Raw genomic sequence first — 57,671 nt, 5'->3', positions numbered from 1 at the left:
GGTGCAGCAACACGTCGCTGACGGTCATGTTGCGTTTGCTGTTATTCTGAAATTCGGGCAGGTAATACGCCACTTTCTGGTTCAGGTCGATGGCTCCGCGTTCATTCAGCAGCATCACCGCCTGGAGGGTCGCCAGCACCTTCGTGAGCGAAGCCAGATCGTACAAGGTTTCGTCGGTTACGCGCTCGGCATTGTTGTAGGCCAGCGTCCCGAAGCTCTTATCAAAAACCACCTTGCCTTTGCGCGCCACTAGCACCTGACAGCCGGGGAAGGCCCGGTCGCGGATGGCTTTCTGAACGACGGTTTCAATATGCCGCAATTGCCCGGAGCGCATTCCAACGCTTTCGGGCAGGCTGTAGGCCAGTCGTTGGCTGGGTGCGGTTAGCAAACCGTTGCCGATGCGCCATTCGCCAATGGTGACCGGCATCACGCCTTTGGCCGGAACCGCCCCAAAAATAATCTGGGGAACCACACGCTGCATTTCTTCGCCGTCTTCGTACGCACACAAAACCGCATCGGCTTCCGTACCGATGAACGGACGGAGGGCGTAGGCCGGCCCAAAGGCGCAAACCACCACCCGAACGCCTTTCTGCTTCAACCGGCTAATCAGATTCAGGGATGCGTTGGTGACGCCGTAGTTCCACTTGGCCGATGGACTCATCCGGTGAAAACTGACTACCACCAGATTGGCATCGCCCACCTGCGTCAGCATTTCCTCGACATTGTGATCGCCCGACGGTTTTTCGCCGTAGGTAATCTGCTTGAAAGGCGCATACCGTCCCAACATTTTCTGGAACGCGTTGCCATAGTCGGTACCGATCGAGATTGACGCCATCCGCAGCGTATCGAGCGAATGAACCGGCAGGACGTTGTTCGTATTTTTAACCAGCGTAACGGCTTGTTCGCACAGTTCCTGTTTAAGCAACTGCGCTTCCGACGAATTCAGGTCGCGGCTGAGGTTTTCGAGTTGGATGGGCTGGTATTTGTTCAAGCCCGTCCAGTATTTGGCACGCAGAATTTTCCTGACTTTTTCGTCAATTAATTCCTGCGAAATCCGTCCTTTTTCAACCGCTTCGGCAATCTTGTGAACGGCGTCGGGGACATTTTCCGGATAAAGTAACACGTCATTTCCGGCCATCAACGCCCGCAGGTTGATTTCTTCAGCGGGCAATTTACCAATACCGCCCATGTTAAGCGCGTCCGTAAAGACCAGACCCCGGAAGCCTAACTCTTTCTTTAAGAGGTCGGTAACAATTTTTTCGGATAAGGTAGCCGCCAGCCGGGGGGTGTTATCGACCACCGGAACGTGCAGGTGACCCGTCACAACGCCCATCAGACTATCCGCAATCAATTTGCGGAACGGATACAGATCAATGTCATTTAATTGCGTAACGGAGCGGTTAATGGTCGGAAGCGTCAGGTGGGAGTCGCTGCTGGCGTCGCCGTGGCCGGGGAAATGCTTGGCGGTGGCAATCACGCGGGTATGTTGCAACCCTTTCATATACGCCGACGCTTTCAGGGCTACGTTTTCCCGCGATTCGCCGAACGAGCGGTTTCCAATGACCGGATTCGATGGGTTGCTGTTGATGTCGGAAACGGGAGCAAAGTTGATGTGAATGCCCAGTCGCTTGCACTGGCGGCCAATTTCGGCGCCCATGCGGTAGATCACCGACGTATCATAAATGGCCCCCAGCGTCATTTGTTTGGGGAAATCCATCGTGCTGTCGAGCCTCATGCCGAGACCCCATTCGCCGTCGATACCGATGAGAAGCGGGATGTTGGCGGCAGACTGATATCGGTTGGTCAAAACCGCCTGACGGTGGGGACCGCCCTGAAAGAAGATAAGCCCGCCAATGTTATAGTGACGGACCAGCGTTTCGATGTATTGATAATGCGCTTCGTCCCGGTTCGAGAACGTCGCCACCATGAAGAATTGCCCGATTTTTTGTTCCTGGGTCATGCTTCGGAACACACTGTCGACCCAGCGCGTCTGCTGTGGAGCGGAGCCCCATACCTCTACCGGATGCGCATGGACTTTGTGGTGCCAGACCTCAGCTTTCGCTACGCGTGTTGGGGCTTTCTTTGAAAAAGACGCCAGCAGATTCGTGGATGAGAGGGCATACCGCCAACCTGATCCGTGCCACACAGGCCGGGTCGATCCGGAACGGTCCCATCCAAAAGCTGTCAAAAAACCGGCCAACAACAAAGCCAACACTACCCGAGAGACAACTTTAGTACGCATTTTGGTTAAGAAATACAGTTACGTCAGGTTGTACAGTTTATTCCATTCAAACGATAAAGTTAAGTAATTAACGAAAAGATGCCTAATAAAAACGCGTAAACCCCCGCCTATTTATTCATAAAACGACGGTTTTTAGGAAAATATTTTTGCCGGAAATGTGGCGATTCACGGGCGGCAGGAGCGATTTTGTCCTTTAATAACCGCTATTCATCGGGCAATTCCTGTGCCACAAAAAAAGCGGTGCCACGACCCGAAGTCGTGGCACCGCTCACCCTTGAGGAAGGTTATCCCGGCTGGCCTAAAGAAATTTATTCCGTATTGCAACCCACGTTTGTAGAACCGAAGGAGCTGCCACCTTGACGCAATTCGTGAAGGTACGCTTATCGGTAACCGTTGTCGTTTTGCAGACAACCGGTTTGTACTGCTTCGCTTTGCGGTGAGCAGAGAACAGGTTGTGCGGATGACCCATAGCTGAAACATTCAGGCTGGCACCAATCAACAGGAAAAAAATTACCAAAGTTTTCATACTCTTCACGGGCTTGCCCCTTGTTAAGTTCTTTACAAAGATATGGGTTTTCTATTGTACCTTGCAATACATAGTACCTTGTTTTTCTAAAATAATTCGTAAACGGTACTATTTCTTGATGAACGGTATTGACTTGCCAAACCTGGTGCAACCAATTTACTTTGAGACGTGGTTTCTCCTAAAAGGTAACGCAAAGGTAGCCAGTCTTTTTCCCATCTTTCCAGTAAAAATAGGTGAACTGCTCAAAACAACCGATCAACCACCTGAAAGAAAGGACGAAATTTCGTCAGCGTCCGACAAATCCCCTGATCCGTCCGACGAAATCAGGGGATGACAATCCGCTTCACCGCCCCGTCATCGTTTTGAGTGACGTTGACAAAGAAAACGCCCTTGGCTTTTTTGTCCACATCGATCTGGCCGGAGTAGCTTCCCGAAAAGTCTTTCACGTCTTTCTTCGCCACTTCTTTGCCATCGGCGGTTGTCACCCGGATGCGGATGTCACCCTTCGACGGGGCCGTAAAACGAACGTTCAACTGGTTGGTTTCCGGATTGTTGGGAAACACCTGCAAATTGCGGATGGTGGGAGCTTTTACATCGTCGTCGAGCGACCAGCTCCAACTGCGGAACGAGTCTTCCATGCGTTCCGCAAAATTTTCCGGCCACCGGAATTCAAACCGTTTCAGCCGGTCGACCAGCGAGTCGGAATCGAAGCGGTAGCGGTTTTGCAGTTTTCCATCTTTATAATACCGGAATTCACTCGGTCCGTGGGACGAATTCGGGCTGGTAACGCGATTGGGCCGACGGGCGGTGAGGTCTCGTTCGCGTTGTGCGCGGTTCGTAATCCGGTCGGAATTACGGTTTTGACGATGCTGTGAATCGCTGCTGGAATTGCTGTTGGCGTTCTCATCAATCACAATTGTGATCTGTCCTTTGTTGTTGCCCCGTTTGGTTCGGATCGAATCGACCAGCCGGTTGACCAGCGCATCCCGCTCATCATCTTTCATGCCGTCCAAACGGTAAGTGCGTTCCAGTTCGCGGACTTCTCCGGCGTTGGTGCGCTCAATAATTTTTACGTTGACGCTGTTTTTATCAGCATCCGTTTTCGTGTCGGATTGGGCCAGCACTGAGGCCGAACAGCCGCAGATCAGCAAAGCAGCCAGGATGGAGCGGTAGCGGATAACAGATGGAATATACATGGTACGTTATTCGTTTTTACAGTCAGAAAACACGGCAAACCTAGGTCAAATCGAATTGTTTCGCTGTTAAAGTTTGTTAAAACAACAGGGCCGGTTTCGCCGGTGGCCCGTGGGTTTCGTAATTTTAGGTGGGTTAACCAATCAATAGATGCGAGTGGAACCGAAAATGTTGCACAGGAGGAATAAAAAATGACAAAACAACGCATACGCTGGATTGCCGTTTTGATGACGGTAGGTTTGCTGGGCCTGATTTCGCTGCAACTCTACTGGATCGACAATGCGCTGTCGTTGCAGAAAGAACAGTTTGATTATAAGGTGACCGACGGATTGCAGGAAGTGGTGCGGACATTGGAACGGAAGGAAATTCTGTATCTGGCCCGTCAGCGCATGAACCAGCAGCAGCAGCAACGTCAGCTCATTGCCATCTCCCGGCCTACAGTTGCGGCACAATCCTTGAACAACCGCGACCAACTGGCCAAAGCCGCCAGCCGGTTTTCGAAAAGAAACCGCACGGAATCGTATGCAGCCACCCAGCCGACCGAAACCAAACCGGTGGTGTCTGAACCGGAAAGCACGAATGGCACGGTTCCGGTAAAAGTCTGGCAGCAAACACAGGTTTCGCCATCGGACGCCTTTCAATCGGATGTTCAGAAGTTATCGGAAGTTCAGCAGCGGCATTTTGAAGACCTGGTTCGGCAGCAGGATGCTCTGGGGCCCGACGAACTCTGGGACCTGCAACTGCAACAGCAACGGCATTTCAATACGCTGGTCGATCAGGTATTTGAACGCCAGTTGCGGCTGATGTACGCCCAGCCCGACAGTGTGCTGGTGGTGCAAAAACCGCTGAAAAAAGAGCAGATTGTCCGCAAACTGCGCCCCAAACGGAAAGTGCCGGTGCCACCGGCTCCGACCGTGGCGGCTTCCGGTTCTACAGTGGGCTTGCAGAAAGTGGAACAGCAATCGGAGATGGTCAAAGGCGTGGTGCGGGATTTGCTGTTTGCCAATCGCCCCATCGAGAGCCGCATCAACCGGACCTTGCTGGATTCGCTGTTAAAGGAGTCCATTGCCGAGCGAGGCATCACCATTCCCTTTGAATATGGCGTGCGGACGAATGTGGGCATGGGACTGGCCAAGCCGCAACTGCTGTTTGCGTCGCATTCGGACAACCAGATGCAGGGAAAAAAGAAGATTTACAAAGCCGTGTTGTTTCCGAACAACTTTCTGGAAAAGGGTAATTACGTTTACGTCTATTTCCCGGATCAGCAGCAGTTTATTCTGCGAAAAATGAGTGCGATTCTGGCGGGTTCGGCGTTATTGGTGCTGGTTATTATGGCTTGTTTTTACATCGCCATCAACACCATCATGCGTCAGAAAAAACTCGCTGACATTAAGAATGACTTTATCAATAACATGACCCACGAGTTCAAAACGCCGATTTCGACCATCTCGCTGGCGGTAGAAATGGCGCAGGAACAACTTAGCCACGGGATCGAGACGTCGGAAGAACCGGCCACGCGCCTGACCCGCTACATGGGCATCATCCGCGACGAAACCCGGCGGTTGGGGACGCACGTTGAGAAAGTGCTGCAAATGGCGCTCCTCGACCGGGCTACGGCCGGAAAAGGAGCGGTAAAATTGAAACTCTCGTCGGTCAATATTCACGATACCATCGGCAATGTTCTGAACACGATTGGGTTACAGATCGAGCAAAAAGAAGGGGAAGTTCACCTGGATTTTGAAGCCGCTGAGGAGATTGTGGAAGCCGATGAACTCCACCTGAGCAATATTCTGTATAACCTGCTCGACAATGCCATTAAATATTCGCCCGAAAAACCGGATATTACCATTCGGACGCGGAACGTGGAAAATGGCGTGAGCATCACCGTCGCCGATCACGGCATTGGCATGACGAAAGACCAGGTGAGCCGGATTTTCGAGAAGTTTTACCGCGTTCCGACGGGGAACCTGCACGATGTCAAAGGTTTCGGGCTGGGGCTGAGTTACGTCAAGAAAATGGTTGAAGAACACCACGGTTCCATTCGGGTCGACAGCCAGTTGGGAAAAGGAAGTTCTTTTGAGTTAGTTTTGCCATACCAACACACTTAACGCTCCGCTTAACTCTTTTTACTCCGCTCAACTCCGCGAAATAGTTTTTAAAGTTGTTTCGCGGAGTTAAGCGGAGAAAATTAGAGGTGAGCGGAGAAAATACAAGATGCCTAAGCTCTTACTGGTTGAAGATGACCCGAATCTGGGAATGTTGCTGCAGGAATACCTGAGCTCGAAAGGATACGATACCGACTTGGCTACCGATGGCAATCAGGGTTGGCAGCGGTTTGTAGACAACGCCTACGATCTGTGTCTGTTCGACGTCATGCTTCCGAAAAAAGACGGTTTTTCACTGGCGAAAGAAGTTCGGATGTCGGGCCGGGATGTGCCGATTATTTTCCTGACGGCCAAGTCGATGAAGGAAGACACCATCCAGGGATTCCGGATCGGGGCCGACGACTACATGACCAAACCGTTCAGCATGGAGGAGTTGCTGCTGCGGATTCAGGCCATTCTCCGGCGGTATCACAAAACCGACGAGATGCAGCAACCGGCCACCTACCAGATTGGCTCTTTTTCGTTCGATTTTGCCCATCAGCTTCTCACTCGCAATGGAACCGACGTCAAACTGACCAGCAAAGAATCCGCCCTGCTCAAATTGTTCGCCCAGAACAAAAACCAGCCACTCAGCCGGAGTTTCGCCCTCAAACTCATCTGGGGTGACGATTCGTATTTCAACGCCCGCAGCATGGACGTTTACATCACAAAGCTCCGCAAATACCTGAAGGAGGACGAGTCGGTACAGATTGTGAACCTGCACGGTGAAGGATTTAAACTCATGGCGTAACGTTTCGGTGTGCTATCTTTGTGGCAATAATAGACTTCAGACAAGAGAGATTAGATGAAAGAGCAACTCGCTGCCTTTTAACTGTTGGTCGCTTGTCTATTCTCTTTCTTCTTTTTTCTGATACAATTATGCTACGAAGACCCCGCAGAAATAGAAAATCGCCCGTTATCCGGGAACTGGTGCAGGAAAACTTCCTTTCGCTGTCCGACCTGATTTATCCCATGTTCGTGATGGAAGGCCAGGGCGTCCGCTCCGAAATTACGTCGATGCCGGGTGTCGCCCGGTTTTCGCTCGACCTGCTGCTCGAAGAAATGCAGGAATGCGTCGATCTGGGTTTGCGGACGTTTGCCCTGTTTCCCAATTTGCCCGAAAGCAAAAAAGATAAATACGCGACGGAAAGCCACAATCCGGCAGGCTTGTATCTGCAAGCCGTAAAAGCCATCAAGACCCGGTTTCCCGAGATTGCCCTGATGACCGATGTGGCGATGGATCCGTACAGTTCTGACGGCCACGACGGGATTGTGGAAGAAAGCGCGAACGGTTTTGAAGTGGTGAACGACGAAACGCTGGTGGTGCTGGCCAAAATGGCGGTGGCGCAGGCCCGCGCCGGTGCCGACATCATCGGGCCGTCGGACATGATGGACGGACGCATCGGTTACATCCGCGAAGCGCTTGACAAAGAGGGATTTACCAACGTATCCATCATGGCCTATACCGCCAAGTATGCCGGTGCTTTCTACGGTCCGTTTCGCGATGCGCTCGACTCCGCCCCGCGTTTTGGCGACAAGAAAACCTACCAGATGAACCCCGCCAACAGCCGCGAAGCCCTCATCGAAGCCGAACTGGACTACGCCGAAGGGGCTGATTTTCTGATGGTAAAACCGGCGATGGTGTATCTGGATATCATCAAATTATTAAGCGATAACTTCGACCTGCCGATTGCAGCCTACAACGTCAGCGGGGAATACGCGATGGTGAAAGCCGCGGCCGCCAATGGCTGGCTCGACGGTGAACGCGCCATGCTCGAAATTCTGACGGCCATGAAACGGGCGGGAGCCAAAATTATTCTCACGTATTTCGCGAAGGAAGTCGCCCAACTCCGGAAAAAGGCATGAGCACGATTTTAATACGAAATGCGCGGCTGGTGAACGAAGGCGCGATTCGCGAAACCGATGTCTATTGCAAAGACGGTTTTATCGAGCAACTTGGTTCAGGTCTGAGCCAGCCGGCGGATACCGTCATCGATGCGGATGGCAATTACCTGTTGCCCGGTGTCATCGACGATCAGGTGCATTTTCGCGAACCCGGTTTGACCCACAAAGCCACCATCCATTCCGAAGCGCGGGCGGCTGTGGCCGGGGGCGTTACCAGTTTTATGGAAATGCCCAACACGGTCCCGAATGTGCTGACGCAGGAGTTGCTGGCCCAGAAATACGAGATTGCCGCGCGGACGTCGCTCGCCAATTATTCGTTTTTTATGGGCGGCTCGAACGACAACCTGGCGGAAGTTCTGAAAACCGACCCGACAACCGTCTGCGGGATCAAGATTTTCATGGGTTCCTCGACGGGCAACATGCTGGTCGACAACGTGACGGTGCTGGAAGAGGTATTCCGGCAGAGTCCGATGCTGATTGCGACGCACTGCGAAGATGAAGCCACCATCAGGGCCAACACCGCCCGGTACAAAGAGCAGTATGGCGATGCCGCCACGGCTGAAATTCATCCGCTGGTGCGGAACGAGGAAGCCTGCCTGAAATCGTCGTCGCTGGCGGTGCAACTGGCCAAAAAACACAACACCCGGTTGCACATTCTGCACATTTCGACTGCCGATGAATTGACCTTATTTGACAACTCGGTTCCGTTGAAAGAAAAGCGGATTACGGCCGAAGTGTGCGTCCACCACCTGTGGTTCGATGCCGACGATTACGCGCGGCTGGGCAACCTGATCAAGTGCAACCCGGCCATCAAAGCACCTCATCACAAACCGCAGCTCTGGCAGGCGTTGCTCGATAACCGGCTGGACATCATTGCCACCGACCACGCGCCCCACACCTGGGACGAAAAACAGCAACCGTACTGGCAGGCACCCTCCGGTTTGCCGCTGGTGCAGCACCCCTTGCTGATCATGCTGGAAGCCGTTCAGCAGGGGAAACTGTCGATTGAAAAAGTGGTGGAGAAAATGTGCCACGCGCCCGCCGATTGTTTTCAGATCGACCGGCGCGGCTATGTTCGGGAAGGATACTGGGCCGATCTGGTGCTGGTGGACCCGAAACAGAAAACCGCAGTGTCTAAAGAAAACATTCAGTACCAGTGCGGTTGGTCGCCCCTGGAAGGAACGACGTTCGGGACGGCCGTCACCCATACGATTGTCTCGGGGCATCTGGCCTATGCCCATGGATTGTTTAACGATACGGTAACAGGAAAACGGTTGCGATTTGTTCGATAATAAGAAAGGCCGGCTTCTCAGCCGGCCTTTTTAATTACTATGTATTTCGCCTGTTTACGCTAACCTTCGTCGGTAAAAACATCGGTTGAGAATAGACAGGTATAGATTACTAAACTTCTCATAACACCACGATTTTAACTGTTTTACCTCCTCGGGGATGAGGAGACCGATCGCTTTTTTTAATTCCTTCTCAAACAATTTCTTGTCAAAGCTAACTTTTTGAAGGATAGTTTTAATGTACTCCAGCATTGTTGCCATACCACATACTACGGTTTTTTGGTTAGAGTTTTGAGGAGCTACTCCACATTCAAAAGATGTTCAACTGAATCGGAAATGATCCGTCGGCATCTCTAAAATTGTAACGCATTCTACGTATTTTTGTTGCTCAAATTTAGAGATGAAATTTTTAAAATTCCAATTTTTAGTTGCATTATTTTTTTACGGCCTGCTGAGCATGAAAGCGTTAGCCCAGGAGCCGTCGATTTCCATTGATTTAGGGGAAACGGACATTTCGATCGAACGGCCCTTTACCATTTCAGTTGTCATCAAAAACAGCGATTCCCGGCCTGTCGTTAACTTTCCTCCCATAAAAGGCTTCATTAAAAAAGGAACGGTTACCAGTGTTTCACCCGCCGAAATGAACGGGAAAACCGTTGTTTCACAAGTGATTACCCAATCATATGCCGCTATACGTCCCGGCCAGTTCCGCTTGCCTCCGTTTGAACTAATCGTGGGCGAAACGACGATCCAATCCGAAGAGGTCATTATTACCGTTAAACCGCAACCCACTCCCGCCGATACCGTCAGGGCCGTTGCCGCTCCCCCGGAAACCATCGCCAAAAATGACGTTTTTCTGTCGTTAAGTACCTCAAAAAGCTCGGTTTATACCGGCGAGGGATTTTCGCTAAAATTGTCTTTTTTTGTGGCCGAATCCTATCCATTCGAATTAACGTTTTATGAACTTGATCAGCAGTTACAACAACTTCTGAAAATAGTGCGCCCGGCCAATTGCTGGGAAGAAAATGAAGGAATTACCGACCTGTCGCGGCATACGGTTTTCTTCAACGGCAAACGCTACGCCGAATACCGCATCTATCAGGCCACCTATTTCCCACTCAACAGGCAATCCATTCAGATTCCATCGGTTCGATTGAATCTGTTGCAATACCGCCCATCTGCCAAACCGGGGGGCGAACGCAAAAAAGAAATGGTTGCTTATGCCACCCGCCCTTTGTCGGTGAGCGTAACACCCCTGCCGCCCCACCCGCTTCGCGATCAGGTGGCTGTCGGACAATACCGGCTGATTGAAACAAGCCTGCGGAAAAACCCCGCCGTCGGGCAGAGCGTCCAGTATAATTTTCGGATTACGGGCGAAGGAAACATTGCCTCCCTGCCCGCTCCGGTGGTACCCGACTCTACAACGTTCGATATTTTTTCACCCGGCGAAAAGACCGTTATCAACCGGGGTGGTGGTATTGTTTCGGGCTACAAAACCTTTTCCTATGCCCTCATCCCCCGCCAGAACGGCAATTTTCCGCTGGCGTCGTTTTTCCAGTGGATTTATTTTGACTTGAAACGACAGCGGTATGACACCCTGCAATCGGCCATTACGTTACGGGTTGGCGGAACGGCCTTGCCCGAAGGCGATACCGTCCGGGTGAGTTTGCCGGGTTCGATCTATACCGGTATCGAGCAAACAGACAGCTCGCAACAGCCGGTTAATCTCCAGGAAATGCTTCGATTGCTGGTAAATATCCTGCTGGTCGGCATGATTGTGGGAATGATGTATTTATTTTGGAGAAAATAGGCGTAGACAAGAGAGGTGAGACAAGAGAATAAAGAAAGGTCAGCAACGGTTTTTAATCTCACGTCTCTTGTCTATCCTCTCACATCTAGAAAAAAATGAGCAGTACATACGGAACGCTTTTTAAAATAGCCACATTTGGCGAATCGCACGGCGCAGCGATCGGGGTCATTATCGACGGTTGCCCGGCCGGGTTGGACGTAGACACGGCTTTCATTCAGTCGGAGCTGGATCGCCGGAAACCGGGCCAGTCGCGCATTACGACGCAACGGCGCGAAAAGGACGAATTTCAGGTGCTTTCCGGCATTTTCGAAGGCAAAACCGAAGGAACGCCCATCAGCCTGGTGATCTGGAACGAAGACCAGCGCAGCAAAGATTATTCGCACATTTCCCAGCAATTCCGCCCTTCCCATGCCGATTATACGTACCAGGAAAAGTACGGTGTACGCGACTACCGGGGCGGTGGGCGCAGTTCCGCCCGCGAAACAGCCGCCCGCGTGGCTGCCGGGGCCCTGGCCAAATTGCTGTTGAAACAACAGGGTGTCAGCATTCAGGCGTATGTGTCGCAGGTCGGGAAACTGAAGCTCGAAACCCCGTATCAGCAACTCGAACTGGCGAAAGCCGAGGAAAATGCCGTTCGATGCCCCGACCCGGAACTGGCGCAGCAAATGTTCGATTACATCGACGAAACCCGCAAGCAGGGCGATTCCATCGGTGGCATCGTGTCGTGCGTCATCACCGGCGCTCCGGCGGGTTGGGGTGAGCCGGTTTTCGATAAACTGCACGCCGAGTTGGGCAAGGCCATGTTGAGTATCAATGCCGTAAAAGGCTTTGAATACGGCAGCGGTTTTGCCGGCGTCGAATTGCATGGCTCGGAACACAACGATGAATTCTACATCGAACCCGGCGACGAAACCGGGCGCGTTCGGACCAAGACGAACCATTCCGGCGGGATTCAGGGCGGGATTTCCAACGGCGAGGATATTTATTTTCGGGTTGCTTTCAAACCAGTAGCCACCATCATGCAGGACCAGGACAGCGTCGACGTCAACGGTGATCCGGTGGTGGTTTCGGGCAAAGGACGGCACGACCCCTGTGTGGTTCCGCGCGCCGTTCCGATTGTGGAAGCCATGGCCGCGCTGGTGCTGGCCGATTTTTACTTGCGGAATAAAGGCGCGAGGGTGTGAAGTTGAAATTTGCCCCCAACCTCCTAAAGGGGGCTAAAATTTCGTCGTTTTTAGCCCCCTTTAGGGGGTTGGGGGCAATTCTTTTTGCGCTGATCAGTTGGGCAACCGTTGCCCAGCCGCTCCAGCGGTACACGTTCGACCGGGGACTGTTCGGGACTGAATTCCGGCAGATTTTTTACGCGCCTAACGACAGCGTTGCCCAATACGTCCGCCGGGCGGTCGATGCCCGGATGGATTCGCTCAATGTCGTCATGAGTGATTACCTGGACGGCAGCGAAATCAACCGGTTGTCGGCCACGGCGGGTTCGGGTCAGTGGGTGGTGGTTTCCCCGGATTTGTTCGACATCCTCAGTCGGGCGGTTGCCATTGCTAAAGTCTCAGACGGATTGTTCGATCCCACCGTTGGGCCGCTATCGCAGCTCTGGCGCCGGGCCGTTCGTCGCAAAATTTTCCCGACCAAACCGGAACTCCGAAATGCGCACCAACGGGTTGATTACCGGTTGATCGAATTGAAAAAACCGGGTTTTGTGCGGTTGAAAAAACCGGGTATGCGGTTGGATGTCGGTGGGATTGGGCAAGGCTATGCCAATGACGAAGGGCTGAAAGTACTTCAACAGTTGGGCATCAAATCGGCTTTGCTGGATATTGGGGGCGATATTCTGGTGAGTGACCCACCTCCGGGCGAACGCGGCTGGCGGATTCTGATCGGGACTGCTGCCGATACGACGACGCTGCTCCTGCAAAACGGAGCAATCACCACTTCGGGGGCCAAGCATCGGTATCTCGAACACAACGGCAAACGGTATTCGCACCTGATGAATCCGCGGACGGGGCTGGGATTGCTTCACCACGCCGAAACGACGGTTTTAGCACCCGACGGCACTCACGCCGATGCACTCACCAAAGTCTTCAGTGTCGCCGGAATTCGGAAAAGCAAGGGGCTGATAAAGCGGTTTCCGGGCGTAACCGTCTGGATGTCGGAAGAACGAAAAGGAAAGTTAAAAAAATGGAGTTCGGTTATTTTGACGTCGCCATCACCATTTTGATGTTCAGTTTGGCCCCCGTTTGCAGCACATCGACCAGATCCTGAACGGCCAGGGTTTTATCAACCCGCACCACAATCGTTGGTTCAGCAACATCCTTCAAGACCGATTTTAGTTCCATCTCCAGGTTTTCGGGAGCAATCGGCGTTTTATCGATGAAATACTGCTTCTGACCATCGACCGACAACGTCACCTGTTTCTTGCTCAATTGCTGCGAAGAGGCTGCCTTGGGAAGCAACAGCTTGATTACATTGGGATTGGCTACCGTCGAGATGATCAAAAAGAACAACAGCAGGAAAAACATGATGTCGTTCAGGGAGGAGGTAGCCACCTCGGCGGCAAACTTGTGTTTTCTTCGGAATTTCATTGTCGGAGAGTAAAGACAAGAGACAAGAGATAAAAGACCGTACACTATTTGTCTTTACTCTCTTGTCTATCCTCTCTTGTCTGGTTAAAATTTATCGTACTCTGGCGGCTTCAGTCGGTTTTTGCAACACTTCCATGAATTCGAAAGAGTTGATTTCCAGCTTCAGCGTGAATTTTTCGATGAACATGTTCAGCAGGTGATAGCCGGTGTAGGCAATGACCCCGACGATCAGACCGGCACCGGACGTGATCATTTTCTCGTACAGACCACCGGCGATGATTCCGACACTGATGTTGTCAGACAGCGAAATGTCATAGAAAATCCGGATGATCCCCGAAATGGTCCCGATGAAACCCAGCATTGGCGCAATACCGGCAATAATCCCCAGATAGCCCAGGTTCTTTTCCAGCCGCGACAATTCGATTTGTCCGACGGTTTCCAGCGTTCCTTCGATTTCCCGGATCGGCGAACCGATGCGGCCAACGGCTTTTTCAAAAATCCGCCCGATGGAATTCCGCTGGTTTTTGCAGAATGATTCGGCCGATTTGATGTTGCCCTGCAAAACCATGTCTTTCACGTTGTCGATAAAATTATCGTCGACCTTCGTGTTGCTGCGAATGAACAGCCAGCGCTCGATGATCATGTACAAGGCGAAAAAAAACAGGAGGGAGATCGGAATCATGACCCAACCACCTTTGGCGACCAGATCGAATAATTGCATGCTTTGGGCCGGGGCTACTGCCGTGGAATCGACGGCCGGAGCACCAGCCGTTGGAACTTGTAATAGAATCATGTGCGCTATGAATCAGATAAATCGGTTTTACTGGTTGCAATGGACCGGAGCCGGGCAAACGTCTTCGCTTTCAACGTCCTCCCCGCCGGATTTATTGTCTTCAAACTCTGTCAGCGGTCGGAGACCCTGACAGCGGTTTAATACTTTTCTAACAGCGGTTTAGAGAAGTATTTTACTATATCGTAACCAAAACCCTGTCAGGGTCTTCGACCGCTGACAGGGTTTGCGATGGTTGTTCAAATATAACGAAACAATAAGCAGAATAGTCAGAAAAGTTACTGACTAGACCCTAATCAAAATCTTGCCGTGCCGACCAGCCTGTTCGCTGTGTTCAACGGCTTTTTTAATTTCCGAAAGCGGATACGTCGCTTCAACCGGCACCTGAATCTGGCCACCAACGAGCAGCGTAATCACGTTGCGGGCCACGGTCTGCCGCGTCTGGCTATCGACCCGGCGCATCCAGTCGGTGAGCCAGAAGCCTTTGATGGTCAGCTCGCGGAAAATCATCAAGCCCACGTTGAAGGACGGATTTTGCATGCTCAACACGCCGTAGAGGATCATTGTGCCGCCTTTCGCCAGACATTTCAGCGCGTCGGAAGCTGTGTTGCCACCCACCGCTTCCAGAACACAGGTCACGCCCTTGCCTTCCGTGAGGGCTTTCACCCGGCTGGTCAGTTTTTCTTTTTCCGTATTGACGATGGCCGTGATGCCCAGGGCTTTCAACTCGTCGTCAAGCTCGTTGTGCCGAACCGTGCCGATGGTTTGAATGCCTTTCAGTTTGCACAACTGAATCACGAGTTTGCTAAACGACGATCCGGCGGCTGTCAGCAACACCCATTGCCCCGGCTGAAGACCCGACTCTTCGAGCATGGCGTAGGCTGAAAACGGATTGACGAACAACTGGGCGGCCACCTCATCCGAGAGAGCGTCCGGCACCGGAATCAAACTGCGCTGGTTGGCCAGCACATACGTTGACCAGGCCCCAATGGCTGTGAAACTCACCCGAATACCGGTGCGCATCGTAACGCCTTCTCCCAGCGCGTCGACAATGCCAACGCCTTCGAAACCCGCGCCCGAGGGCAATTCGGGCTGAATCCCGTACAGATTCTGCACGAACATCAGATCCGAGGGGTTGATTGGGCTGGCGATGACTTTGATCCGGACTTCGCCGGGACCGGGTTCGGGCAGGAAGGTATCGATGACCTGAAGCGTGTCGGCAGGTTTTCCGATGGTTGCAAAGTTGACCGTCTGCATGGATACGACAAAAGCAATGGTGTGCGAAATATCACTTATTCGACAAAAGTACAATGCATTCGGTAGTTACTGACTGGATAATAGGTCAGAATGAACAAACTTTCTATTTTTGCGGCACAATACCCACCGGCTCCCACCGGCAACTAACCAACAGAAACCGATCTTATGAGTGAATTCTGGGCTTATCTCCAATTGGGCTTTGCGCACATTACCGATCCGGGTGGTTACGACCACATTTTGTTTGTCGTGGCTTTGTGTGCTATTTACAGCCTGAACCAGTGGAAACAGACCCTGATTCTCGTGACGGCTTTTACCGTTGGCCATTCCCTCACGCTGGCACTGGCTACCCTGCAACTCATCAGCTACAGCACGGATTTGATCGAATTGCTGATCCCGGTGACGATCCTGATTACGGCCATCAGTAATTTCTTCTTTAAAGTCCCCAAAAGCCGGTTTAACGAACAGCCCAAACAACCCCGGGGGCGGTATGTGCTGGCGCTGCTGTTTGGACTGATTCACGGAATGGGTTTTTCCAATTACCTCAGGAGTTTGCTGGGGCAGCAGTCGAGCATCGTAAAACCGTTGTTTGCGTTTAATATCGGACTGGAATTTGGCCAGATTTTTATTGTGCTTGGCGTGTTGACCATTGCCTTTGTCCTCATCGAAATCCTCAAAGTCCGCCGGCACGACTGGAATCTGATTATCTCCGGTACCGTCGCCGGGATGGCGCTCTCCCTGATCATCAACAACCCGTATTTCGCCTGATCGAACTGCGACCGCCAATCCGGTCAGGCACTGGTTTCCAGGCCTTTTTTTAGCGAAATAAAACTAGGAGAATAACAGGGATAAATAGAAACTTTAGTAGCATTGCGGTTCCCGGCAACCGTTCAATAGATATTGTTTGTCGGTTTTTAGTAACTTCATAGCCATATTCATCTACAAATTATATTCTGATACCTAACTATGAAGTTGAGATTCTCCCTGTTGGTTGCGGGATTGACTGCAATAGTATTTGGTGCGGGTGCCCAAACGCCACCTTCGCCAACCTACAAGGCCAACGATCGTTTTGAACAAATGGGCTCGCTGTTACCCACGCCCAACACCTTCCGCACGGCTTCTGGCTCACCGGGCCGCGATTTCTTCCAGAACCGGGCCGACTACGATATTAAAGTTGAACTCGACGATGCCAACCAAAAGATCATCGGATCGGAAGTGGTGACGTATTTCAACCATTCGCCCGACGAACTGAAATACATCTGGCTGCAACTGGAGCAGAATCTCTTCGAAAAAGGCTCGATTGGCGGTGTTTCCCGGACGGGCAGTGTGAACGAAACGGGCATGTCGGCCGCTTCGCTGGGTGCGCTGACCGCAACGGCGGGCCGGGGCCGCGGGCCAACCGCCAACCGGGATTTTGGCTATAAAATTACCGCCGTGAAAGACAAAGCCGGTAAGCCCCTGAAATACACCATCAACCAGACCATGATGCGGATCGACCTGCCGACTCCGCTGAAACCAGGTCAGAATTTCGTGTTTGCCGTCGACTGGAATTACCTCATCACCGAATATTACGGCCGGAGCGGGTACGAATTTTTTCCGAAAGACGGTAACTACAACTACTTCATCGCGCACTGGTTTCCGCGTCTGGCGGCTTACGACGACGTGAACGGCTGGCAGCACAAGCAGTTTCTGGGACAGGGCGAGTTTACGCTGATTTTTGGCAATTATAAAGTGGCCATCACCGTTCCGAACGACCACGTTGTGGCAGCTTCGGGCGAGTGCCAGAACTACAAGCAGGTGCTGACGCCCACGCAAAGCCAGCGGTTGCAGAAAGCGGCCAACTCCAAAACGCCCGTTGTGATCGTGACGCAGGCCGAAGCCGAAGCGGCTGAAAAAGCCAAACCGACCGGCAAGAAAACCTGGATATACAAAGCTGATAACGTCCGGGATTTTGCCTTTGCCTCGTCGCGAAAATTCATCTGGGATGCCATGCAAACCGACGTCTACGGCGATGGCAAGAAGATCTGGAGCATGTCGTTCTACCCCAAAGAAGGCAATCCGCTTTGGGAACAGTATTCGACGCGGGCGGTGGAACACACGCTGCGTTCCTACGGAAACCGTACCTTCAAATACCCGTATCCGGTGGCGATTTCGTGCCACGGAACCGCCGGAGGGGGCATGGAATACCCGATGATCAGCTTCAACGGTGGTCGGCCCGAACCCGATGGAACGTATTCCGAAGCAGTAAAAGCCGGGATGATTGGGGTGATTATTCACGAAGTGGGCCACAACTTTTTCCCCATGATCGTCAACTCCGACGAGCGGCAGTGGGCGTGGATGGACGAAGGACTGAACACCTTCTGTCAGTATCTGGCCGAAAAAGAATGGGACTATAAATTTCCGACCCGGCGCGGAGAACCCCAGCAGATTGTCGATTACATGAAATCTGACAAATCGGTGCTGTCGCCCATCATGACCTCGTCAGAAAACGTGATCAGTCTGGGGCCTAATGCCTATGCCAAACCGGCTACGGCGCTGAACATTCTGCGCGAAACCGTCATGGGCCGCGAACTGTTCGACTATGCTTTCAAGGAATATGCCAATCGCTGGGCCTTCAAAAACCCCACCCCGGCGGATTTCTTCCGGACGATGGAAGATGCTTCGGGCGTCGATCTGGACTGGTTCTGGAAAGGCTGGTTCTACGGCGTCGAACCCGTCGATCAGGACCTGGTGGAAGTCGACTGGTTTACGCTCAACACCCAGAACCCCGAGATCGAAAAAGCCCTGGCCCGCTCCGAAGCCGAAGCGAAAGCCAAAACCATGAGCAAGATTCGCGACGCGGCTACGAAAGACCAAACCGTCGTAGCCAAAGACTCGACGATGCGGGATTTCTACAATAGCTACGATCCGTTTGCGGTGACGGATGCGGACAAGAAAAAATACCAGGATTACCTGGCATCACTCAACGACGAGGAGCGCAAAACGCTCGAATCGAAGAACAACTTTTATACGCTGACGTTGAAAAACAAAGGCGGTTTGCCCATGCCGGTGATCATTCGGATGCAGTTTGAGGACGGTACGGATTCGGTGGCACGGTTTCCGGCGGAAATCTGGCGGTTCAACGATGCGCAGATCAACAAGGTAATTGCGACCAGCAAGAAGGTGACGCAGTGGACGCTCGATCCGTTCCAGGAAATCGCCGACATCGATGGCGAGAATAATTCATTTCCGCGGGTTTCGAAGCCGACACGTTTCCAGCTTTACAAACAGCAACGGAGTCCATACGCGCCACAGGGCCCGAATCCGATGCAGCAACAGCAGCAGACGACACAGCCACCAGCCCGGCAGGGAGGAGCGAATAAGAATTAAAGGGGAACCTTGAACAATGAATTTGCTCCAAAGTAATTTAGAGGTAAATCGAGATTCTTTCGGCGTGATTCATTGTTCATTATTCATTATTCATTAAGTTTGCACCCGATTCGGGATGTAGCACAGCCAGGTAGTGTACTTGCATGGGGTGCAAGGGGTCGTGGGTTCGAATCCCGCCATCCCGACTGGTGGGCCAAAAGGCAGTTAGAGCAATCTAACTGCCTTTTTTATTGGTTGACAATACGGTTTTCGGCCTTTGCTTAGCTACACCCAGACGAGATGCTCATTCGTCAATTCCGTTTCACCCCGCCATTGATATGCGGCCAACACGCCACCTTTGGCGATGCTGAAATCGACACAGGCCGCCCTCGGCGAATCCAGACAGGGCAATCCCTGAAGCCAGTAGTGTCCGAAGAATAGTGGTTTACTCGTCTCATCTAATGTCACTCCGGTCTGATAGAGCATGTAATCAACGGGTAGCGAAGCAATGGCAGCCGGAGCATCAAAAAAGTAATCGGCATACGTCGTCGTCTCGGAATGGTTGGTCCACCACCGGATGCGGCTGTCCTGACGAATGATGCCGTCTTTGTCCCGAAAAGTTTGATTATGTGGTAAACGGGCTTCTTTCCCTTTTAATGTTTCTTCAACCGCTTTCCAGAAAGGCGTATTTTTGATAGCTGCTTTTTGAACCAGGCTGGGGGTAAGTCTACCGTTCGGCAGCAACTGGTCTAATAACGCTATATGGCTGTCATCCCAACTGGCATGAGCGACCCGGATTGCCGGTAAATTTAAATAAAGGGGAATGGTCATAAACCAGGAAACATAGTCCTGCCATTCATCAGCAGCATCTTTAAACTGGTAAAGGGTTTGGTAGTGCTGATGAATATTTTTAATGGTATGTGGCCTTATATGCCCTCCCATTGGATTTTCAAGGTGGAAAGCAATGGCGTTATACTCGTGATTGCCCATAACCGCCAGCGCATGGCCCCCGTCAATCATAGCCCGAACCAGTGACAGGGTTTCCCGGACTTGAGGTCCACGATCAATCCAGTCGCCCACAAAAATTACTTTTCGCGAAGGATGTGAATAAACCCCCTGCTTTTGCTGATAGCCCATTTGCGCAAGCAGTTGGTGCAGCTTATCGGCGTAGCCGTGTACATCACCGACAATGTCATACATACTTTCTTCTAGTATATGGTTGCTTCTAAATGAATATACCGACCGACCGGGCAATAAGGTTCCGTCTCATTTGCTTTTCTACACCCGTCAGGTTTTCAAAACCTGACGGGTATGGTATGGAGAAGCTGAATCAAGTGGAAAATAAATCGTTAAACCTACCGCATCAAGTGGTTTGAACCTGTTTGGACGTGTTTCGTTTCAGGAATAATGCACAGAGCAGAGAGACAACCAAACCAACCGGAATCACTTCTGAATAGGTTAATAAAACAACCCAAACCGGGTTTTTATACATTTCTTTATACTTTTTCATTTCGTCGGCCTGCTTCGCTAATTCCGTCGATGTGGCACCTTCCATTCGGGCTTCTTTTAACACATGAGCGGTGTATCGATCCATGAAATCCGGTATGAAAACATAATAATCGATTAACCACACTATCACATACATTGTAGAGGCAATCAGGGTAATGTACAAGCCAGTTTTAAAGGCTTTTCCGAATGAAATAACACCGCTGTTATACTTATCCCGAAAGTTTTTAACACCAACAAAAATAAGGGAGAAAGCAAGGACCATCGAAGCATACCCCAATACCATGTTGCTTTCGAAAGCCTGTGTGTGGTAGCATACCGCCGTGGTCGTTACCATCATGGCGGTGATGATAAAACCGGCGATTAGTCCACAGACCAGAATGATTTTTTTCATAGCGATTGCGTTTAGTGTTGTCCGGTACAAAATTGGACAAGTCCACCCGTTCCAGGCTCATCCTTTCGGGTGATTTTCTGAAAAAGCAACCAATTCATGCTTAAGAGGGAGGCCGGTCAGGGAATCAGGCTGAGTCGTTTCGCTTTTTCAATGGCCTGCGTTCGGCGTTTAACCTCCAGTTTTTCGAGTACTTTCGACGAGTGGGTTTTAACGGTATTCAGAGAAACAAACAGTCGCGATGCAATTTCCTGATTACTCAGTCCCTCGGCGATCAACTGCAACACTTCCAGTTCGCGTTTACTCAAACCCACTTTGGTTCGTTCAGCTTCATTTACACTAAAATCGGGGGGATTTACATAAACGGATTTTTCGACAATGACGGTTTCTATTTGGGGGTTAATTAATTTTAAAGACAGCCAGATTCCCAGGCCTGTAAACAAAATAGCAATCGCACCAATATAAATTTCAAACGTATAATTGACGATCAAAAACTGCATTTCAAGCCATTTTAAGAAAAACAGCAACAACGCCAGCGAAACGCCATACAATAGGATGAGTTTATTTTGTTTTAGAAAATTCGACATGAATAAAAGGAAAACGGATCGTCTCTTTTTATTTATAGATCTTTATTTATCGGCAAAAACCGCTTCATAATGTGCCGAAGGATCGAAAATGCCCGCGCTTTGTTCGTAAAAAGAAGCATCGGTGAGGTAAACGCCTTTTTGGGTCTGGGTCCAGGACGCTACGGCTTTGGGGTGATAGCCCATCATGGTGTTCCAGTTTTTGTAATATTGGTGGCCGTTGGTTTCCTGCAAGCCGACCGTCATGCCGGGGAAAGGCGGTAGCCGGGCCGCAACGGACTTGTTCCAGTCGACCAGAATCGGGTTAACCGTCAGGTCAGCACAGAAGCAGGGAATTTTCTTTTCAAACGCCAACTGTGTGATTTTCATCGTCATGCTGAGCGTTTTGGCAATGGCTTTCACGGCAATGGCCGAATAACCCTGCTCAATCCGGCGGGCGGCATCTTCCACGGTATGCGCACTTTCGTCGGCGGCAACCCGTACGCCCAGATCCCCGACAAAAACGTCATTGTTTTCCTCAAATGGCTCTTCAATCACCGCAATCTGATCGAAAGCACCAATTTTTTTGGCGTGATCGAGAAACCGGAGCAGCGTTTCCTTCTTTTCGTAGCGTCCGTTGGCGTCGAAATAATACGGTATTTTACCGGTTTTGGTATAGGGTGTTTCGTAATGCCCGATGGCTTTGTGAACCGCCGTCAGAAAAGCAATGTCCTTCTCGATCATTTCCGACTGCGTGCCGGCCGAACCGGTTTTCAGCTTCATGATAAAATAACCTTCGTCGGCGGCTGTTTTGATCCGTTCGGCGGTGGTGCCCACGCTGAACGACGGAATGCTGGCGACCTTCGTATGCCTGTGTGACAAACCCGGTTTGTAGGCCGCCGGAATCATGTCGTCGAAGCGGGCCATTTTGTTCTCCTGCGCATACAACAGCCAGGCGGCATTGTCGACACTGACCAGGGCGTTCAGGGCGAAGGTTTTGCGCAAATCGGGGTTGCGGGTGATCAGTTTGCCATAGGCCAGGACTTCGGGCAGAACGGTATCCAGCAAGTCGACCGGCGTGGTAAACGAAGTGCCTTTGATGAGTTGCAAAGCCCGTTCGGTCATCGCGTACATCAGGGCGTTGCCGGCACTTTCGGAGTGGGCCGCAAACACGCTGGAATCCGACCAGAGCACGCCCTGCGTTCCGAGACCAATTTTGCGAATACCGGAATCCGATTCCAGCAGCGAAATCGCCTGCCAGCTATCCGTAATGGCGCTGCCCTTGAACCGGTACGGATTCAGCGGTTCCCGTTCAAAATTGGAGTTGACGTTCCGGATGCGAATCTTCGCCAGTGGTTTTTGGTCAGCCATCATGTCAGTAAGTTTCCTCGAAAAACCGGTCGTACCCACCGCCAGAAGCGATCCCGTATGACCCACAAATTCACGGCGATTCATATTTTCTGTCTACGGTTTTGATGGGAACACGGATTGACCCGATTAGACGGATTTTTACGGTTAAATCAGTTTTAATCCGTTACATCCGTCTAATCCGTGTTCCTATAGTTCAGGCTGTCATTTTCTCAAAAAGCTGCCGCTGCTCAATCAGGGAAGCGACTTTATCCGCCGGATTAGTGTGGCATTCGAGCAGAATCCAGCCTTTGTAATTCATTTTGGCGAACCAGTCCAGCAATTGCTGATACGGATACGTCGGATCGTTGAACTCGCGGACGTGTACCGTGTCGCCAAATCGGTGTTTTACCAGATTGAAGTTATATTCCAGGCCTTTTCCGTTGAAATCCTGCTTGTTACTGTTCCAGCAAACCGTGGCGTTGCGGTTCGGCGCGTGGTCCATGATGGTTTTGATGTTTGGTAATTCCTGGGTTTCGTTGCCGTGGACTTCCAGCCGGAGTTGTTGCCCCAAATCAGCCGCATACTTCGCCAGTTCGTTCAGCGACTGCCCAATTTGCGCCAGCGTTTTTTCAGTCGGAACATCCTTGTGCAGCGCGTTGGGTTTTACTTTGACACCCGAACCGCCCACATCGGCACTCAGCCGAATGAACTCTTTGGTTCGCTCGATGGATTGTTTCAACTGGTTCTGATCCGGATAATCGTATTGCTGGTTGGTCCCCAAACCGACGATCTGAACCGGGCTGTCGGCAAACTTCTTTTTGACCTCCAGCCGCTCGGCGGCCGACAGGTTCGGCATCACGCCGTGGGCGTGTTCTACCCGCAATTCGGCCCCGGTAATGCCAGCCGTCGTGCAATTTTTGATCAGCGTCGGAACGTCCCAGTCTTTCCCCCACAAATAGGTGACCATCCCGAGTTTCATCTTCGATTTTTTCCAGGTCGGATCGGAGGCAACGGTTTTTCCCGCCAGCAGCGACATCCCCGCCAATAGTGATAATTCTTCGAGAAAGGTTTTTCGCGTTATTTCTTTCATGATTAAAGTTGTCTAGGAATCGCCCCCAACCCCCTAAAGGGGGCTTTTCAGGATCAAAAGCCCCCTTTAGGGGGTTGGGGGTAATTTAAAATCCAATCGAATTGCCGCCATCGACGGGCAATGAGGTACCCGTAATGTACCGGGCGGCATCGGACGACAGAAAGACGGCGGCATGACCGATGTCTTCCGGTTTGCCAAAATGCCCCATTGGGGTCCGGCGCATGGCGCGGTCGCGACGCTCGGGATCACCGCCCATCGCTTTTTTGCTCATTTCGGTTTCAATAAAGCCTGGCGCAATGGCATTGACCCGAACGTTGTGCGGTGAAAATTCCGACGCCAGCACTTTCACCATGCCCTCGACCCCTGATTTGGAAGCCGCATAGGCCACCACGCGGTCGATGCCGTAATAGGCCGCCATTGACGAAATCATCAGAATGGAACCGCTGCGCCGGGGCACCATTCTTCGGGCGCAGGAACGGGTGAGCGCAAAAACCGCGTTCAGGTTGGTTTGAATGATGCGGTTGAAATCCTCATCCGTCACTTCCAAAGCCGGTTTTTTTAGGTTGATGCCCGCATTGTTCACCAGAATATCGATGGGAGCGAGTGTCGTTTCAATCTGTTCGACCAAAGCATCCAGTGCGGTCAATTCAGATACGTCGTTGACGAAATAATGAGTGGTTTTGCCCAGTTTCTCAACGGCTTCCCGCAGCGGTTCTTCCCGACGTCCGGTGATGACCACCGTGGCTCCGGCCTGCACCATGCAGCGGGCAATGTCAAAACCGATGCCGGTTCCTCCGCCCGTAATCAGGGCCAGTTTTCCGGTTAACGAAAATACACTTTGATTGGGTTGATTCTCTGTTTGTTGCACGTGCTTATTCGTAGTTAAATGGCATTAGCGTAACTGATAAATATTCACTAATTCTTTGACTTCCTTCAACGTCCGCTCCGGTTTTTTGAATGGGGCGGGAATGGGTTGTTTGGAAAATTCCTGGAGATACAACACCCAGGCATCGCGCCACCAGACGGCTTCTTTCTGCTGGGTCGCCAGCCGACCGGCAACACTGGCAAACGTCTCGGGATCGATGTCTTTTTTGACCGATGCCCACTGCTTTTGCAGCCAGCCGACGGAATCTGCGCCGGTATAAAACCGGGTACAGAGTTCATCCCAGAGCGTTCGGCCGGTGTTCAGTTTTTTCGTCCACGCAATGTGGTGAAACCAGAGCAGATAGGGGAGTGGGCAGGTTTCCGGATTATTCCACTGGCGCTGAACTTCGGGGCGGTATTGGGCCAAAGCGTTGCTGCCGGTTGCTGTCCGGTCGAAGCCCAGCCCAACCGAATCGGCGCGGTGGTAATAAACCGCCGTCCAGTCGGGTCGCGAACTGCGGTTTTGCCAGGGTTCCGGCGCAAAGTGAACGCCCGTCCAGGGACGCGAAAGGCCGAGGGGCGTGTTGTAGTTGACGTAAATTTCCCGCGATTTCAGCAACAAATCCGTAACGGTTTTGACGGAAGACGGCTCATTCGTCAGCGTCATTTTTACCCACTCATCCGCAAGAACTTCTGAGGAAAGCGTGTGATCCCAGGCCAGCCGCCCGAAGGCATACCAGTTGGCCTGCGCCAGCGGATGCCCCGTCCAGTTCCGGTCGGAACCGGTATTGGCCACCCCGGCAATGGCGGTCATCGTATAATCGTGAAGACTTCCATCGATAACTTTCGCAACCGTTGAGCCTTTTCCACTCACGTACGTATCCGAATCCAGACACTCTTTGAAAATCGGGGCTTCGTAGACCAGATGCGTAGCAAAACCGAGGTATTCCTGCGTAAGCTGAAATTCCATGCCTAGTGGTGTTTTGGGCATCATGCCAAAAATGGGAGAAAACGGCTCGCGGGGCTGGAAATCAATCGGGCCGTTTTTGACCTGAACAATCACGTTTTTCTCAAATTGGCCGTCCAGTGGCTTGAATTCGTCATAAGCCGCTTTGAAACGGTCGGCTTTCCCGTCGGCTTTGTAGACAAATGCCCGCCAGATCACAATGCCCTTGTGTGGCGCCAGGGCCTTGGCGAGCATGTTGGCCCCATCGGCGTGGTTGCGACCATAATCCTGCGGGCCGGGTTGCCCTTCCGAGTTTGCCTTGACCAGAAAACCGCCAAAATCCGGGATAAATTTATAAATCTCATTCGCTTTATCGGCCCACCATTGGTTTACTTCCGGATCGAGCGGATCGGCGGTTTTCAGTCCGCCAATGGTTTTGGGAGCCGGAAAATAAACGGACAAATAAATCTTGATACCGTACGGACGAAAGACATTCGCCAGTGCTGCCACTTTCTGCAAATATTCGGCGGTCAGAAACCGGGAACTGGCATTGACGTTGTTGACGACGGTTCCATTGATGCCGATCGACGCGTTGGCGCGGGCATATTCCCGGTAGCGTGGGTCGATGCGTTCGGGCAATTCATACCATTTCCAGAGCGACTCCCCGGCGTAGCCCCGTTCGATGGAAGCATCCGTATTGTCCCAGTGATTCAGCATCCGGTGCTGGATTTTCGGACTGCTGGTCAGCGACAGTTGGGCGATGGACTGCCGGGTTTGCAGATGACGCAGCAAGGCAAAAGCGCCGTACAGAACCCCGAAGCCGGTTTTTCCGGTAATGGTGATGGTATTCTGGCGGTTTAGAATCTGATACCCTTCTTCGTTAAGTTGCGGCTGGTTTGGGTTGACTGTCAGGACAATACTACCAGTTTTGCCTCCGGCATTGGCGACAATCGGTACGGTTTTTCCCAGTAATCCCTGCAAACCGGTTTGTAATTCTTCGGCGGCTGTTTTCAAAACCGGGCTGGTGCTGTTCAGAACGATAAACTGCGCGGAACGGGCATAAGCTGCTCGTTGCCCGGCGTCTTTAATCGGGTCGTATTTCAGCCACAAGCGATAGCCGTCGTCGGCTCTGCAAAGCGTGGAGAATAGAAATAGGAATACTATTTTGTAATTCATGCTTTTTAGAAAAAGTTGTTTCGCAGACGGGGCCGCCCGGCGGTTTATCAGAGTAAAAAGAGTTAAGCGGAGTCTCTGATAAACTCTGATTTACTCCGCTTAACTCTGCGAAATAACATTTAGTGACCTGGAAACCCCCAACTCAAGCCCCCTCAGTTCTGCCAATCCGCGCAGTCGGCCAATGGCGGAATACCCCGGATAGGTTTTTTTGTGCAGGTCGTCGAGCATCTGGTGACCGTGGTCGGGGCGCATTGGAATCTCGGCTACGCCAGCGCCGGTTGTTGCCCGCCGTTGCTGTTCCAGCACAATTTCTTTCACCACGGCATACATATCGACGTCGCCCGCCAGGTGGTCGGCTTCGTGAAAATTGCGCGGGTTCTCTTCGCGCTTCGTTGTTCTCAAATGGATAAAATGAATCCGGTTGCCAAACCGCCGGATCATGCCCGGCAGGTCGTTGTCCGGGCGAATTCCGAGCGAACCGGTGCAGAACGTAATGCCGTTGGCCGTCACGTCGGAAGCCGCCATCAGTTGCGCCAGATCCGCTTCGGTGCTCACAACGCGTGGTAGTCCCAGCAATGGTCTCGGTGGATCGTCGGGGTGAATGCACAGGTTGATGCCGACCGATTCGGCGACCGGAGCCACTTCCCGGATAAACTCATACAGATTTTCCCGTAGTTCGCGGTCACCGATCGCAGCGTATTCGTCCAGCAAACCCTGAAACGTCGCCAGCGTAAATGCTTCTTCGGAACCGGGCAAACCGAGCAAAACAATGTTACTCAATTCGGTGATGTGTTCCGGCGTCATCCCGGAAAATTTCTCCCGGGCGCTCTGAATCACATCTGCTTCGTAATCCGCTTCGGCACCCGGCCGTTGCAAAATGCACAGATCGAAAACTGCAAAATCTTCCCACACAAACCGCAAAGCCCGCGAACCATCGGGCATTTCGTAGCTCAAATTGGTGCGTGACCAGTCCAGAACCGGCATGAAATTGTAGCAAACCGTATGGATACCGCAAGCAGCCAGATTGTGCAGTGACTGTTTATACGTATCGATAAAACGGGCCCGGCTTGGCCGTCCTTTCTTGATGTCTTCGTGAACCGGCAAACTCTCGACCACCGACCAATGCAGGGACGAATACCGCCCATTATCGGCTTCGATAAGCTGTTTTCGTTTTTCAATTTCTTCCACCGGCCAGACATCGCCGACCGGAATCTGGTGCAGTGCCGTCACAATGCCGCTGCAACCGGCCTGACGAATGTCCATCAGCGAAACCGGATCGTGTGGCCCGAACCACCGCATGGTTTGTAGCATTCCCATTTCTTGAACCCGTGTTTATTTTAGCCTAACCCCTAGAGTTACTGAAAGAGGTTTTTGAAATCATGTTAAGTCTTTGTCCTGCCCCTTTAGGGTCTGGGGCAAAAGCTATTTAAAATACTTTTTGGCAAATTCCAGAAAAACCGGCCAGTCGGGCAGATCGGTGTGGCCGCCCTCGTGGTTGAGGAAGGCCAGATCGCCCGAAACGAGAGCAACATCCGGTTTGGGCATTTCCGTCGTTCCAATGCCTTTTTTACCCAGCAATTTATACACCGGACTGGCGGCCACGCAGGCCAGAAATTCGCCGTGTGGATCGGCCCACTGGTCCTTGGTTCCGCCGGTGATGAAAACCGGGCGGGGTGCCACGAGTGCGATCAGGTCGTGTGCATCCACGGGCATGGCCTGCCAGTTACCGCCGTATTTCAGGAAGTTGCCGGCCATCCAGTGGTATAAACCCGAGCTGGCTACGTTGTCGATCGTTTCGCCAAAATTCCGTTTTTCGAGCGAAGTACCCATCGAGCCGGAACAGGTCGTGAACACTATTGCCCAGCGTGAATCCAGTGCCCCGGCCAGCAGGGCGGTTTTTCCCCAGCGCGAATGCCCCTGAATACCAATCTGTTTGGCATTGATCGCTTTCTCGGTTTCAAAATAATCGAATGCCCGACTCAGCCCCCAGCACCAGGCCGACAAAACGCCCCAGTCGTCCGGTTTACGGTCTTTCCCTTCGTTCATCAACCCGATAATGCCTTCGTGCAAACCGGCCCCGCTGTCCATCTGAATGTCGCCGGTATTGACTTTGGCATACGCCCATCCGGTCGACAAAACCATATCCATCGCCGTCGGCCCGGTTGGTGTCGGCCCCGTAAAATTACTTCCTGCAACGACCATCAGCGGCACCGGGCCGGTAGCATTCGCCGGAAGATACAGCGTAATCGTAATACTCGGTTTCGCGTTCGGATACCCGGAATTGTCGATATGCCCGACGATCGTTTTTTTGATGGCTTTCCCATTCAGGGCATTTGCTTCGGTACCCGTTACTTCAAACGTCACCTTGGGCGTATTCACCGGCGTTTTTCCGACCACCTCCGTCAAATAATCGTTCAGAATTTCCGGGCGACGTTGGTTCCACCAGACGGCTGCGTTCCTGACGGGTTTGCCGTTTTTCAGCACCAGCGGATCGGGCAATTTATACGAATTGGCAAGGGCTTCGTCATAATTCGTCCAGTTTCCCCAACCCGAGCGGGTGTGTGTATTTCCTGCTTCGTCGTACCAGTTGGTGGACCCCGCCCGTTGTTTCAGGTGCTGCGGTCGTTTCGGGTCGTCGGCGGGTGGAGGCAGTTGCGGTAGTTTCAACTGGAGCGCATCCATCATTTTCTGCCAGTCTTCCTGAGCGGCCGCGCGCATTTTCGCCATATAAGCCGTTCTTTCTTCCGGCGTCATTTTCTGAAAATCCGGACTTTGGGCAGCAGCCGTTCCCACTGCTAAAAGTGAGAACAGCAAAAAAGCCCAACTTGCGCGGAAGGGATGGCAGGAAAGGATGCGGTTTTTCATGTGCTACACAAAGAAAGGCACGTCTTTCGGAGCGTATTTTTTCATACCCGCTTCGTTGATTTCCACGCCGATACCCGGTTTTTCGGACAGTGGAATAAAACCGTCTTTGACCATCGGGCCATCGAAGGTGACGATTTCCTTAAACATCGGATCTTCGTGGAAGTAAATCTGCCATTCCAGAATCATGAAGTTCGGGACCGACGCGCAAACGTGGCTGGAAGCCATCGCGCCCAGATACGACGCCACCATGTGGGGCGCAAAAGGCACGTAGTACAGGTTGGCCAGGTTGGCAATGCGCTGGCCTTCGCCCAGGCCACCGGCTTTCTGCAAGTCCGGCATGATGATGTCCACCGCGCCAATTTCCAGCATCCGCCGGAAACCGTGAGCCAGATAGTGGTTTTCTCCTGCGCAAATGGGCGTGCTGGTCGATTCGGAAATGATCTTGTAGGCGTCGACGTTTTCGGCCGGAATCGGTTCTTCCAGGAACATCAGGTTCAGCGGTTCCATCATCTTGGCCACCCGTTTGCCCGTTGTCATGTCATACCGCCCGTGCATATCGACGCAAATATCGATTTTGGGGCCAACGGCTTTCCGAACGGCGGCAATCTGGTTATACATCCGCTCCAGTTCGCCGGGGCTGGCGGTCCAGTTGTAGCGGTCGTATTTGTTGGGATCACCGGCCTCGTCGATGTCGTATTTTACGGCGTTAAATCCCATCTTGACGGCCTCGATGGCACTTTGCGCAAAATTGTTCGTGCTTTTGTCTGTATCCCGGTAGGTTCCCGTGTCGCAGTAGACCCGGATTCGGTCCCGGTATTTACCGCCTAATAATTGGTAAACGGGCAGCCCGAGGGCTTTTCCGGCCAGATCCCACAGGGCGGTTTCGACGGCGGACAGAACCGCAATGAACATCCCGGCCTGGGCACCTTCAAAAAAACCGGATCGGCGAATGTCTTCAAACAGGCGGTTGACATTCAGCGGACTTTTGCCCTTGATGCGCTCGGCCATCAGTTTCACCAGATGATAGGTTCCGGGCGTAGCATCGACGCCTTCTCCGCAGCCCCAGATGCCCTGGTTGGTGTGAATTTTGACAAACAGGCTGTGTCCACCGCGAATGAAACCGCATTTGATGTCGGTGATTTTTAGATCCGAGGGTGCTGAGGACATCGGGGTTCGCTCAATGGCGGTTTCCAGTCCATTGCCGTAGCTGGCGGTGGCGGCAAATACGCTGGCGATGGCACTTTTCGTGAGGAAAGATCTTCGTGAGGTCATGAGCGTTTAGAAGTGTAAGGATAAGAGCTGTTTCGCGGAGTTGAGCGGAGAAAAAGGGAGTTAAGCAGAGAAAAAATATACTCCGCTTAACTCTCCCTTCCTCCGCTCAACTCCGCGAAATAACGCTTCACCAGGTACGTGTTTTTAGATATTCCTGAATCTGTTCTTTCGGAACCGGCAATTCGCTCAGGTGGGCATTGAGCCACTGCGAGAAATCCTTTTCGATGACATCCGACCAGCGGGTGTCGATCTGGCCGGGCGTGTATTTCTGCTCGCGCAGTCGCTGGTGGCCGAACATGTCCCGCAAGCGGACGATTTCGGAGGTTTTAACCACTTTTTCGGCCAGGTGAGGAGGAATGAAACTTACACCACCGTCGCGGCCCAGCACAATGTCGCCGGGCATCACCATCACTTTGCCAATGCGGGTCGGGCGGTTAATGCCAACCAAAGTCGTGTTCAGCTCGCCGTCGGCGTTGTTGAGGTGGTGGGAGGGGTGGTAGCTGCGGAAGTAGGACGTAAAACCGCCGATTTCTTTCAGGCCGGCAATGTCGCGCACGGCTCCTTCGTAAACGATACCGTTACCGGTTTTGGCGTAGATGGAATTGCCGAGGTTATCGCCGATGGTCGGGCCATCCTCGTGCATGTCGAACTGATCGACCACATACACGTCGCCTTTGACGAGCATATCGATGGGCCAGGAATTTTGGGATTTAACGCGGCCGTCTTTTTCGTGTCCTTTTTTATCGGTAATCCGCTGCACATCGGGCCGTCCGGGCATGAACGTGGCCGTGAGTGCGCGACCCACCAGCACGCTGTCGGGGTTAATGGTTTGCCAGCCACCGGCATATTGATACTTGTAGTTTTCGCCTTTCATGGTGGCCCAGGCTTCTTCGTGGGTCACCAGCTTCATGCGCTTCAGAATGGCATCCGGCACTTTGGGCCGCCCGTCGGGAAAGCGTTCTCCTTTCCATTCCGGGGTGAGAAAGATCAGTTCTTCGCGGGAGATTTGTTGCCCGAACGACACCGTCGCCAGCCCGAACAGAACGAGCGATGCGATTAATAGAGATACCCGTTTCATCATGAAATTCAAGAACAGCTAATTGGTTTTGGAATTAAAGGAAAGAAGGCGAATGGTAAAAACATCTACCCTTTAGCCCGGATTGAATTTACCGGACACGGTATTCGGCGATGGTTGTGCCAAAACTGTGTCCACCATGTCCGCAAGCGAACAAATAGTGTCCGGCTTCGTACACCTTTCAATAGTACTAAAAAAAAGTATGCTGATTATCAAGAAGTTAAATTGTTGGCATGGCAATTGGCATATAGTAATCAGAACAGTAACAACAACAGAAATAGAAACAACAACAACAAATACGAACAAATCATGAAAGCATTATTTGGTACTTTGATCTGCACTGCGCTGTTGAGCGCCAACCTCGCAACGGCCACTCCGAACACGCCCAAAACCCGTTCGTTTGAAACGAGCACGTTTGTGACGAATCAAAACAAAATCTGGGTGGCCGTTGAAAAGTCCTCGTCGACACCGGTAACGGTGGTCTTGCGTAACAAGGACAATGACGTTTTCTTCAAACGGTTTATTGGCAAAAACGAGAGCAAGTTTGCGGCAAAACTGGACGTCAGCGGTTTGGCAGACGGACAGTATGAACTGGAGTTTATCTCTTCGGAGGGAAGTGTTAAAAAGACGGTCAACATTGGAAAACCCGCGGTGGTTGAACCGACCCGGATGATTTCCATGAAATAAATGATTCTGTAGGATTAGTTTAGGTTAAGAAAGCGCAGGAAAGCTACTTCTGATTCGGAAGTAGCTTTTTTTTGGTTTATCGAAAACCGTAAATCTGATTAATTTTGCGGATGCAACAGCCGCGTACCATCTACACTCCTGCTTTTTTTCTTCTCTGCCTGAGTTCATTCCTTTTCTTTGCCAGTTTCAACATGCTGATTCCCGAATTACCGGGTTATCTAACGGACCTGGGCGGGGCGGAATACAAGGGCTACATCATCAGTTTGTTCACCATAACCGCCGGATTATCAAGACCGTTCAGCGGGCGGCTGACCGATACCATCGGTCGGGTACCGGTGATGGCTTTCGGGTCGCTGGTCTGTTTCGTATGCGGTTTTTTATATCCTTTGGTACCGCTGGTCTGGTTCAACGGGGTGGCGGCTTTGTTGCTGCTGCGGCTGGTACACGGTTTTTCAACCGGATTCAAACCGACCGGAACCTCGGCTTACGTGGCCGACATTGTTCCTGATGCACGGCGGGGCGAAGCGATGGGCGTTTTAGGCTTAAGCGGCAGCATCGGCATGGCGTTTGGTCCGGCCATAGGGAGCTGGCTGACGTCACTTTTTGGCCTGAATGCCCTGTTTTATACGTCTTCGGCGCTGGCGCTGCTTTCCATCATCATTTTGGTGAACATGAAGGAGACACTGACCAACCGCGTGCCGTTTCGCTGGCGTTTGTTGCGGATTTCCCGTCATGATGTGTTCGAGCCTGCGGTTTTTGCGCCATCACTGGTCACTTTCCTCAACTCCTTCAGCTTTGGTGCGGTCATCACGCTGGCTCCCGACTTCAGCCAGGCGTTGAATGTGGGCAACAAGGGGTTATTTTTTACGGTTTTCACCATTTCCTCCCTGGCGATTCGTTTTCTGGCGGGCAAAGTGTCCGACGAATACGGGCGTCGTCCGGTATTGTGTCTGGCTTCCCTGATTATTACGGCGGCTATGCTTTTGCTGGCCCTCAGCACCACGACCACGTCGTTTTTGCTGGCAGGGGTGGTGTTTGGCATTTCGATGGGGATGTATTCGCCAACGGCGCAGGCCTGGACCGTTGATCTCAGCCATTCGGGGAATCGGGGGCGGGCGCTGGCAACCATGTACATTGCACTGGAGGCCGGTATCGGGTTGGGCGCTTATCTTTCGGCTTTTCTTTATGACAATAAAACCGATCGGTTCCCGCTGGCTTTTTTCAGCATTGCCGTCTTTTCATCGGTTTCCTTTCTTTTTCTTCTGGGGAAACCGAAAAAAAAATAAACAATTTTTAAGGGCTCGCGACTATGATTTTTGCAAAAAAGGCAGAATCAGGGGCTGAAAAACGGATTTTAAGCGGCTGGTCACCCAAACGTAATTTTTCTGAACGATATTTTTAGTTGTATATTTGTAACTGGTTTAGGGGAATAACGTTCTGATTAGTAGGTAGAAATCCCAAAAGCATAGAGATCTTCACCACTCAGGCAGATTTACTCGCATAAATCTTTCATTCACAAGGGTACAAACTGGCTTTTATATGCAAACAAATAATATTTCGTATAATGGCGTGAAAAAGAAATAGTTACTAATTTTTTTACAAATTTAATATAATGGTAAAAACTTGGAAAAATCTAAAAATCGTTGAATAAATTCCCGAATTAACAAAAAAATGACCTACCCATTTGTATAAATTCAGATAGAAAATTGATACTTTTGTAGTAGGCTTCGAGGAAAGTCTTCCGAAATTTTATTCTACCAAAACGTTTCAATTTGAAATTTTCGTTTTCTTTACACAAAAAACCAGTTTCAATTTAACCCTACAGTTAGTCTAATGAAAACACAATCTCCAACTCCAGCACCAGCTAAAGCAGCAGCTCCCAAGAAAAAGTCGAGCGGTCTGAACCCGGTGTTTGTCATTCCCATTTTGTTTGCCATCGCTTTGAGCACGTACATGTTTGTATTTGGTGATGGTAGTCACTTCCAAGGTGGAAATAACGAAAACTTACCGGTCGACGGCGATTATTTTGGGATCATCTACAAAGGTGGTTCAATTGTACCTATTCTGTTTACCTGTTTCTTAATTGTACTGGTTTTCTCAATTGAGCGTTTTATTACGATCGGTCGTGCCAATGGTTCCGGTTCAATCGACGAGTTTGTTCGGAAAGTGAAAGGTCAGCTTGACCGTAATGAAGTGGATGCCGCTATCAAGGAATGTGACCGTCAGAAAGGTTCGGTTGGAAACGTTGTTAAAACGGCACTGGTAAAATACCAGCAACTCAGAACCGACACGGAACTAACCAAAGAGCAAAAACTGATTGCGCTTCAGAAAGAAGTTGAAGAAGCAACAACGCTTGAATTGCCGATGCTGGAGAAAAACCTGACCATCATTGCTACGCTGGCTTCGGTATCGACGCTGGTTGCCCTGTTGGGTACGGTATTGGGTATGATCCGCGCCTTTAGCGAATTGGGATCGACGGGTCAGCCGGATACGGCCGCTTTGTCAACGGGTATTTCGGAAGCCCTTGTCAACACGGCGTTGGGTATCGGTACGGCCGCTATCGCAACGATCATGTACAGCTACTTTACGAGCCGCATTGATGAATTGACGTACAACATCGATGAAATCGGTTTGAGCATTCAGCAAAACTTTGCCGCACACAATTAATTGGGGTTCGGTACCGTTTTTACATCACAAAAAACAATAAACTATGCCTATCGTTAAGCCTAAACGGTCGAGACCTCACATGGACATGACGGCGATGTGTGATGTAGCATTCCTTCTTCTGACGTTCTTTATTTTGACGGCTCAGATCCGCGTACAGGAGGCTGCTGAAATCAACCCGCCGACCTCGATTTCTGGTATAAAAGTTCCCGATACGGATATCATGACGATTAGTCTGGACAAAGAGGGGAAAGTGTTCTTTGGTATCGATGGGCAACCCAATCGGATTGCCATGCTCGAAAACATTGGAGAAACCTACGGGATTTCGTTCTCCGATCGGGAAAAGAAAGCGTTCTCTCTGCTGCCAAACTTCGGGATTCCGGTCAACCAATTGAAGTCGTTTTTATCGCTGAAATCAGATCAGCAGAGTCAGGTGAAGCAACCGGGGGTTCCGGTCGATTCAACGGCCAGCCTGCAAACGAACCAGTTGTCGCAATGGGTGTTCAATGCCCGGAAAGCGAATAACAAACTGCGTATTGCTGTAAAAGGTGATAACCTGGCGAAATTTCCGAACTTCAAGAACGTGTTAAGTTCCCTGCAATCGCAGAACATTAACAAGTTTAACCTGATTACCGGGACTGAAGCTCCGCCGGCCGGCTGGACAAATGATTAATTATTAACCACAAACTCACGCGATTCATCGCCTTAGATTCGTAACACAATGGCAGATATCGACGCTGGTGGGGGTGGTGGTGGTAAACATAAAGGTGGGAAAGTCCGCAGTAAAAAAGGGTCTACCCGGGTCGATATGACCCCGATGGTTGACTTGGGCTTTCTTCTCATTACGTTTTTCATTCTTGCCTCCACCTTAAGTAAACCGTCTTCGATGACACTAAACGTGCCAGACAAGACTGAGAAAGTTGAAACGGAGCCCATCAAGGCCTCCAAGGTAATGACGATTTTCCTGGGGAAAGAGAACCAGATCCATTACATTTTCGGAAAAGCGGCTAACGAAGACCCGGAATTGAAAACGGTTCAGTTTGGTCCCGAAATTCGGAATGCACTTCAGGAAAACAAGCAAAAGATCGGAGAGAAAGACTTCGTCGTGGTGATCAAGCCAACCGCAGAATCTACCTACAAAAATCTGGTGGACATGCTGGACGAGATGGCCATTACGAAGACGAAACGCTACGCATTGGTAGATCAGTTGACTCCGGATGAGAATAAGCTTATTGCCGACAAAATGAAGTAATGAACGGCTGTGAAGCCAACCCAATAATTATTTAATCGCCATGGCAGAAGTAACGACTAATCCTGCAACACTCGATGACATCGTGTTCGCAGATCGTAACAAGGCGTATGGTGCGTATGCATTACGGAAAGACTATTCCAGGACGGTTTACCGGGCTCTCATTATCGGGTCGGTACTGTTTCTTCTGGCAATGGCTACTCCTTCAATTATTTCTGTTCTGACTCCGAAAGAAGATGAGCAGGCAATGGTTGAAGTGGACCTGATGAAGTTACCACCTCCGCCGATTGACCCCAATGAGCCACCACCACCACCGCCACCACCGGTTGAATTGCCGAAGGTGAACACGGTGAAGTTTCTTCCTCCGGAAGTAAAACCGGATGAGGAAGTTCCTGAAGAAACTCCTCCGCCAACCGTGGAAGAGTTGAAAGAAGCCGTTGCGGCCGAAAAAACGCAGGAAGGTGACCCCAACGCCGAAGAGGTGATTGTGGCTCCGGAAGAAACCGCCGGTCCTACCAAAGTGGAAGCTGCCGTTGAAGCGGCTCCCAAAGAAGACCAAATCTTTACCGTTGTTGAACAAAATCCGGAATTTCCGGGTGGTATGGCTGCGCTTGGCCAGTTTCTGGGCAAGAACATTCGCTACCCACCCGCAGCCTCCCGGGCTAACATTTCGGGCCGGGTGTTCGTGAGCTTCGTCGTTAATACCGATGGAAGTATCCAGGATGTCACGGTTCTGAAAGGACTTGGGTTTGGTACGGATGAAGAAGCGATGCGCGTTGTGAAGGCCATGCCGAAATGGAGACCCGGTAAACAATCTGGTCGCCCGGTACGGGTAAAATACAACTTGCCGATCAACTTCCAGTTGGAGTAAGATTGCGAATGAAAGAAAAACCATCTGCCGATCTTTTCAGCCTGTCTGTTACGGTGCTGATGGGGTTGTTATACCTGGGAGGGGGCATCTACCTGATTGCCTCCTCCCAGTCTTTTGGACTGTTGCCCACCGGGATTTTTCGATATTTGTTGGCAGGCTTGCTAATCATTTATGGGCTGTTTAGAGCATACCGGGGCATACAACGTTGGCTTTAGTCATGAAGAATCTGATTACGATTGGAATAGGGCTTGTGTTAATCAGCCTGATTTGCTGCTCAAATCCTCCGCCGGATAACCCGAGCCACGGAACCATTAATGTCACCGCCGATGAATCGCTGGAGCCGATGGTCGAGTCGATCTATAAGGCCTATGAAGGCGTTTATCCGGGAGCAAAATTCAACGTTGCTTTCAAACCCGAGCAGGAAGCTATAACGACGATGTTGCGGGATAGCGCCCGGCTGGTGTTTTCGACGCGGGAACTGAACGACAACGAAAAGTCCGTTTTTACGAAGGAAAAAATCAAATACAAATCGGAGTTTATTGCCACGGACGGTATTGCATTGATCGTTGGCCGGGAAAATCAGGATAGCCTGATAACGATGCCCGAGTTGAACGCTATTTTTCAGGGAAAGATTACCCGCTGGGAACAATTGAAATCTGGAAGCCAGAAAGGACCAATTGTACTGGTATTCGACAACAACAACTCCAGCAATCTGAACTTTGCCCTAAAGCAGTTTAAGGTCTCCGACCTGAGCCGTATCAAAATTTTTACGGTAAAATCAAACAAACAGGTTATTGATTACGTTCGTAAGAATCCAACGGCATTGGGATTTATCGGCGTCAACTGGATTAGCGACGGCGATTCTCCTCTAGCGGCCGAGTTGTCAAAAAATCTGCGGGTAATGGGCGTGTCGGAGAAGGAAAATCCGGGTTCAATCGACGATTTTTTCCAACCATTTCAAAAGAATTTAGGTTTAAAGTTATATCCCCTGCGTCGAAACGTATACGTGATCAGCCGCGAAGCCCATGCGGGTTTAGGAGGTGGACTGGTCAATTACATTGTTCGGGATGTGGGCAGCTTACTCATTGAAAAAAGTGGTCTTTGGCCTGCCAAACCGTATATTCGGGAGGTATATTTGGAAAAGAAATGAAAAATTTTCTGTTTCTGACGCAATTGTATAATTTTGCATTTTGTTTTTTACTATAGTAAACTATTTTTTCACCTATTTCTCAACCTGAAATTGGCATGAATTTCCAAAAGAAAGCTCTGTTGACAGTGGTAGCCGCCGGTTTGTTTGGCTCATTGCAAGCGGTTGCCCAAGACGCACAATCGGGAGTGAAGGATCTGGAAGCAGGCCGTTATACCAAGGCTCTCCAAACGTTTCAAAGTTTGGCAACCAGTGCTCCTTCTGCCGAAAACTTTTTCTATCTGGGATATGCTCAGTTGAAATCCGGTAATCCGGACGCGGCCAAGGAAGCCTTCGACAAAGGCGCGGCTGCCGATCCTAAAAACCAACTCAACAATGTGGGATTGGGTGCTGTGGCCCTGGCCAAGAAAGATCGCGCTACGGCGAAAACCCTGATTGACAATGCTCTGAAAGAAACCAAAAATAAGAATATCGATGTGTTGCTGCGCGCTGGTGAAGCCTACACGATGTTCAAAGATGCCGGTATGAACGATCCGGCCGAAGCACTCCGGATTCTGACCATTGCGGACGAGCGGGACAAGAAGAATGAAAACGCCGACATTGAAATGGCGTTAGGCGATGCGTACTCACTCAAGAATGACGGCGGTAATGCGGTTACAAAGTACGAAAACGCCCTGTCGATCCGGCCAAACGATGCGGAAGCCAAATACAAAATCGGGAATACCTTCCTGCGTGGGAAAAATTATGCGGAAGCGCAAAAATTCTATGCTCAGGCGATTGAAGCTGACCCTGAGTTTGCGCCCACGTACGAAGATTTAGCGGAAGCTTTTTTTGGCTCAAGAGCTTACAAAAATGCGTCCAAAAACATGGATCTGTACATTCAGAAGAGCCAGACTACGGATGTGGATAAACTGTTGCGTTCAGCTCAGTTCGACTTCCTGGCGGGTGATAACCTGAAAGCCATTCAAAAACTGGATCAGTTGAAAGGAAAAGTGAACAACCCGGTTATTCAACGGATTTACGGCTGGGCGTATTCAGGCTCAGGCAAGTACAATGAAGCCATCGAGTCGTTGAACACGTTTATCAAAACCGCCCCGGAAAAAGTCATTTATGATGACTATAAATACCTGGGCCGGGCTTATGGGCAATTGGGAACGCCGGAAGGCGATTCGCTGGCTCTTGTGAATCTGGAAAAAGCAGCACCGCTGGATACAACGGAAAACCTGTACAGGGAAATCGGAAAAACATTGCAAGGTGCTAAAAAGTATGATGCTGCGGCTCTTGCCTGGCAGAAAGCCATTGCCCTGGATACGGGAAAAGCAACGACCAATGATTACTTCCAATTGGGGATGTCTAATTACCTGCTCGGAAGCCGGGTTGGGCGAGACAGCACCATGATGATGAACGGTGACACCGCGGCCATTCGGGAAGCGAAGGAAAAATATTACGCGGCTGCTGATTCAGCGTTCCTGAAAGTAAATCAGATTACGCCTGATTGGTCACCCGGTTATTATTTCCGTGCTTCCGCGAATTATTTCAGCGATACCAAAGGCGCAATGGCCACCGGTGAGCCCGTACCGCTGTATGAAAAATACCTGGAGGTTTCCGATAAGGAAATCGCGGCCGATGCGGCTAAGAAAGAAGCCAACAAACGGTATATGATGACAGCCTATAAATTTCTGTCGTCGTACTACGCTAACAAAAACGATGCCGTTAAATCAAAGGAATATTTGACGAAAGCTGCCGAACTTGATCCGAACGATAAGGATGTGCAAAATGCACTGAATCCACCGGCACCCCAGCCCGCTGCCAAACCGGCCGCCAAGCCAGCCGCTAAAAAGCCGGTGAAAGCTACGAAATAACCGTTAATAACGGATTACTGACATAAAAGAGGAACCCCTGAAAAGGTTCCTCTTTTTGTGCGTAGACACCTATTGATAAATACTTCGGCCGGAAAATGCTGTTTTCCTGCCAACAATTGTAATTTTGTGCATAAACCTGCGTGTATCTTGCTATCACTCTATGCTTAACCTTGTACTATTTGGCCCGCCGGGTGCCGGAAAAGGCACACAAAGTGAAAAATTAATTGCCCAATATCAATTGGTGCATTTGTCAACCGGCGACCTGCTGCGCTCCGAAATACGGGGGGGCACGGAACTGGGCCTGCGAGCCAAGATGCTCATGGATCAGGGTATTCTGGTGCCCGATGAGGTCGTGATCGGTATGATTGAGAATAAGCTAAAAGAGAATCAGTCGGCGGCTGGCTTCATTTTTGATGGATTTCCAAGAACAGTTCCCCAGGCGGAAGCGCTCGATGAATTGTTGGCCCAGCACAATACCCAGATCAAGGTTATGGTGGCTCTGGTGGTGGATGAAGACGAGCTGACCAAACGGCTGCTGATTCGGGGGCAGTCGTCGGGCCGTCCTGACGATCAGAACGAAGCATTGATCCATCGCAGGATTAAAGAGTACAATGATAAAACGGCACCTGTCGCCAGTTACTACGAGTCGCAAGGGAAGTTCAAGGCCATTGGTGGAATCGGAAATATTGAAGAAATATTTCAGGCCATCTGTGCCGAAATTGAAACGGTCACTGCGAATGTTCGCCAGTAAAATACAAGCGATAGGCCTAAAACAGTAGCATGGCTTCATCAAATTTTATAGATTACGTAAAAATAAACATTCGATCCGGTGCAGGTGGTGCAGGTTCCATGCATTTTCGGCGGGAAAAACACGTCGATAAAGGCGGGCCGGATGGTGGCGATGGCGGTCGGGGTGGTCACATTATCCTGAAAGGAAGTTCGCAGCTCTGGACCCTGCTGCACCTGAAATACCAGAAACACATCAAGGCAAAACCCGGAAAAGGGGGCGAAGGAGGTCGGCGAACCGGAGCCGAAGGCGAAGACGTCATTATTGAGGTTCCGCTGGGAACCATAGCGCGTCACGCTGAAACCGGCGATCAAATGGCCGAAATTACGGAGGATGGCCAGCAAGTCATTCTCTTACCCGGCGGCCGGGGCGGCATGGGAAATACCCACTTTAAATCTGCGACCAAACAGGCCCCCGATTATGCCCAACCGGGCGAGCCAGGGCTTGAAGAATGGGTTATTTTAGAACTGAAACTGCTCGCTGACGTTGGGTTGGTCGGGTTTCCAAATGCGGGTAAATCAACGTTGTTGTCCGTTCTGTCGGCGGCTAAACCCGAAATTGCAGACTATCCTTTTACAACCCTTGTCCCCCAGTTAGGGGTCGTTGCTTACCGGGATTATAAATCGTTTGTCATGGCCGATGTGCCGGGAATCATTGAAGGCGCATCACAGGGGAAAGGCCTGGGATTGCGTTTCCTGCGGCACATTGAAAGGAACTCCATTCTGTTGTTCCTGGTACCGGCCACGAGTGAGGACTGCGGAGCTGAATACGAGACTTTATTGAACGAGTTGCGGCAGTATAATCCCGAATTGCTTGATAAACAGCGCCTGTTGGCAATCTCAAAAATAGATTTAATCGAAGACACCGATAAGAACGCGATTTTGAATCGTTTACCGGCCGATATTCCGGCGGTGTTTATTTCGTCTGTCCGTCAGCAGGGATTGACTGAACTAAAGGATCTGATCTGGCAAGCATTGACGCAAACTGAAAACTAAGTGTAACCAACCCGACAAGCGACCATCGCGATTGACACAATCGGACGCTCAGCTATGAATAAAATCCGGATTTTTACAACGTTATTGAACTTCCTTTTCCTCTTGCTTCCTGCGCTGGCTCTGGCGCAGATTCAGATTACGTTTCCGAAATCCAGAATGGTTTTTCAGCGGAATGGCGGTAACGAAGCGAGTCTCTGGATTGGCGGTTATTATTCCCTGCCCTTTACCCGCATTCAGGTTCGGGTCGAACCGATGGATGGCGGCACCCTGGTCGACTGGACTACGATTCAGGAAAACCCGAAAGGAGGAGCATTCTCCGGTTCTGTAACGGTAAAAGGCGGCTGGTATCGTTTGAAAGTCCGGGGTTTGCAGGGCGAACAATACATTGAAGGAGGGGGTGTTGAACGCATTGGCGTAGGAGAAGTGTTTGTCATTGCCGGACAATCAAACGCCCAGGGTATTGATAACTACGGAGGTCCGGGAGCGAGCAATGACCGGGTGAACTGTGTCAATTTTGGCTCCGGTACGGATCAGGTTCCGTTTGATCCGAATTTTCCCGATTTTTCGCACCTGGATGCGGGCAACCGAATTTTTCCGCGCGGGTATTCCGCCTGGTGCTGGGGACGTCTGGGCGACCGGCTGGTGGCGCGTTTGGGCGTACCGGTTTTATTCTTCAATGCGGGCTGGACCGGATCTTCTTCCAAAAACTGGCGCGAGAGCGCAGATGGTATCCAGACCACAGAAGAATATACCAACACCGAAAAATACCCCGTAGGACAACCGTATGGAAACCTCCGGACAGCCCTGAATTATTACGTTCAGACGCTGGGCGTCCGGGCCATCCTGTGGCACCAGGGCGAAGCCGATAATCAATTCAATCGTTCGTCAGATGACTATGCCGCGAACCTGACGAAAGTCATTCAGCGCAGCCGGGAACACAGTGGGAAGGATATTTCCTGGCTGGTTTGCCGGGCTTCCTATTCTGATGCCAATGGCAGCGATGGAAGCATTCTGGCGGGACAGGATAAAACGATTCAGAGCGCCGGTAATGTGTTTGCGGGGCCGAATACCGATGGCATCCAGATTCCGCGCGGAGCCGGTGCGCGTCGTGATGACGTGGGTGTACACTTCTTCGACAACGGGTTGATCCAATTTGCCGAAGCCTGGGATGCCAGCATGAATGATAATTTCTTCCAAAATTCCAAGCCCCAATCACCGGCTGCCGGGGTCAGCATTTCGGTGGCGTGTGGAGCGGCCAATACGTTAGCACTGCGCGTAGAAGGGGGATTTAGCTCGATTAACTGGAGTTCAGGCGGAAGTGCTCAAAGTATAACCGTTGGCAGCGGCCAATATATGGCAACCGTCAAAGATGGACTGGGCAATACCCTTTTTTCGGCTCCCTTTCAGGTTCCAAACCGCCCCTCCATCACGACCAGTGGCCCAACGACGTTCTGCGAAGGGGGCAACCTCACCCTAACGTCAAGCTACGACAACACGGCCTGGAGTAATAACACCACCGGCAAAAATATTACGGTTTCGACGGCGGGCAACTACCGGGCCGTTTACCGGGATGTTGGCAATTGTGAATTTACATCGGATGAAGTAGCCGTGAAAGTGAATCCGCTGCCCGCTGCGCCAACGGCCACAAACCTGGGACAGGCCCGTTTTTGCGATCGTTTGTCCACCACCCTCCAATCGACGGATGCACTGGTCTACAACTGGAGTACCGGTGAGAAAACGAAACAGATCGAAATCCGGAGAGGAGGCAACTATTCCCTGACCGTTACCGACCAAAACGGCTGTACCTCCCGGGAATCGAACCAGATTGCCATTATTGTCGATCCCCTGCCCAGCCGTCCCACGGTATCGGCCGGTGGCCCGACAACGTTTTGTGCGGATCAGAACGTAACCCTGACATCGACTGCCGAAGCGGGGTATGTCTGGGAAGGTGTGGCGAACCAGACCGCACGGAGTGTTACCATCAATCTGGCGGGTAATTACCTGGTCAGAACCCGCAACATTTATGGATGTCTCTCGGATCCGTCCAACACGGTTTCGATTCGGGTCAACCCATTGCCGGCACCGCCTACGCTGACTGCCGGCGGCTCCACCACCTTCTGTGATGGCGAGCGCGTGACCCTGACGGCCAGCGGAACACTCAAAGCCTTCTGGAACGTTGGCGATTCGACCCAGAGCATCGTGGCCACCCAATCCAATACCTACACGGCCCGCGTCCGCGACGCGAATGGGTGCTTTTCTCCACCATCGGCGGGTTTGCTTGTCGATGTAAAACCCGTTCCGACAGTCCCGATTCTGAAACAAATCGGAACCTATACGCTGGAAGCCGCCGGAACCCGGCAGGGCGATTATTACCGGTGGGAGCGGGACAACGCGGTGGTTGAACCCCGGACCGCCATCATCAAGGCCAACCAGACCGGTTCCTACCGCGCCCGGGCTTTTCTGGCCTACGACAATGGACTGGTGTGTGCGTCCGATTTCTCCGCGCCCATTGCTTTTACGCTCATTATCGACAATGATGGATTGAGCATTTACCCGAACCCCAGCCCCAACAAGGAAATTACCATTGAAACGCTGGAAGATATTAGCAACGCGACGGTTACCTTAGCGACCCTGAGTGGACAGGTGTTATGGCAGGGAACCGTAGCCAGCTTTAACGAACGCAAGACCTGGAATTTGTCAACCGTTCCTTCGGGGCATTATGTTCTGACGGTTCGTTCGTCCACTTTCAACGTATCGAAGCGCCTGTTGATTGGTTTATAAGAAGTTAATTCAAGAAACCGCCCCGTGAAATGCGTTTCGCGGGGCGGTTTTGTTTTCCCGGAAAAAAGCCGAATCTTTGTTAGCAGACAACGGAAAAATAACGCCGTTCTCTTTCGTTTTGCCAGGTTAACTACACAAGAATCCGATAACTGACGATTAAGCGCGACTGCATTGAGAACGATTACTTGTTGACGAATGAAATCCACCGTATTTACCCGAGTGCTCGGCATGGCGGGATTTTTGCTTTTTTGGTACCCTGCCGTTGCCCAACTGAAAATAACCTATCCTTCGAGCCGCGCGGTTTTTCAGCGCGATCAGAGTGATAACAGTACGATTTACGTGGCCGGCACCTATGCCCAGCCGATCACGAAAGTGGAAGCCCGGCTGGTAAAAATGAACGACGGGCAAGGCATCGACACCGAATGGCAAACCATTCAGACCGATCCGAAGGGCGGTATTTTTCAGGGACCGCTCAAAGGAAGGGGCGGCTGGTACCGGCTGGAAGCCCGCGCCTGGCAGGGAAATACGCTGGTGGGGCAGGACAATGTGGTTCGGATCGGGATTGGTGAAGTTTTCATCATCACGGGACAATCGAATGCCCAGGGCTTTCAGCAGCGGGGAGCCGAAGGCGCAACCGACGACCGGGTCAACTGCATCACCTACGATAATTCAGTCGCCAGCTCCCTCGAAAATCCGCCTTCTCCCAGCTTTCGGCAATTGGGTGCCGACGCCCTCGTGGGTCCGCGGGGCCAGAGTGCGTGGTGCTGGGGCCAGCTAGGCGATCTGATTTCCCGAAAATACAACGTCCCGGTTTTGTTCATCAATACCGCCTGGGCCGGTACTGCCATTCAGAACTGGATTGAGAGCTTCGACGGCGGGACGACGAAAAACGTGTATGTCGACCAGAATTTTCCCGCCGGAATGCCCTACGGAAATTTATTGATTTCGTTGCGGTATTTCAGTTCACTCCAGGGCCTTCGGGCGGTTTTGTGGCAGCAGGGCGAGACTGATAATCACCTGCGGCTCCAGCAGGAGCAATACCGGCTTTGGATGCAGTTGCTGATCAATAAAACCCGGGCCGACACCCGGCGGTATCCCTCCTGGATGCTGGCCCGGTCGTCCTATAACCTGGGGCGCGTTGAGCCCGGAATCATTGCCGCCCAGAACCAGGTAATCGGGACGTTCAACAACAACGTTTTCGCCGGACCGGAAACCGACCGCATTCAGATTCCGCGTTTTGATGCTGTCAACAACGACGGTGGGACGCACTTCGGTGGCGACGGCCTTCGTCAGTATGCCGAAGCCTGGTTTGCCAGCATGGACGAGCGGTTTTTTACCGGAGCCATTCCCTTGCTGCCGTTGCCGACTCCAGAACTGACCGTTGCCTGTGCCTCGACCAATCAGGGCATTAACCTGAGTTTGCAGGCAGAGGTGCGTGACAAAGACAATACGCCATTCAAACTCACCAATGTAACCTGGAGCAACGGGCAGAAAGGAAGCACCCTGGCGGTTACGGCCCCCGGAACGTATTATGCCATTGCGAAGGACGATGGCGGAACCACCTTTATTTCTCCCTCGGTGACCATTGCCGCTCCGCTGGTGCCGGTCGCTCCAACCATCACCCAGTCGGGAACGCAGCAGGCCTGCGCCGATTCGACCTTCACGTTTTCAACCGATAGCCCCGTTGCCAACAGCATCGTCTGGAACACCAATGCCACAACCCGGCAACTAACCGTCGGAACGGCGGGTTCCTACACGGCCCGGGCCGTTAATCTCTATGGCTGCACATCAGCGGTTTCTGCGCCCGCCAGCCTGATTATTCAGCCGAAGCAGGCTCCGCCCACGGTTGCGCAGCGGGGACCGTTCTCGTTGCAGGCTTTTCCGCCCGCAGGTGCTGCGGTAGCCCGGCGGCAATATGACTGGAGAACCGGCGGAAACCTGGTTGGCGGTAATTCCGATATTATAAAAGTTACCCAAAACGGCGAATATTCGGCCCGCTCCAAAACCACCTTTACGGTTGGCAACAGTTCACTGGTGTGTTATTCCCTCTATTCAAACAACGTCAGCTACATCGGTAACGAAAATGCCAGTACCGGGATCATTGCTTTTCCCAACCCGTCGACCGACGGTATTGTCCGGCTGGAAATTAAAGAAAACATCACCAATGCCAACGTAACGGTCTCAACCCTAAGCGGTCAGGTGATTTATACCACACTGGTGCCGGTTTTTGACAACCAACTGGCCATCAATCTGTCAACGTATTCGCCGGGGAATTACATCATCCGGGTGAAAGCCGATGGCTACAAGGCTACCCGGCGGGTTTGGATCAAATAACCACCGGAACCGAAACAAAGCGGGTCTTTCATTCCGGTGGAAGACCCGCTTTGTGTTGATAAATCCGCGCTTATGTGGTAAATTTGAAAGATAATTTCGTGTTTGAAATATCGCTAACTTGCGGTGCTTTCTGCAACCTCGTATGGACACAACCTATTTGCCTTCAGATTACCTGCCGATTTTTATCCAATTGGGATTGGCGCTGGGATTTATTGTTACCACGATGTTTGTCACGCACAACATCGGGCCCAAGCGCAACAGCCAGAAAAAAGACGCTGCATTTGAGTGCGGAATCCCCTCCGAAGGTGACGCCCGGACCCCGATCTCCATCAAGTACTTCCTGATTGCCATTCTTTTTGTACTTTTTGATGTGGAAGTCATCTTTATGTATCCCTGGGCCGTCAATTTCAAAAGCCTGGGCATGGCGGGATTTCTGGAAATGATTCTCTTTATGGGATTGCTGCTGTCCGGCTTCTATTACATCCTGAAAAAAGGCGTATTGAAGTGGGAGTAAACTGAAATGCAGTATAAAATGTTAATTTGTTGTTATCAACAAACAACCAACACAGCATGGCAAGTGACATCAAGATAGCCGAAGCCCCCGCCAGTTACGAAGGCCCCGGTTTTCAGGCAACTTCATTTGATAAGATAATTGGTCTGGCCCGCGCGAATTCGCTGTGGCCTTTGCCGTTTGCAACCTCCTGTTGTGGCATCGAGTTCATGTCGACCATGGCATCCCGGTATGACATTGCCCGGTTCGGAGCCGAACGCCCGAGTTTTTCGCCCCGTCAGGCCGATGTCCTGCTGGTGGCCGGAACGATTGCCAAGAAAATGGCCCCGGTTCTGAAGCAGGTATATCTGCAAATGGCCGAGCCCCGCTGGGTCATCGCCATCGGTGCTTGTGCGTCGAGTGGCGGCATTTTTGACACCTACAGCGTTTTGCAGGGCATCGACCGCATCATTCCGGTCGATGTGTATGTGCCGGGTTGTCCACCCCGCCCGGAGCAGATTCTGGACGGGTTGATGCAAGTGCAGCAGTTATCGATCAACGAATCCCTGCGCCGGCGAAATTCACCGGAGTATCAGCACCTGCTGGAATCGTATAATATTCAATGATTGAATGGTTAATAATGGCTGGATGGTTTAATGGTTACTCGTTATTCAGACAACCATTCAACAATCAAACCATCCAACCATTTTCAACCATTGAACCAACGACAACTTGATCTTTTTTCATGACTAACGAAGAAGTTGCTAAAGACCTGATCCGCCAGTTTGGAGAAGACGTTTACGATTTTGATGATCCGTACGGCATGCTCACGTTGTCGACCACGCGGGAGCAGATCATTCCTATCCTTCAGTATCTGAATGCCCATCCGATTTATCAGATCAGTTTTCTGACCACCTTGTGCGGTATTCATTACCCGGACGATCCGAACCCGGAGCGCGAGTTTTGTGTCGTCTATCAACTTCACAGCCTGGTCAATAACTTCCGGATTCGCATCAAGGTCTTTCTGGCCGAAGCCGATCTGCACATTCCGACGGCCACGACGGTTTACCTGAGTGCCAACTGGATGGAACGCGAAACCTACGATTTCTTTGGCGTCATTTTCGACGGTCATCCGAAACTGACCCGGATTCTGAACATGGAAGATATGGATTACTTTCCGATGCGGAAACAATATCCGCTCGAAGATCCGACGCGGGAAGACAAGATTGATGCACTTTTTGGAAGATAAGGGTTGAATGGCTAAATAAGGTTGAATGGTTAAATTGTTAAAAATGATTCAAATAGCCATTTAACAATCTAACCATCCAACCATTTAGCATTCAATTAATTCAAAGTTTCATGAGCACTGTACTTGATATATCGAATAAAAACGCAGCGGGAAGTGATTTGCCGGCTAAACCCGAAGAATCGGTTCAGTACGTCAACGAGTTAACCACCCTCAACCTCGGTCCGACGCACCCGGCCACGCACGGTATTTTCCAGAACATCCTGCAAATGGATGGCGAGAAAATCGTGTCGGGCGAGCAGACGATTGGCTACATTCATCGGGCGTTCGAAAAAATTGCCGAACGGCGGCCTTTCTACCAGATTACGACGCTGACCGACCGGATGAACTATTGTTCGTCGCCGATCAACAATTTTGGCTGGCACATGACGGTCGAAAAGTTGCTGGGCGTGACGGTGCCGAAGCGGGCGGAATACATTCGCGTGATTATGATGGAACTGGCCCGGATTGCCGATCACCTGATCTGTAACGGGATTCTGGGGGTGGATACGGGAGCCTTTACCGGTTTTCTGTACCTGTTCGAAGAACGTGAAAACATCTACGAAATCTACGAAGAAGTTTGCGGAGCGCGTCTGACCACCAACATGGGTCGGATTGGCGGCATGGAACGCGATCTGTCGCCGGAAGCCATTCGTAAAATCCGGGCGTTTATCAAGCGGTTTCCGCCGATCATGCGCGAGTTTGAGAAGCTGTTCAACCGCAACCGGATTTTCATGGACCGCATCATCGACGTGGGCGGGATTACGGCCGAACGCGCGCTCAACTACGGTTTTACGGGTCCCAACCTGCGGGCTGCCGGAGTCGATTACGACGTTCGGGTCATGAATCCGTATTCATCATACCAGGATTTTGAATTTGATATTCCGGTTGGCAAAAGTGGCGACACGTATGACCGGTTTATGGTGCGGAACGAAGAAATCTGGCAGAGCCTCCGGATTGTGGAGCAGGCCCTTGAAAACCTGCCCGAAGGACCGTATTTCGCCGATGCGCCGGCGTATTACCTGCCGCCGAAGAAGGAAGTATACCGCAACATGGAAGCCCTCATCTATCACTTTAAGATTGTGATGGGTGAAATCGATGCGCCGGTGGGCGAGGTCTATCATTCGGTTGAAGGCGGTAATGGTGAACTCGGTTTTTACCTGATCAGCGACGGAGGCCGGGCGCCCTATCGTTTGCATTTCCGTCGGCCCTCGTTCATTTATTACCAGGCGTATCCGGAAATGTGTGTTGGAACGACCTTGTCGGATGCCATTGTGATTATGAGTAGCCTGAACGTTATTGCGGGCGAACTGGATTCGTAAAACCCGGTTAAAAGGGAAAGGAGGGATTATGAAACCCGACTGGCAGGATTTGGTCATAACATCTCACTTGGATACGGTTGAAACCATTCGGAAACTTATCGAAGATAAGGAGTATGAAGAAGCCATGGAAGGGTTGGATGAACTGTATGAAAATATGTCAAATGCTGACAAAAGGGCCTTGGAAAGGCAGCTTGTCCGGCTGATGGTTCATATTTTGAAATGGCGTTATCAACCGCAAAAACGGTCAACCAGTTGGGTACGAACGATTGTCAATGCCCGGAGAGAAATTCAAAAGCTCCAAAAATACATGCCGTCGTTGAACGTGCAGTTTATTGAGAGTAGTTGGCAGGAAAGCTTTGAGGACGCAACCGAAGAAGCCAAGGCCGAAATGAACCTGTCGCGTAAAGATAAATTTGAACCTGCTCCATTAACGTGGCAGGAAGTTTTTGAAGATGAATACCTGCTGTAAACCGATATGACGGAAACGCAAAACACCGTAGAATTTACCCCTGAGCGGCTAAAAATAGCGCAGGAAATGATTGACCGTTACCCGGCTGAACGCCAGAAGTCGGCTTTGTTGCCGCTCTTGCACCTGGCGCAGGAACAATGGGGCTGGCTGAGTCCGGAAGTGATGGATTACGTCGGCCGAATGCTGGACATCCAGGCGATTGAAGTGTATGAAGTCGCTACCTTCTACACCATGTTCCACCTGGATCCGGTGGGGAAACACGTCATTGAATACTGCCGGACGGGGCCTTGCTGTCTGATGGGTGGGGAAGAAATCTACGATTATTTGAAACAGAAGCTTGGTATTCAGGCGGGCGAAACCACCGCCGATCAAAAGTTTACCCTGAAAGAAGTCGAGTGTCTGGCCGCTTGTGGGATGGGACCGGTTTTTCAAATCCGGGAACAATACTACATGAACCTGACGCGGGATAAAGTCGATGAAATCATTGCCGAATTGAGCCGGTAAAATATCAGTACACACATCAACCTTAGATTCAACGAAGAACGATTACGCATGGAAAGCAAATTGAAAGATAAGCTTCGTCGGTTGTACCGGATGGTTAAGTTCCGGATGAAAAATTCACCGCTTGATTTTGAGGAAGATACACTGCCCTGGATTGACCGCTCCGATGCCAACATCGACGCTTTTGTCAAGACGTTTAAAACGCCGAAAGACTTTCCCTATGATTTAGCCAAACTACTGCGCGACTGGCGTGATAACGGCTACGTCATTCTGGAAAAGGCCATACCGCCCCAGTGGCTCGACAATCTGTGGCAGGAAGTGGAAGAGGTGGTTGAAAACAACGAAAAGTATTCCGTCAAATCGTTGGTGTACCAGTTCAACGACGGCAAGGAAACGCCCGTTAAGGAGGTTCCCAAAGAAAAACTGAGAGGCATCGGATCGCGCTTGCTGGAGTACCACAACAGTTCGATTGGGGCCAAAAAAGTGATGACGCATCCGCACCTGGCTACGTTTCTGGATGCGGTTTTCAATGAAAAGACGACGGTTTTTCAGAGCCTGATCTTTAAATATGGCAGTCAGCAGGGCACGCACCAGGATTATCCCTGGGTGCGCTCAAAGATTGCCAGCCACCTGGCAGCCGCCTGGATTCCACTCGAAGACGTCAGCCCCGACTCGGGTCCGCTGGTGTATTATCCGGGTTCGCACCGCCTGCCGAAATTCGATTTTGGCACCGGAATTCTGTTTAGTGAACAGGACTCCTTTTACACGCCCGACGAATTTACGAATTACCTCAATAAGACGTGTGCGAAAAATGGCATTAAAGGCACCATATTGCTCTTGAAAAAAGGAGATGTGCTGCTTTGGCACGGTGCCCTGGCACATGGCGGGAGCCGAATTAATAATCCGGCATTGACGCGGAAATCGTTCGTTTGTCATTATTCGACCCTGCGTTCATACCCGAAACACCGCTTTGAAGAAGGCGATAAATCCATCGCCCAACTTCACAATGGCATTACGATTTATGCAAACCCAACCAATCTGGCCGAAGAAGATGTGATGACGGCCGGAAAAGAATGGAACTAAGTATCTGGAGATTCACGGTTCGATTTTAACCTGTTTTTGAGATAAAGCTATGGGCAAAAAGATTCTGCTCGAACATATTAACGTTCCCGGCATCGAAACCTACGATGTATACCGGAAACAGGGCGGCTACACGGCGGTTGAGAAAGCCATCAAAACCATGAGCCCGGAGGGTGTCGTGGAAGAAGTGAAGAAAGCCGGCGTTCGTGGTCGGGGCGGTGCGGGTTTCCCGATGGGGATGAAGTGGAGCTTTCTGGCCAAGCCGGAAGGCGTACCCCGCTACCTGGTGTGCAACGCCGATGAGTCGGAGCCGGGTACATTCAAGGACCACTACCTGATGAAGAACATTCCTCACCTGCTCATCGAAGGCATGATCGTTTCCAGCTACGCACTGGGCGCGAACAAGTCGTTCATTTATGTGCGGGGCGAGTTGATGTACGTGATTCGCATTCTCGAAAAAGCCATCGCCGAAGCAAAAGCCGCCGGTTTTCTGGGTAAAAATATTCTGGGTTCGGGTTATGATCTGGAACTGATCGTTCATCCGGGCGGAGGAGCCTATATTTGTGGCGAAGAAACAGCCCTGCTGGAGTCGCTGGAAGGCAAACGGGGCAATCCGCGCAATAAACCCCCTTTTCCGGCCGTCAAAGGTTTGTATCAGTGTCCGACGGTGGTCAACAACGTCGAATCCATTGCAACGGCCGCCTGGATTATCAACAATGGCGGGGATGCTTACGCTGCCATCGGCATTGGCCGTAGCTCCGGAACCAAACTGATCTCGGCTTCCGGACACATCAAAAAACCGGGGGTTTACGAAATCGAACTGGGCGTTCCGGTCGAAGAGTTTCTTTATTCCGACGAGTGGTGTGGCGGCATTCGCGACGGCCACCATTTGAAAGCACTCGTGGCTGGCGGTTCGTCGGTCCCGATTCTGCCCGCCAACCTGATTACCAAACTGGCCAATGGCGAACCGCGTTTGATGACCTACGAATCATTGTCGGATGGCGGTTTTCAGACGGGGACAATGTTGGGCTCGGGCGGTTTTATCGTGTTTGACGAAACGGCCTGTGTCGTTCGCAATACCTGGAATTTCTCCCGGTTCTACCACCACGAGTCCTGCGGACAGTGTAGCCCGTGTCGCGAAGGAACCGGCTGGATGGAAAAAGTATTGCACCGGATCGAACACGGTCACGGCAGCATGCACGATATCGATTTGCTGGTCGATGTGGCCAAAAAAATTGAAGGAAATACCATTTGCCCCTTGGGCGACGCAGCCGCCTGGCCGGTCGCGAGTGCCATCCGCCACTTCCGCGACGAGTTCGAGTGGCACATCACGCATCCTGCCGAAGCCACGCAACCGGGTGCGGTGTTCAAGGGCGAAATGGCACTGGTGTAATTATTGAACCGATCTAATCATTCGACGCTATGGATGAGATAATGTTATTGCGGAAAATGGTCGAAGAGCACGATTATCAGGGAGCTCTTGCGCTGATTGACGAAATGGATGAAATGGCGAAAGACGATAAAATTAATAAAGTTGAGGCTTATTTGATCGTTTTATTGATTCATTTGATTAAGCAAAAGGCTGAAAACCGGACTACAAAGTCATGGAGCCGTTCTATCGATAATGCGCTTGACGGAATTGTCCGTAGTAACAAAAAGCGCAAAGCTGGCGGTAACTATTTAGAAACAAATGAGCTAGCCGAAGCCATCGATGAAAGTTTTTTACGGGCTTTGAAAGATGCTGCCAGTGAAGCTTTTGAAGGAATGTATTCGCCATACCAAATTTCCACTATGATTGAGCCTGAACAGATTAAAGTAGATGCTTTAGATCTGATCATAAATTACAAGCCTAGCTATAGCTAAATGGAAGATATAAAACCGCAGTTAGTCAAAGTTACCATCGACGGAATCGAAGTCGAGGTAGAACCGGGAACGACGATTTTGCAGGCGGCCCGGAAAATCGGGGGCAATGTGGCCCCGCCGGCCATGTGTTACTACCAACCCCTCAAAGGCAGTGGCGGCAAGTGCCGGGCGTGTTTGGTGCGGGTAGCGGCTGGTTCGGCGAAAGATCCGCGTCCGATGCCCAAACTCGTCGCGTCGTGCATCACACCCGTGCAGGACGGTATGATCGTTGAAAACTCGACCAACGAGCAGGTGCTGACCACCCGGAAAGCCATCGTTGAGTTTCTGCTCATCAACCACCCGCTCGATTGCCCGGTTTGTGACCAGGCCGGCGAGTGCGATTTGCAGAACTTCGCTTTCAACCACGGCATGGCAACCACCCGCTACGAGGAAGAACGCCGGACGTTTGAAAAGAAGGACATTGGCCCTTACATCCAGTTGCACATGACGCGGTGCATTTTGTGCTACCGCTGTGTGTATACTGCCGACCAGATCACGCAGAAACGCGTGCATGGGGTGCTGGGCCGGGGTGATGCCTCCGAAATCAGTACGTACATCGAGAAAGCGGTTGATAATGATTTCTCCGGAAACGTCATCGACGTATGCCCGGTGGGCGCACTGACGGATAAAACCTACCGGTTCAAAAACCGGGTCTGGTTTACCAAACCGGTCGATGCCCACCGCGATTGCCCGACCTGTTCCGGCAAAACCACGGTTTGGTACCGGGGCGACGAAGTGATCCGGGTAACGGCCCGCAAAAACGAGTGGAACGAAGTCACCGAATTCATCTGCAACACCTGCCGTTTCGAGAAAAAGAAAACCAGCGACTGGGTCATTGAAGGGCCGACGAAAATCTCGCGCAGTTCGGTGATTTCGGCCAACAAATACCGGGGTGATCTGATCAAGCCGGATTTCCAGCGGAAACTGGCCGCGGCTACGTACACCCACGTCGACGACGAACGGGATACCTCGCAGTTGGGCATTCAGCAATTGACGCCGGAGCGATTTGCCCCGGTTTTGCCCCATGCCAATGACCCTGAACCTTGAAATAGAGTAGAGATGCTAGACAAGAGAAGAAAGACGTGTTGGTCTCTTGTCTCACGTCTCACTTCTCATGTCTTAAACATATGGAACTGACTGAACTCATTATCAAAGGCATTCTCATCGTGGTTCTCTTCGGAGTGACCTTGCTGATTGCCATGTATTCGACCTGGGCGGAACGCAAGGTAGCCGGTTTTATTCAGGATCGTTTTGGCCCCAACCGGGCGGGACCGGGCGGTATTTTTCAACCGCTGGCCGATGCCGGCAAGATGTTTTTCAAGGAAGATTTTATCCCGTCACAGGCCAACAAGTGGCTTTTTATTCTCGGCCCCTGTCTGGCTATTCTGACGGCTTTGATGTCGAGCGCGGTTATTCCGTTTGGCGAAAGCATCCGCTATGAAGACTTGCTGATCCCGGTTCAGGGCGTCGAAATCAACATCGGAATCCTGTACGTGTTCGGCGTCGTGTCGCTGGGCGTCTACGGGTTGATGGTGGGCGGCTGGGCCTCGAATAACAAGTTTTCGTTATTGGGCGCCATTCGGGCGGCTTCGCAGAACATCAGCTACGAAATCGGGTTTGGTCTGTCCATCATTGCCATCCTGATGATGACGGGGTCGCTGTCGATTCGGGCCATTGTGGAGCAACAGCACGGTTTTGCCTGGAACCTCTTCAACCAGCCACTGGGATTCATTATTTTCCTGACCTGTGCGTTTGCCGAGTGTAACCGGACACCGTTCGATTTGCCGGAGTGTGAAACGGAATTGGTGGGCGGTTATCACACCGAGTACAGTTCTATGAAATTGGGTTTCTACCTGTTCGCCGAATACATCAACATGTTCGTGTCGTCGGCCATTATTGCATCGCTGTATTTTGGCGGCTACAATTATCCCGGTATGGACTGGGTACGCGAAACCCTGACCGGTTCGCTGGGGGCGGCAACGGGTCACAACCTGGCAACGCTCGTCGGAACCATCGTGCTGTTCGGCAAGATTTTCTTCTTCATTTTCTTCTTCATGTGGGTGCGCTGGACGTTGCCGCGTTTCCGCTACGATCAGTTGATGAACCTGGGCTGGAAAACCTTCATTCCGCTTTCCATTCTGAATGTTGTCGTAACCGGTTTCGGCCTGTTATATGATGTTAAATACGCCAGTTGGGCCATTGTCATCGTGATGGTGATCATGGCGATGGTATCGTCGGCCCGCGCCCCGAAACCCGCCGTTCAACCACAGCGAACCTGATAACGCACTGATAGTTATGCAACTAACCAATCGATCCAAAGAGGTCAGCAACAAGGAAATGACGATGGCGGAGAAGATGTATCTTCCGGCGATCGTTCAGGGACTGGCCATCACGATAAAACACTTCTTTGCCAAGAAAGTGACCATTCCGTATCCGGAAGTGAAACGGTACTTAGGGCCGGTTTTTCGCGGACACCACATTCTGAAACGCGACGAAGAGGGGCGGGAGCGTTGTACGGCCTGTGGGCTGTGCGCCGTGGCCTGTCCGGCCGAAGCCATCTCGATGGTGGCTGCCGAGCGTAAAAAAGGTGAAGAAAACCTGTACCGGGAAGAAAAGTATGCAGCGGTTTACGAAATTAACATGCTGCGCTGCATCTTCTGCGGGTTGTGTGAAGAAGCCTGTCCGAAACAGGCGGTTTATCTGCGCCACGACAAACTGGTGCCGATTTTCACCGAACGCGATCAGGTCGTTTATGGCAAGGAGGAACTGGTCGAGAAGATGAGCGACCGGTATATTCGCACCAACCCGGATGCGCAGGCAACTCCCACCGAACCGTCGTTTTCGCGATCCGTCTCGTAAAATTGAAAAAATGAAACCTACTGAAATTTTATTTTACGCCTTAACCGCCATCACCCTCCTGAGCGCATCGTTCGTGGTGACGGCCCGAAACCCCATTCACAGCGTCCTGGCGCTGATTCTGACGTTCTTCTGTCTGTCGGGACATTACATCCTGCTGAACGCCCAGTTTCTGGCGGCCGTCAACATCATCGT

The 57,671-nt window shown here is 51.4% G+C and carries 51 protein-coding genes and 1 tRNA gene (2 of these 52 cut by a window edge); 35 read left to right on the top strand and 17 right to left on the bottom strand.

Going from position 1 to position 57,671, the window contains the following annotated elements; genetic code table 11:
* Positions 1-2,242: the 5' portion of a serine hydrolase domain-containing protein gene (locus DUE52_RS02380; RefSeq protein ID WP_114404347.1), read on the bottom strand. It extends 839 nt beyond the left edge of the window; only the first 2,242 of its 3,081 coding nucleotides appear in the window; the start codon lies at positions 2,240-2,242; its stop codon lies off the left edge, out of view.
* Positions 2,243-3,091: 849 nt separating this feature from the next.
* Positions 3,092-3,964, bottom strand: a complete 873-nt coding sequence (locus DUE52_RS02365; RefSeq protein WP_114404344.1) for a T9SS type A sorting domain-containing protein — start codon at positions 3,962-3,964, stop codon at positions 3,092-3,094.
* A gap of 189 nt (positions 3,965-4,153) precedes the next feature.
* Between DUE52_RS02365 and DUE52_RS02360 the strand changes: the two genes are divergently transcribed.
* From DUE52_RS02360 to DUE52_RS02345, 4 genes are all read left to right on the top strand, one after another.
* Complete coding sequence (locus DUE52_RS02360) at positions 4,154-6,070, top strand: sensor histidine kinase (RefSeq protein WP_114404343.1); 1,917 nt, start codon at positions 4,154-4,156, stop codon at positions 6,068-6,070.
* 106 nt (positions 6,071-6,176) lie between these two features.
* Positions 6,177-6,857 (top strand): response regulator transcription factor, encoded by a 681-nt coding sequence (locus tag DUE52_RS02355; RefSeq protein WP_114404342.1) that lies wholly within the window; start codon positions 6,177-6,179, stop codon positions 6,855-6,857.
* Positions 6,858-6,985: 128 nt separating this feature from the next.
* On the top strand, positions 6,986-7,972 hold the full coding sequence (gene hemB / locus DUE52_RS02350; protein ID WP_114404341.1) for a porphobilinogen synthase: 987 nt from the start codon (positions 6,986-6,988) through the stop codon (positions 7,970-7,972).
* Positions 7,969-9,303, top strand: a complete 1,335-nt coding sequence (locus DUE52_RS02345; RefSeq protein WP_114404340.1) for a dihydroorotase — start codon at positions 7,969-7,971, stop codon at positions 9,301-9,303. Before hemB ends, DUE52_RS02345 begins: the two co-directional genes overlap by 4 nt.
* A 54-nt stretch (positions 9,304-9,357) precedes the next feature.
* Here the strand turns inward: DUE52_RS02345 and DUE52_RS32725 are convergent, their stop codons facing one another.
* A complete protein-coding gene (locus DUE52_RS32725) occupies positions 9,358-9,561 on the bottom strand; it encodes a hypothetical protein (protein ID WP_114404339.1) in 204 nt (67 codons plus the stop codon).
* 196 nt (positions 9,562-9,757) lie between these two features.
* On the opposite strand from DUE52_RS32725, the gene DUE52_RS02335 reads away from it, so the two are divergent.
* The 3 genes from DUE52_RS02335 (at position 9,758) to DUE52_RS02325 (ending at position 13,340) form a co-directional block, all read left to right on the top strand.
* Entirely contained in the window at positions 9,758-11,110 is a 1,353-nt protein-coding gene (locus DUE52_RS02335; RefSeq protein WP_165840843.1) for a BatD family protein, read from the top strand.
* A gap of 95 nt (positions 11,111-11,205) precedes the next feature.
* Positions 11,206-12,294 carry a chorismate synthase gene (gene aroC / locus DUE52_RS02330; RefSeq protein ID WP_114404337.1) on the top strand — a complete coding sequence of 363 codons (1,089 nt, stop codon included), beginning with the start codon at positions 11,206-11,208 and terminating at the stop codon, positions 12,292-12,294.
* Positions 12,291-13,340 (top strand): FAD:protein FMN transferase, encoded by a 1,050-nt coding sequence (locus tag DUE52_RS02325; RefSeq protein ID WP_229312040.1) that lies wholly within the window; start codon positions 12,291-12,293, stop codon positions 13,338-13,340. The genes aroC and DUE52_RS02325 overlap by 4 nt, the downstream gene beginning before the upstream one ends.
* Here DUE52_RS02325 and DUE52_RS02320 read toward each other — a convergent pair.
* The 3 genes from DUE52_RS02320 to DUE52_RS02310 form a co-directional block, all read right to left on the bottom strand.
* Positions 13,312-13,704 carry an ExbD/TolR family protein gene (locus DUE52_RS02320; protein ID WP_114404336.1) on the bottom strand — a complete coding sequence of 131 codons (393 nt, stop codon included), beginning with the start codon at positions 13,702-13,704 and terminating at the stop codon, positions 13,312-13,314. The two genes, DUE52_RS02325 and DUE52_RS02320, sit on opposite strands and share 29 nt — an antisense overlap.
* Positions 13,705-13,795: 91 nt before the next feature.
* A complete protein-coding gene (locus DUE52_RS02315) occupies positions 13,796-14,497 on the bottom strand; it encodes a MotA/TolQ/ExbB proton channel family protein (protein WP_114404335.1) in 702 nt (233 codons plus the stop codon).
* 282 nt (positions 14,498-14,779) lie between these two features.
* Positions 14,780-15,751 (bottom strand): zinc-dependent alcohol dehydrogenase family protein, encoded by a 972-nt coding sequence (locus tag DUE52_RS02310; RefSeq protein WP_114404334.1) that lies wholly within the window; start codon positions 15,749-15,751, stop codon positions 14,780-14,782.
* A gap of 165 nt (positions 15,752-15,916) precedes the next feature.
* Between DUE52_RS02310 and DUE52_RS02305 the strand changes: the two genes are divergently transcribed.
* The 3 genes from DUE52_RS02305 (at position 15,917) to DUE52_RS02295 (ending at position 19,302) form a co-directional block, all read left to right on the top strand.
* Positions 15,917-16,516 carry a HupE/UreJ family protein gene (locus DUE52_RS02305; protein WP_114404333.1) on the top strand — a complete coding sequence of 200 codons (600 nt, stop codon included), beginning with the start codon at positions 15,917-15,919 and terminating at the stop codon, positions 16,514-16,516.
* A gap of 198 nt (positions 16,517-16,714) precedes the next feature.
* Positions 16,715-19,117, top strand: coding sequence for a M1 family metallopeptidase (locus DUE52_RS02300; protein ID WP_165840842.1), 2,403 nt, complete (start codon positions 16,715-16,717; stop codon positions 19,115-19,117).
* Between the two features lie 111 nt (positions 19,118-19,228).
* Positions 19,229-19,302: transfer RNA gene (locus DUE52_RS02295), tRNA-Pro, on the top strand.
* A gap of 79 nt (positions 19,303-19,381) precedes the next feature.
* Here the strand turns inward: DUE52_RS02295 and DUE52_RS02290 are convergent.
* The 11 genes from DUE52_RS02290 to DUE52_RS02240 form a co-directional block, all read right to left on the bottom strand.
* A complete protein-coding gene (locus DUE52_RS02290) occupies positions 19,382-20,296 on the bottom strand; it encodes a metallophosphoesterase (protein ID WP_114404332.1) in 915 nt (304 codons plus the stop codon).
* Positions 20,297-20,459: 163 nt separating this feature from the next.
* Complete coding sequence (locus tag DUE52_RS02285) at positions 20,460-20,996, bottom strand: DUF4199 domain-containing protein (protein ID WP_114404331.1); 537 nt, start codon at positions 20,994-20,996, stop codon at positions 20,460-20,462.
* Positions 20,997-21,112: 116 nt separating this feature from the next.
* A complete protein-coding gene (locus tag DUE52_RS33010; RefSeq protein WP_114404330.1) occupies positions 21,113-21,580 on the bottom strand; it encodes a response regulator transcription factor in 468 nt (155 codons plus the stop codon).
* Positions 21,581-21,622: 42 nt separating this feature from the next.
* Positions 21,623-22,927, bottom strand: coding sequence for an enolase C-terminal domain-like protein (locus tag DUE52_RS02275; protein ID WP_374755888.1), 1,305 nt, complete (start codon positions 22,925-22,927; stop codon positions 21,623-21,625).
* A gap of 193 nt (positions 22,928-23,120) precedes the next feature.
* Positions 23,121-23,996 carry a sugar phosphate isomerase/epimerase family protein gene (locus DUE52_RS02270; protein WP_114404328.1) on the bottom strand — a complete coding sequence of 292 codons (876 nt, stop codon included), beginning with the start codon at positions 23,994-23,996 and terminating at the stop codon, positions 23,121-23,123.
* Between the two features lie 85 nt (positions 23,997-24,081).
* Positions 24,082-24,864, bottom strand: coding sequence for an SDR family NAD(P)-dependent oxidoreductase (locus DUE52_RS02265; RefSeq protein WP_114404327.1), 783 nt, complete (start codon positions 24,862-24,864; stop codon positions 24,082-24,084).
* A gap of 24 nt (positions 24,865-24,888) precedes the next feature.
* The gene (locus tag DUE52_RS02260; RefSeq protein ID WP_114404326.1) at positions 24,889-26,982 is read right to left on the bottom strand and encodes an alpha-glucuronidase family glycosyl hydrolase; all 2,094 of its coding nucleotides are present in this window, start codon (positions 26,980-26,982) and stop codon (positions 24,889-24,891) included.
* Between the two features lie 99 nt (positions 26,983-27,081).
* A complete protein-coding gene (gene uxuA, locus DUE52_RS02255; RefSeq protein WP_114404325.1) occupies positions 27,082-28,299 on the bottom strand; it encodes a mannonate dehydratase in 1,218 nt (405 codons plus the stop codon).
* A 105-nt stretch (positions 28,300-28,404) separates the two neighbouring features.
* Positions 28,405-29,847 carry a glucuronyl esterase domain-containing protein gene (locus DUE52_RS02250; RefSeq protein WP_179954867.1) on the bottom strand — a complete coding sequence of 481 codons (1,443 nt, stop codon included), beginning with the start codon at positions 29,845-29,847 and terminating at the stop codon, positions 28,405-28,407.
* 3 nt (positions 29,848-29,850) lie between these two features.
* The gene (locus tag DUE52_RS02245) at positions 29,851-31,119 is read right to left on the bottom strand and encodes a mandelate racemase/muconate lactonizing enzyme family protein (RefSeq protein ID WP_114404324.1); all 1,269 of its coding nucleotides are present in this window, start codon (positions 31,117-31,119) and stop codon (positions 29,851-29,853) included.
* A gap of 127 nt (positions 31,120-31,246) precedes the next feature.
* Complete coding sequence (locus DUE52_RS02240; RefSeq protein ID WP_114404580.1) at positions 31,247-32,197, bottom strand: RraA family protein; 951 nt, start codon at positions 32,195-32,197, stop codon at positions 31,247-31,249.
* Positions 32,198-32,503: 306 nt separating this feature from the next.
* Here DUE52_RS02240 and DUE52_RS02235 point away from each other — a divergent pair, with 306 nt between their 5' ends.
* The 25 genes from DUE52_RS02235 to DUE52_RS02110 all read left to right on the top strand — a co-directional run.
* A complete protein-coding gene (locus DUE52_RS02235) occupies positions 32,504-32,881 on the top strand; it encodes a hypothetical protein (protein ID WP_114404579.1) in 378 nt (125 codons plus the stop codon).
* A gap of 110 nt (positions 32,882-32,991) precedes the next feature.
* Positions 32,992-34,167, top strand: coding sequence for an MFS transporter (locus tag DUE52_RS02230; protein ID WP_114404323.1), 1,176 nt, complete (start codon positions 32,992-32,994; stop codon positions 34,165-34,167).
* Positions 34,168-34,714: 547 nt separating this feature from the next.
* Positions 34,715-35,548 carry a MotA/TolQ/ExbB proton channel family protein gene (locus DUE52_RS02225; protein WP_114404322.1) on the top strand — a complete coding sequence of 278 codons (834 nt, stop codon included), beginning with the start codon at positions 34,715-34,717 and terminating at the stop codon, positions 35,546-35,548.
* Between the two features lie 43 nt (positions 35,549-35,591).
* Positions 35,592-36,218 carry an ExbD/TolR family protein gene (locus DUE52_RS02220; RefSeq protein ID WP_114404321.1) on the top strand — a complete coding sequence of 209 codons (627 nt, stop codon included), beginning with the start codon at positions 35,592-35,594 and terminating at the stop codon, positions 36,216-36,218.
* A 48-nt stretch (positions 36,219-36,266) separates the two neighbouring features.
* Entirely contained in the window at positions 36,267-36,797 is a 531-nt protein-coding gene (locus tag DUE52_RS02215) for an ExbD/TolR family protein (protein WP_114404320.1), read from the top strand.
* Between the two features lie 40 nt (positions 36,798-36,837).
* Complete coding sequence (locus DUE52_RS02210) at positions 36,838-37,665, top strand: energy transducer TonB (RefSeq protein WP_114404319.1); 828 nt, start codon at positions 36,838-36,840, stop codon at positions 37,663-37,665.
* Between the two features lie 217 nt (positions 37,666-37,882).
* Positions 37,883-38,815 (top strand): PstS family phosphate ABC transporter substrate-binding protein, encoded by a 933-nt coding sequence (locus DUE52_RS02200; protein ID WP_114404318.1) that lies wholly within the window; start codon positions 37,883-37,885, stop codon positions 38,813-38,815.
* 95 nt (positions 38,816-38,910) lie between these two features.
* Complete coding sequence (locus DUE52_RS02195; protein WP_114404317.1) at positions 38,911-40,674, top strand: tetratricopeptide repeat protein; 1,764 nt, start codon at positions 38,911-38,913, stop codon at positions 40,672-40,674.
* 160 nt (positions 40,675-40,834) lie between these two features.
* Entirely contained in the window at positions 40,835-41,425 is a 591-nt protein-coding gene (locus DUE52_RS02190) for an adenylate kinase (RefSeq protein WP_114404316.1), read from the top strand.
* Positions 41,426-41,454: 29 nt separating this feature from the next.
* A complete protein-coding gene (gene obgE / locus DUE52_RS02185) occupies positions 41,455-42,456 on the top strand; it encodes a GTPase ObgE (RefSeq protein WP_114404315.1) in 1,002 nt (333 codons plus the stop codon).
* Positions 42,457-42,510: 54 nt separating this feature from the next.
* The gene (locus DUE52_RS02180) at positions 42,511-45,237 is read left to right on the top strand and encodes a T9SS type A sorting domain-containing protein (RefSeq protein ID WP_114404314.1); all 2,727 of its coding nucleotides are present in this window, start codon (positions 42,511-42,513) and stop codon (positions 45,235-45,237) included.
* A gap of 195 nt (positions 45,238-45,432) precedes the next feature.
* Positions 45,433-47,571, top strand: coding sequence for a T9SS type A sorting domain-containing protein (locus tag DUE52_RS02175; protein ID WP_114404313.1), 2,139 nt, complete (start codon positions 45,433-45,435; stop codon positions 47,569-47,571).
* Between the two features lie 142 nt (positions 47,572-47,713).
* Positions 47,714-48,085: an NADH-quinone oxidoreductase subunit A gene (locus tag DUE52_RS02170; RefSeq protein ID WP_114404312.1), complete on the top strand. Its 372-nt coding sequence runs from the start codon at positions 47,714-47,716 to the stop codon at positions 48,083-48,085.
* Between the two features lie 56 nt (positions 48,086-48,141).
* The gene (locus DUE52_RS02165; RefSeq protein WP_114404311.1) at positions 48,142-48,687 is read left to right on the top strand and encodes an NADH-quinone oxidoreductase subunit B; all 546 of its coding nucleotides are present in this window, start codon (positions 48,142-48,144) and stop codon (positions 48,685-48,687) included.
* Positions 48,688-48,806: 119 nt separating this feature from the next.
* On the top strand, positions 48,807-49,310 hold the full coding sequence (locus DUE52_RS02160; protein ID WP_114404310.1) for an NADH-quinone oxidoreductase subunit C: 504 nt from the start codon (positions 48,807-48,809) through the stop codon (positions 49,308-49,310).
* A gap of 110 nt (positions 49,311-49,420) precedes the next feature.
* The gene (gene nuoD, locus DUE52_RS02155) at positions 49,421-50,668 is read left to right on the top strand and encodes an NADH dehydrogenase (quinone) subunit D (RefSeq protein ID WP_114404309.1); all 1,248 of its coding nucleotides are present in this window, start codon (positions 49,421-49,423) and stop codon (positions 50,666-50,668) included.
* A gap of 28 nt (positions 50,669-50,696) precedes the next feature.
* Entirely contained in the window at positions 50,697-51,137 is a 441-nt protein-coding gene (locus DUE52_RS02150) for a DUF29 domain-containing protein (RefSeq protein WP_114404308.1), read from the top strand.
* 6 nt (positions 51,138-51,143) lie between these two features.
* The gene (locus DUE52_RS02145; protein ID WP_114404307.1) at positions 51,144-51,641 is read left to right on the top strand and encodes an NADH-quinone oxidoreductase subunit NuoE family protein; all 498 of its coding nucleotides are present in this window, start codon (positions 51,144-51,146) and stop codon (positions 51,639-51,641) included.
* Positions 51,642-51,689: 48 nt separating this feature from the next.
* A complete protein-coding gene (locus tag DUE52_RS02140) occupies positions 51,690-52,721 on the top strand; it encodes a phytanoyl-CoA dioxygenase family protein (protein ID WP_114404306.1) in 1,032 nt (343 codons plus the stop codon).
* Between the two features lie 49 nt (positions 52,722-52,770).
* Positions 52,771-54,111, top strand: a complete 1,341-nt coding sequence (nuoF, locus tag DUE52_RS02135; RefSeq protein WP_114404305.1) for an NADH-quinone oxidoreductase subunit NuoF — start codon at positions 52,771-52,773, stop codon at positions 54,109-54,111.
* Between the two features lie 29 nt (positions 54,112-54,140).
* Complete coding sequence (locus DUE52_RS02130; RefSeq protein ID WP_114404304.1) at positions 54,141-54,581, top strand: DUF29 family protein; 441 nt, start codon at positions 54,141-54,143, stop codon at positions 54,579-54,581.
* Positions 54,582-55,667 carry an NADH-quinone oxidoreductase subunit G gene (locus tag DUE52_RS02125; RefSeq protein WP_114404303.1) on the top strand — a complete coding sequence of 362 codons (1,086 nt, stop codon included), beginning with the start codon at positions 54,582-54,584 and terminating at the stop codon, positions 55,665-55,667.
* Positions 55,668-55,747: 80 nt separating this feature from the next.
* Complete coding sequence (gene nuoH, locus DUE52_RS02120) at positions 55,748-56,899, top strand: NADH-quinone oxidoreductase subunit NuoH (protein ID WP_114404302.1); 1,152 nt, start codon at positions 55,748-55,750, stop codon at positions 56,897-56,899.
* 16 nt (positions 56,900-56,915) lie between these two features.
* Entirely contained in the window at positions 56,916-57,479 is a 564-nt protein-coding gene (locus DUE52_RS02115; RefSeq protein WP_114404301.1) for a NuoI/complex I 23 kDa subunit family protein, read from the top strand.
* Positions 57,480-57,489: 10 nt separating this feature from the next.
* A protein-coding gene (locus DUE52_RS02110; RefSeq protein ID WP_114404300.1) for an NADH-quinone oxidoreductase subunit J family protein crosses the window boundary here: on the top strand, positions 57,490-57,671 show its 5' end (the start). It continues 337 nt past the right edge of the window; only the first 182 of its 519 coding nucleotides appear in the window; it begins with the start codon at positions 57,490-57,492; its stop codon lies beyond the right edge, outside the window.

It is taken from the genome of Larkinella punicea, from assembly GCF_003334855.1.
Lineage (GTDB): Bacteria > Bacteroidota > Bacteroidia > Cytophagales > Spirosomataceae > Larkinella > Larkinella punicea.
This window is presented reverse-complemented; position numbering and strand designations above follow the sequence as displayed.

Coding starts and splice junctions, on each gene's coding strand:
- DUE52_RS02365 (WP_114404344.1), bottom strand. CDS start 3,964: ATGTATATTCCATCTGTTATCCGCTACCGCTCCATCCTGGCTGCTTTG.
- DUE52_RS02360 (WP_114404343.1), top strand. CDS start 4,154: ATGACAAAACAACGCATACGCTGGATTGCCGTTTTGATGACGGTAGGT.
- DUE52_RS02355 (WP_114404342.1), top strand. CDS start 6,177: ATGCCTAAGCTCTTACTGGTTGAAGATGACCCGAATCTGGGAATGTTG.
- hemB (WP_114404341.1), top strand. CDS start 6,986: ATGCTACGAAGACCCCGCAGAAATAGAAAATCGCCCGTTATCCGGGAA.
- DUE52_RS02345 (WP_114404340.1), top strand. CDS start 7,969: ATGAGCACGATTTTAATACGAAATGCGCGGCTGGTGAACGAAGGCGCG.
- DUE52_RS32725 (WP_114404339.1), bottom strand. CDS start 9,561: ATGGCAACAATGCTGGAGTACATTAAAACTATCCTTCAAAAAGTTAGC.
- DUE52_RS02335 (WP_165840843.1), top strand. CDS start 9,758: ATGAAAGCGTTAGCCCAGGAGCCGTCGATTTCCATTGATTTAGGGGAA.
- aroC (WP_114404337.1), top strand. CDS start 11,206: ATGAGCAGTACATACGGAACGCTTTTTAAAATAGCCACATTTGGCGAA.
- DUE52_RS02320 (WP_114404336.1), bottom strand. CDS start 13,704: ATGAAATTCCGAAGAAAACACAAGTTTGCCGCCGAGGTGGCTACCTCC.
- DUE52_RS02315 (WP_114404335.1), bottom strand. CDS start 14,497: ATGATTCTATTACAAGTTCCAACGGCTGGTGCTCCGGCCGTCGATTCC.
- DUE52_RS02310 (WP_114404334.1), bottom strand. CDS start 15,751: ATGCAGACGGTCAACTTTGCAACCATCGGAAAACCTGCCGACACGCTT.
- DUE52_RS02305 (WP_114404333.1), top strand. CDS start 15,917: ATGAGTGAATTCTGGGCTTATCTCCAATTGGGCTTTGCGCACATTACC.
- DUE52_RS02300 (WP_165840842.1), top strand. CDS start 16,715: ATGAAGTTGAGATTCTCCCTGTTGGTTGCGGGATTGACTGCAATAGTA.
- DUE52_RS02290 (WP_114404332.1), bottom strand. CDS start 20,296: ATGTATGACATTGTCGGTGATGTACACGGCTACGCCGATAAGCTGCAC.
- DUE52_RS02285 (WP_114404331.1), bottom strand. CDS start 20,996: ATGAAAAAAATCATTCTGGTCTGTGGACTAATCGCCGGTTTTATCATC.
- DUE52_RS33010 (WP_114404330.1), bottom strand. CDS start 21,580: ATGTCGAATTTTCTAAAACAAAATAAACTCATCCTATTGTATGGCGTT.
- DUE52_RS02275 (WP_374755888.1), bottom strand. CDS start 22,927: ATGGCTGACCAAAAACCACTGGCGAAGATTCGCATCCGGAACGTCAAC.
- DUE52_RS02270 (WP_114404328.1), bottom strand. CDS start 23,996: ATGAAAGAAATAACGCGAAAAACCTTTCTCGAAGAATTATCACTATTG.
- DUE52_RS02260 (WP_114404326.1), bottom strand. CDS start 26,982: ATGAATTACAAAATAGTATTCCTATTTCTATTCTCCACGCTTTGCAGA.
- uxuA (WP_114404325.1), bottom strand. CDS start 28,299: ATGGGAATGCTACAAACCATGCGGTGGTTCGGGCCACACGATCCGGTT.
- DUE52_RS02250 (WP_179954867.1), bottom strand. CDS start 29,847: ATGAAAAACCGCATCCTTTCCTGCCATCCCTTCCGCGCAAGTTGGGCT.
- DUE52_RS02245 (WP_114404324.1), bottom strand. CDS start 31,119: ATGACCTCACGAAGATCTTTCCTCACGAAAAGTGCCATCGCCAGCGTA.
- DUE52_RS02240 (WP_114404580.1), bottom strand. CDS start 32,197: ATGAAACGGGTATCTCTATTAATCGCATCGCTCGTTCTGTTCGGGCTG.
- DUE52_RS02235 (WP_114404579.1), top strand. CDS start 32,504: ATGAAAGCATTATTTGGTACTTTGATCTGCACTGCGCTGTTGAGCGCC.
- DUE52_RS02230 (WP_114404323.1), top strand. CDS start 32,992: ATGCAACAGCCGCGTACCATCTACACTCCTGCTTTTTTTCTTCTCTGC.
- DUE52_RS02225 (WP_114404322.1), top strand. CDS start 34,715: ATGAAAACACAATCTCCAACTCCAGCACCAGCTAAAGCAGCAGCTCCC.
- DUE52_RS02220 (WP_114404321.1), top strand. CDS start 35,592: ATGCCTATCGTTAAGCCTAAACGGTCGAGACCTCACATGGACATGACG.
- DUE52_RS02215 (WP_114404320.1), top strand. CDS start 36,267: ATGGCAGATATCGACGCTGGTGGGGGTGGTGGTGGTAAACATAAAGGT.
- DUE52_RS02210 (WP_114404319.1), top strand. CDS start 36,838: ATGGCAGAAGTAACGACTAATCCTGCAACACTCGATGACATCGTGTTC.
- DUE52_RS02200 (WP_114404318.1), top strand. CDS start 37,883: ATGAAGAATCTGATTACGATTGGAATAGGGCTTGTGTTAATCAGCCTG.
- DUE52_RS02195 (WP_114404317.1), top strand. CDS start 38,911: ATGAATTTCCAAAAGAAAGCTCTGTTGACAGTGGTAGCCGCCGGTTTG.
- DUE52_RS02190 (WP_114404316.1), top strand. CDS start 40,835: ATGCTTAACCTTGTACTATTTGGCCCGCCGGGTGCCGGAAAAGGCACA.
- obgE (WP_114404315.1), top strand. CDS start 41,455: ATGGCTTCATCAAATTTTATAGATTACGTAAAAATAAACATTCGATCC.
- DUE52_RS02180 (WP_114404314.1), top strand. CDS start 42,511: ATGAATAAAATCCGGATTTTTACAACGTTATTGAACTTCCTTTTCCTC.
- DUE52_RS02175 (WP_114404313.1), top strand. CDS start 45,433: ATGAAATCCACCGTATTTACCCGAGTGCTCGGCATGGCGGGATTTTTG.
- DUE52_RS02170 (WP_114404312.1), top strand. CDS start 47,714: ATGGACACAACCTATTTGCCTTCAGATTACCTGCCGATTTTTATCCAA.
- DUE52_RS02165 (WP_114404311.1), top strand. CDS start 48,142: ATGGCAAGTGACATCAAGATAGCCGAAGCCCCCGCCAGTTACGAAGGC.
- DUE52_RS02160 (WP_114404310.1), top strand. CDS start 48,807: ATGACTAACGAAGAAGTTGCTAAAGACCTGATCCGCCAGTTTGGAGAA.
- nuoD (WP_114404309.1), top strand. CDS start 49,421: ATGAGCACTGTACTTGATATATCGAATAAAAACGCAGCGGGAAGTGAT.
- DUE52_RS02150 (WP_114404308.1), top strand. CDS start 50,697: ATGAAACCCGACTGGCAGGATTTGGTCATAACATCTCACTTGGATACG.
- DUE52_RS02145 (WP_114404307.1), top strand. CDS start 51,144: ATGACGGAAACGCAAAACACCGTAGAATTTACCCCTGAGCGGCTAAAA.
- DUE52_RS02140 (WP_114404306.1), top strand. CDS start 51,690: ATGGAAAGCAAATTGAAAGATAAGCTTCGTCGGTTGTACCGGATGGTT.
- nuoF (WP_114404305.1), top strand. CDS start 52,771: ATGGGCAAAAAGATTCTGCTCGAACATATTAACGTTCCCGGCATCGAA.
- DUE52_RS02130 (WP_114404304.1), top strand. CDS start 54,141: ATGGATGAGATAATGTTATTGCGGAAAATGGTCGAAGAGCACGATTAT.
- DUE52_RS02125 (WP_114404303.1), top strand. CDS start 54,582: ATGGAAGATATAAAACCGCAGTTAGTCAAAGTTACCATCGACGGAATC.
- nuoH (WP_114404302.1), top strand. CDS start 55,748: ATGGAACTGACTGAACTCATTATCAAAGGCATTCTCATCGTGGTTCTC.
- DUE52_RS02115 (WP_114404301.1), top strand. CDS start 56,916: ATGCAACTAACCAATCGATCCAAAGAGGTCAGCAACAAGGAAATGACG.